Source organism: Meiothermus cerbereus DSM 11376, from assembly GCF_000620065.1.
Lineage (GTDB): Bacteria > Deinococcota > Deinococci > Deinococcales > Thermaceae > Meiothermus > Meiothermus cerbereus.
In genome coordinates, this window is record NZ_JHVI01000027.1 from 1 (window position 1) to 42,664 (window position 42,664).

At 61.0% G+C, this 42,664-nt stretch carries 37 protein-coding genes and 1 tRNA gene; 22 read left to right on the forward strand and 16 right to left on the reverse strand.

What is annotated here, in order from left to right; genetic code table 11:
• Positions 1 to 329, reverse strand: a 329-nt coding sequence (locus tag Q355_RS17010; protein WP_027877792.1) for a helix-turn-helix domain-containing protein, incomplete at its 3' end; no start/stop codon positions are given.
• Positions 330 to 727: 398 nt separating this feature from the next.
• On the opposite strand from Q355_RS17010, the gene Q355_RS0110670 reads away from it, so the two are divergent.
• A tRNA-Leu gene (locus Q355_RS0110670) sits at positions 728 to 813 on the forward strand.
• Positions 814 to 857: 44 nt separating this feature from the next.
• Here the strand turns inward: Q355_RS0110670 and acpS are convergent.
• Positions 858 to 1,229 (reverse strand): holo-ACP synthase, encoded by a 372-nt coding sequence (gene acpS, locus Q355_RS0110675; RefSeq protein ID WP_027877793.1) that lies wholly within the window; start codon positions 1,227 to 1,229, stop codon positions 858 to 860.
• Between the two features lie 20 nt (positions 1,230 to 1,249).
• On the opposite strand from acpS, the gene rsmF reads away from it, so the two are divergent.
• Complete coding sequence (gene rsmF, locus Q355_RS0110680; protein ID WP_027877794.1) at positions 1,250 to 2,623, forward strand: 16S rRNA (cytosine(1407)-C(5))-methyltransferase RsmF; 1,374 nt, start codon at positions 1,250 to 1,252, stop codon at positions 2,621 to 2,623.
• Positions 2,624 to 2,651: 28 nt separating this feature from the next.
• Here rsmF and Q355_RS0110685 read toward each other — a convergent pair whose 3' ends face one another.
• Positions 2,652 to 2,873, reverse strand: coding sequence for a hypothetical protein (locus tag Q355_RS0110685; protein ID WP_027877795.1), 222 nt, complete (start codon positions 2,871 to 2,873; stop codon positions 2,652 to 2,654).
• A gap of 184 nt (positions 2,874 to 3,057) precedes the next feature.
• Here Q355_RS0110685 and murA point away from each other — a divergent pair, with 184 nt between their 5' ends.
• A complete protein-coding gene (gene murA, locus Q355_RS0110690; protein WP_036259276.1) occupies positions 3,058 to 4,341 on the forward strand; it encodes a UDP-N-acetylglucosamine 1-carboxyvinyltransferase in 1,284 nt (427 codons plus the stop codon).
• 109 nt (positions 4,342 to 4,450) lie between these two features.
• Positions 4,451 to 5,552, forward strand: a protein-coding gene (gene prfB, locus Q355_RS15755) for a peptide chain release factor 2 (RefSeq protein WP_156941914.1) whose coding sequence is annotated in 2 segments (ribosomal slippage) — positions 4,451 to 4,501 and positions 4,503 to 5,552 — 1,101 coding nt in all. Because the reading frame shifts where the segments join, the coding sequence is not laid out codon by codon here.
• A 74-nt stretch (positions 5,553 to 5,626) separates the two neighbouring features.
• On the opposite strand, the gene Q355_RS16740 is transcribed toward prfB, so the two are convergent.
• The 4 genes from Q355_RS16740 to acs (Q355_RS0110710) are packed head-to-tail and all read right to left on the reverse strand — an operon-like array spanning position 5,627 to position 8,979.
• On the reverse strand, positions 5,627 to 5,824 hold the full coding sequence (locus tag Q355_RS16740) for a hypothetical protein (protein ID WP_156941915.1): 198 nt from the start codon (positions 5,822 to 5,824) through the stop codon (positions 5,627 to 5,629).
• Positions 5,825 to 5,884: 60 nt separating this feature from the next.
• Positions 5,885 to 6,103 (reverse strand): hypothetical protein, encoded by a 219-nt coding sequence (locus Q355_RS0110700; RefSeq protein WP_156941916.1) that lies wholly within the window; start codon positions 6,101 to 6,103, stop codon positions 5,885 to 5,887.
• A 1-nt stretch (position 6,104) separates the two neighbouring features.
• Positions 6,105 to 6,983 (reverse strand): structural protein, encoded by an 879-nt coding sequence (locus tag Q355_RS0110705; RefSeq protein WP_027877798.1) that lies wholly within the window; start codon positions 6,981 to 6,983, stop codon positions 6,105 to 6,107.
• Between the two features lie 49 nt (positions 6,984 to 7,032).
• Positions 7,033 to 8,979 carry an acetate--CoA ligase gene (acs, locus tag Q355_RS0110710; RefSeq protein ID WP_027877799.1) on the reverse strand — a complete coding sequence of 649 codons (1,947 nt, stop codon included), beginning with the start codon at positions 8,977 to 8,979 and terminating at the stop codon, positions 7,033 to 7,035.
• A gap of 223 nt (positions 8,980 to 9,202) precedes the next feature.
• Here acs (Q355_RS0110710) and Q355_RS0110715 point away from each other — a divergent pair, with 223 nt between their 5' ends.
• The 7 genes from Q355_RS0110715 (at position 9,203) to Q355_RS0110745 (ending at position 18,991) form a co-directional block, all read left to right on the forward strand.
• Positions 9,203 to 11,842, forward strand: coding sequence for an AMP-binding protein (locus Q355_RS0110715; protein ID WP_027877800.1), 2,640 nt, complete (start codon positions 9,203 to 9,205; stop codon positions 11,840 to 11,842).
• A gap of 25 nt (positions 11,843 to 11,867) precedes the next feature.
• Positions 11,868 to 13,751, forward strand: coding sequence for an acetate--CoA ligase (gene acs / locus Q355_RS0110720; RefSeq protein WP_027877801.1), 1,884 nt, complete (start codon positions 11,868 to 11,870; stop codon positions 13,749 to 13,751).
• A gap of 304 nt (positions 13,752 to 14,055) precedes the next feature.
• A complete protein-coding gene (locus tag Q355_RS0110725; RefSeq protein WP_027877802.1) occupies positions 14,056 to 14,310 on the forward strand; it encodes a DUF4212 domain-containing protein in 255 nt (84 codons plus the stop codon).
• 10 nt (positions 14,311 to 14,320) lie between these two features.
• Positions 14,321 to 16,048, forward strand: a complete 1,728-nt coding sequence (locus Q355_RS0110730) for a sodium:solute symporter family protein (protein WP_027877803.1) — start codon at positions 14,321 to 14,323, stop codon at positions 16,046 to 16,048.
• Between the two features lie 57 nt (positions 16,049 to 16,105).
• Positions 16,106 to 16,549: a hypothetical protein gene (locus tag Q355_RS0110735; RefSeq protein WP_027877804.1), complete on the forward strand. Its 444-nt coding sequence runs from the start codon at positions 16,106 to 16,108 to the stop codon at positions 16,547 to 16,549.
• A 4-nt stretch (positions 16,550 to 16,553) separates the two neighbouring features.
• Positions 16,554 to 18,359, forward strand: a complete 1,806-nt coding sequence (locus tag Q355_RS0110740) for a putative nucleotidyltransferase substrate binding domain-containing protein (RefSeq protein WP_027877805.1) — start codon at positions 16,554 to 16,556, stop codon at positions 18,357 to 18,359.
• Between the two features lie 26 nt (positions 18,360 to 18,385).
• Entirely contained in the window at positions 18,386 to 18,991 is a 606-nt protein-coding gene (locus Q355_RS0110745; protein ID WP_027877806.1) for a 3'-5' exonuclease, read from the forward strand.
• A gap of 187 nt (positions 18,992 to 19,178) precedes the next feature.
• On the opposite strand, the gene Q355_RS0110750 is transcribed toward Q355_RS0110745, so the two are convergent.
• Positions 19,179 to 20,201 carry a lipid II:glycine glycyltransferase FemX gene (locus Q355_RS0110750; RefSeq protein ID WP_036259278.1) on the reverse strand — a complete coding sequence of 341 codons (1,023 nt, stop codon included), beginning with the start codon at positions 20,199 to 20,201 and terminating at the stop codon, positions 19,179 to 19,181.
• 146 nt (positions 20,202 to 20,347) lie between these two features.
• Between Q355_RS0110750 and pheA the strand changes: the two genes are divergently transcribed.
• Positions 20,348 to 21,190, forward strand: coding sequence for a prephenate dehydratase (pheA, locus tag Q355_RS0110755; protein WP_027877808.1), 843 nt, complete (start codon positions 20,348 to 20,350; stop codon positions 21,188 to 21,190).
• A 225-nt stretch (positions 21,191 to 21,415) separates the two neighbouring features.
• Here the strand turns inward: pheA and Q355_RS0110760 are convergent, their stop codons facing one another.
• Positions 21,416 to 21,853, reverse strand: coding sequence for a hypothetical protein (locus tag Q355_RS0110760; RefSeq protein ID WP_027877809.1), 438 nt, complete (start codon positions 21,851 to 21,853; stop codon positions 21,416 to 21,418).
• A gap of 124 nt (positions 21,854 to 21,977) precedes the next feature.
• On the opposite strand from Q355_RS0110760, the gene Q355_RS0110765 reads away from it, so the two are divergent.
• The 3 genes from Q355_RS0110765 (at position 21,978) to Q355_RS0110775 (ending at position 25,884) form a co-directional block, all read left to right on the forward strand.
• On the forward strand, positions 21,978 to 22,469 hold the full coding sequence (locus Q355_RS0110765; RefSeq protein WP_027877810.1) for an OmpH/Skp family outer membrane protein: 492 nt from the start codon (positions 21,978 to 21,980) through the stop codon (positions 22,467 to 22,469).
• Positions 22,470 to 22,481: 12 nt separating this feature from the next.
• Entirely contained in the window at positions 22,482 to 22,973 is a 492-nt protein-coding gene (locus Q355_RS0110770) for an OmpH/Skp family outer membrane protein (RefSeq protein WP_027877811.1), read from the forward strand.
• 142 nt (positions 22,974 to 23,115) lie between these two features.
• Positions 23,116 to 25,884 (forward strand): DNA translocase FtsK, encoded by a 2,769-nt coding sequence (locus Q355_RS0110775; RefSeq protein WP_027877812.1) that lies wholly within the window; start codon positions 23,116 to 23,118, stop codon positions 25,882 to 25,884.
• Positions 25,885 to 26,054: 170 nt separating this feature from the next.
• On the opposite strand, the gene Q355_RS0110780 is transcribed toward Q355_RS0110775, so the two are convergent.
• Entirely contained in the window at positions 26,055 to 27,968 is a 1,914-nt protein-coding gene (locus Q355_RS0110780; protein ID WP_027877813.1) for a S8 family serine peptidase, read from the reverse strand.
• A gap of 74 nt (positions 27,969 to 28,042) precedes the next feature.
• Positions 28,043 to 30,301, reverse strand: a complete 2,259-nt coding sequence (locus tag Q355_RS0110785; RefSeq protein ID WP_036259282.1) for a vWA domain-containing protein — start codon at positions 30,299 to 30,301, stop codon at positions 28,043 to 28,045.
• A 93-nt stretch (positions 30,302 to 30,394) separates the two neighbouring features.
• Here Q355_RS0110785 and Q355_RS0110790 point away from each other — a divergent pair, with 93 nt between their 5' ends.
• Positions 30,395 to 30,604 (forward strand): heavy-metal-associated domain-containing protein, encoded by a 210-nt coding sequence (locus Q355_RS0110790; RefSeq protein ID WP_027877815.1) that lies wholly within the window; start codon positions 30,395 to 30,397, stop codon positions 30,602 to 30,604.
• Between the two features lie 158 nt (positions 30,605 to 30,762).
• On the opposite strand, the gene Q355_RS0110795 is transcribed toward Q355_RS0110790, so the two are convergent.
• Complete coding sequence (locus Q355_RS0110795) at positions 30,763 to 31,923, reverse strand: hypothetical protein (RefSeq protein ID WP_027877816.1); 1,161 nt, start codon at positions 31,921 to 31,923, stop codon at positions 30,763 to 30,765.
• A gap of 337 nt (positions 31,924 to 32,260) precedes the next feature.
• On the opposite strand from Q355_RS0110795, the gene acnA reads away from it, so the two are divergent.
• From acnA to Q355_RS0110820, 5 genes are all read left to right on the forward strand, one after another.
• Positions 32,261 to 34,999 (forward strand): aconitate hydratase AcnA, encoded by a 2,739-nt coding sequence (acnA, locus tag Q355_RS0110800; protein WP_027877817.1) that lies wholly within the window; start codon positions 32,261 to 32,263, stop codon positions 34,997 to 34,999.
• Positions 35,000 to 35,364: 365 nt separating this feature from the next.
• Positions 35,365 to 36,075: a glycosyltransferase family 2 protein gene (locus tag Q355_RS0110805; RefSeq protein WP_027877818.1), complete on the forward strand. Its 711-nt coding sequence runs from the start codon at positions 35,365 to 35,367 to the stop codon at positions 36,073 to 36,075.
• A gap of 122 nt (positions 36,076 to 36,197) precedes the next feature.
• On the forward strand, positions 36,198 to 37,370 hold the full coding sequence (locus Q355_RS0110810) for a polysaccharide deacetylase family protein (RefSeq protein WP_027877819.1): 1,173 nt from the start codon (positions 36,198 to 36,200) through the stop codon (positions 37,368 to 37,370).
• Between the two features lie 25 nt (positions 37,371 to 37,395).
• Positions 37,396 to 38,595: a glycosyltransferase family 4 protein gene (locus Q355_RS0110815; protein WP_027877820.1), complete on the forward strand. Its 1,200-nt coding sequence runs from the start codon at positions 37,396 to 37,398 to the stop codon at positions 38,593 to 38,595.
• Positions 38,596 to 38,638: 43 nt separating this feature from the next.
• Positions 38,639 to 39,358 (forward strand): DUF58 domain-containing protein, encoded by a 720-nt coding sequence (locus Q355_RS0110820; RefSeq protein WP_027877821.1) that lies wholly within the window; start codon positions 38,639 to 38,641, stop codon positions 39,356 to 39,358.
• 253 nt (positions 39,359 to 39,611) lie between these two features.
• Here Q355_RS0110820 and Q355_RS0110825 read toward each other — a convergent pair whose 3' ends face one another.
• The 4 genes from Q355_RS0110825 to Q355_RS0110840 all read right to left on the reverse strand — a co-directional run bounded on the left by Q355_RS0110825 (position 39,612) and on the right by Q355_RS0110840 (position 41,947).
• Positions 39,612 to 40,364, reverse strand: coding sequence for a hypothetical protein (locus tag Q355_RS0110825; RefSeq protein WP_027877822.1), 753 nt, complete (start codon positions 40,362 to 40,364; stop codon positions 39,612 to 39,614).
• A gap of 184 nt (positions 40,365 to 40,548) precedes the next feature.
• The gene (locus Q355_RS0110830) at positions 40,549 to 41,007 is read right to left on the reverse strand and encodes a hypothetical protein (protein ID WP_027877823.1); all 459 of its coding nucleotides are present in this window, start codon (positions 41,005 to 41,007) and stop codon (positions 40,549 to 40,551) included.
• 9 nt (positions 41,008 to 41,016) lie between these two features.
• Positions 41,017 to 41,664 (reverse strand): transposase, encoded by a 648-nt coding sequence (locus tag Q355_RS16510; protein ID WP_425411862.1) that lies wholly within the window; start codon positions 41,662 to 41,664, stop codon positions 41,017 to 41,019.
• 34 nt (positions 41,665 to 41,698) lie between these two features.
• Positions 41,699 to 41,947 carry a hypothetical protein gene (locus Q355_RS0110840; protein ID WP_027877824.1) on the reverse strand — a complete coding sequence of 83 codons (249 nt, stop codon included), beginning with the start codon at positions 41,945 to 41,947 and terminating at the stop codon, positions 41,699 to 41,701.
• On the opposite strand from Q355_RS0110840, the gene Q355_RS17320 reads away from it, so the two are divergent.
• A complete protein-coding gene (locus Q355_RS17320; protein WP_084496118.1) occupies positions 41,939 to 42,214 on the forward strand; it encodes a helix-turn-helix domain-containing protein in 276 nt (91 codons plus the stop codon). The genes Q355_RS0110840 and Q355_RS17320 overlap by 9 nt on opposite strands.
• Positions 42,215 to 42,664 lie beyond the last annotated feature (450 nt).

The following is a 42,664-nucleotide window of genomic DNA, read 5'->3' on the forward strand; positions in this document are numbered from 1 at the left end:
CGCGCTTGCAGGGCCCGCCGGAGGGCTTGTTGCTCCTCCTGGTTCAGCAAGGCCCGCTTATCCCCTCCTGGGTTGTAGCGGTGCTTATCGATGAGCCCCTGGGGTCCCTCGGCGTTGTAGCGCCGGATGAGCTTGTAGACCCAGTTCTGGCTAAACCCGGTGGCCTGGCTCACTGCCCGGGTGCTGGGGCGGTTCTCCCGGGTCTGCTGGGCGTACAACCAGATCACCTGCCAGCGGGTCTTCTCCTTGGCATCCTTGCAGCTACGGTAGCGCTGTTCGAGTTCTTCCAGGCTCAGGTGGGCGTGTAGGGCTATGGCTTTGCTTGGCATGAGTTATTATCTACATAGATTTGGTATAATACGTGTGCATTCAGTGGGTATAAAAAGTGTACGGGCGCACAAGTTAAAAATCAAGAGGCAAATTTATAAGAGGCGTCTTTTTAGCGCTCATATCGCCGCGCACACATCTGCTACCTCGCTGCAGGTGAATGTGCTAAACACCCCTCCGATCACGGGGTTGCATGCCCCACCTCAGGACTTTCTCTCAGCAAAAGCCTTGGTGCAAAGTCAGGGTAGGAGCCGCTTCCCTTGCCGCCAGAGGAAGCGCCTCCAGGAACTTCTTCTGGCTCATTTGGGATGCTCACGGTCTGGTACAAGTGTTGTTGCACCAGCAACCAGCAAAGGTTATTGTCAGATTACACATAACGGCTAAACTAAAGGTCGGGTCTGCCGGGATGGCGGAATGGTAGACGCTACGGACTTAAAATCCGTTGCCCGCAAGGGCGTGTGGGTTCGAGTCCCATTCCCGGCACCAGCAATAAGTTTTTTGGCAGCTCGAGCCGCTTTACTCGAGCTGCCTTATGGCTCTGCCCTTTCCAGCAACACCACCGCCAGGGCATAGTGCTTCTCGTGGGAAAGCGAGAGGTGCGCTCTAAAACCCCCCTCTTCTATCTGGCGCTGTAGCCCTGGGGCAAAGCCCAGCCTGGGTCTGCGCCCCTGCATCTCTACCCAGACCTCGAGCCAGCTCAAGCGCTCAGGCCAGCATTTTTGAAAGGCCTCCTTGGCCGCAAAGCGAACCGCCAGCGAAGGAATGGGGTCGAACTTGGCCAGACAGTACTCGATTTCGCCAGGCACAAAGTGGCGTTCCAAAAAACGCCGGGGGTGCCGCTCCCACACCCGGCGCAGGCGTGCAAGTTCTACGATATCGGTTCCAATGGCTACCACGGGCATCGGTTAGCATTGTAAGCGTTGTGTTGCCCAAAGCCTTTCTGACCCGAATGTCCGACCTGCTGGGTGAGGCCTTTCCCCAGTTCCTGCAAGCCCTCAGCGCAGCCGACCGCAGCTATGGCCTGCGGGTGAACACCCTCAAGCTGAGCCCCGCGCAGCTACAGCAGATTAGCCCCTGGGAACTGAGGCCCATCCCCTGGTCGCCCGAAGGCTTCTACTACCCTGCCGAAGCCCGCCCCGGGCCCCACCCTTACTATTACGCCGGGCTCTACTACATCCAGGAGCCCTCGGCCCAGGCGGTGGGGGTGCTGGCCGACCCCCAGCCAGGGGAGCGTGTGCTGGACCTGGCCGCCGCCCCTGGGGGCAAAACCACCCACCTCGCCGCCCGGATGCAGGGGCAGGGCTTGCTGGTGTCCAACGAAATTGACCCGGGACGGCTGCGCGGCTTGCTGGAAAACGTGGAGCGCTGGGGGGCCAATCTGGCGGTGGTCTCGGCGCCGGTTGAGAAACTGGCCCAGGCCTGGGGTGCCTATTTCGACCGGGTGGTGCTGGATGCCCCCTGCTCGGGAGAGGGCATGTTTCGTAAGGATCCCGAGGTGGTGCGCCACTGGGGGCCTGGGGCCCCGGCTCGAGCGGCCCGCATACAGAAGTCGCTCATCGCCGCGGCCGCCGAGCTGGTGCGCCCTGGGGGGGTGCTGGTTTACTCGACCTGCACCTTTTCCCCCGAGGAGAACGAGCAGGTCATCGCGGAGTTTCTGCACACCCCTGGCTGGGTGCTCGAGGACGCCTGCATCTGCCCTCTTTTTGCTCCAGGGGTTCCGGCCTGGGGCGACGGCAACCCTGCGCTGACCAGAACCGCCCGGCTGTGGCCGCATCGGCTACGGGGGGAGGGGCATTTTCAAGCCAAACTCCGCAAAACCGAGGGCCAGGAAGACAACCCCGCACAGGAGCGGGTTCCTCCGTTGTCCCGCGAAAGTCGGGCTCTGTGGCAGTCCTGGTGTGAGGAACACCTGCAGGTAGACCTCGAGGGAGAGCCTCTCGAGCGGGCCGGACACCTTTACCTGCTCCCGCCCGGCCTGCCCAGCCTGGCAGGCATCAAAGCACCCGCGCCAGGGCTTTACCTGGGCGAGGTGCGGGTGGGGCAGCGCAAGGGCTCCGGGCGTTTTCTGCCCAGTAAGCCACTCGCGCACTATTTGCAGCCCCACCAGGTCAACCAGGTGCTGCGATTGCAGGCCGAAGACCCCCGCACCCTCGAGTTTGCGCTGGGCCAGCCTATCAGAGCCGAAGGAAGCGAGGGCTGGAAGTTGGTTGCACTCGAAACCGCCGTTGGCCTGTTCAGCCTAGGCTGGGGCAAACTAAAGGGCGGCATTCTGCGGCCAGGAAAAACTGGGCTCTGAATAGCAACAATCCCCCTGAACAGCGTCTTTATTCTTCCTCGGCCTCGAGCCGCTTCAGCAGCTCTTTCAGCTCTGCTTTTTGCTGGCCTTCCTCCATCCCATCGGCCAGTTTTTCGATAGCCAGTCGCACCACCTCGGACTTGGAGACCAGCTGCTCGGGGCTAGAAAGCTCGTAGGCCAGCCTGGTCAGGAGCGCGTCCTGATCATCGCTGATGACTACCTGTAAACGCTTTTTCTCCTTCTTGGGCATAACCTGTAAACCCTGGCGCCAGACGAGTATGGTAACGGTAAAATACTCGTATGCGTTTCTGACTAAACTTTAGCACGTTACGTTTGTGCTTGACAATACGGCACTAACTTACTATACTCATAGTGAGTATCATGTGTAAGATACGCAACGATAGCCAGATGCACCCAGGAGATGAGCCCTGCGTATGAACAGAACCCTTACCATTCACGGCGGTGTCCCCCTTAGCGGTGAACTGCGCATTTTTCCTGCCAAAAATTCAGCGCTCAAACTCATGGCGGCCAGCATTCTGACCGAGGAGCCCGTTACCCTTACGGAGGTTCCCCGCTTGCGTGATATTGACGTCCTGCTCGAGCTTCTGGGCCACCTGGGCACCCGCCACGCCTGGGAAGGCCGTACCCTGCACCTCCACACGCCCGAAATTCGCTCTACCCACGCGCCCTTCGAACTGGTCAGCAAGATGCGGGCCAGCTTCAACGTGCTGGGGGCCCTGGCTGCACGGGCTGGCGAAGGCACCGTACCCCTACCCGGGGGCTGCAATTTTGCCGAGCGTCCGGTAGACCAGCACATCAAGGCCCTGCGTGGCCTGGGCTTCGAGATCAGCACCGAGATTACCGAGCAAGGTGTGGCCTATACGGCCCGTCGCACCAAACCCGCCTCTGGCCGGGTGGTCTACGATCTGCCTACCCTGGGCGGCACCGAGCAGGCCCTGATGGCGGCAGCCCTGGGGGGTGAAGCCGTGCTGGTCAACACCCCACAGGAACCCGAAATTGTAGATCTTTGCAACTTCCTCACCATGATGGGGGCCGAGATTAGAGGCATCGGGAGCAGCATCCTGCATATCAAGGGCAAGCCCCGCCTGCGTGGAGGGCGCTACAGCGTAATCCCCGACCGCATCGAAGCGGGCACCTACCTGTTTGCCGCCGCGGCCACCCGGGGTTCCATCACCCTTACCAATGTGGAGCCGTTCCACATGGACGCCGTGCTGGACAAGCTCATTCAGTCGGGCCACAAAATCACCACCGGCAAAGACTGGATTACCCTGGAAGCCATCCCCAACCCCCAGCCCTTCAACCTCGAGGCCCGCGAGTACCCCGGCTTCATCACCGACCTGCAACCCCCTGCCACGGCCTACCTGGCTACCGTACACGGCACCTCGCTGGTCTCCGACCGGGTCTACCCCGACCGCTTTACCCACGCCAGTGAGCTGGCCCGCATGGGGGCCGAAGTTACCCTAAAAGACCGCACCCTGGTAATTCAGGGCCGCCGACTGACCGGCGCGGCAGTAGAAGCCCGCGACATTCGGGCCGGAGGGGGCCTGATTATCGCTGCCCTGGCGGCTGAGGGCGATAGCCACATCACCGGGTTGCAGTACATCGAACGCGGCTACGACGACATCGCAAACCGCCTGCGAAGCCTGGGCGCCCAGGTGGGGGTGCAGCACCCCGAGCTGGCGCTGGCGGCGGACTGAGTTTTTTCACACACGGGTCGGAATACAGCGTTTTGGCCGTGGTTTTTTGCCCTGGCGAGGCAACAAACACATTTGACGTTTGAGCCCGGACAGCCTAGACTCAGGTGCTATGGATTTAGAGACCCTGAAACACCGGCTCGAGGCCCTACGGGGGTATCTTTGACATCGCTGGCAAAGAAGCCCGCCTTGGCGAGCTCGAGCAATTCTTAAACGACCCCAGCCTCTGGAACGACCCCGACAACGCCCGCAAGGTTTCGCAGGAGTCGGCCCGGCTGCGCAAGGTGGTGGATGGCTACAAGCGCCTGGAGTCCGACCTGCAAGGGCTGCTGGAGCTCTGGCCGGAGCTTTCGCCCGAGGAGCGGGAGCAGATGCAGCCCGAGCTCGAGCGAGCCGGGCGTGAGCTGGAAGACCTCTACCACCAGACCCTGCTGGGTTTTCCCTATGCCGAAAACGCCGCCATCGTGACCATCAAGCCGGGCGCGGGCGGCACCGAGGCCTGCGACTGGGCCCAGATGCTCTACCGCATGTACACCCGCTTTGCCGAGCGCATGGGTTTTAGCCTGGAGTTGGTGGACTTGGAGCCCGGCGCCGAGGCCGGAATAGACCAGGCCCAGTTTATCGTGCGGGGCGAGAACGCTTTCGGCCTGCTCTCCGCCGAAGCCGGGGTCCACCGCCTGGTACGCCCTTCCCCCTTCAACGCCCAGGGCAAGCGCCAGACCAGCTTCGCCGCGGTGGAAGTAATGCCCGAGGTAGACGAATCGGTGGACGTGCAGATTGCCCCCGAAGACCTGCGGATTGATGTGATGCGCTCGCAGGGCAAAGGCGGCCAGGGCGTCAACACCACCGACTCGGCGGTGCGGGTGGTGCACCTGCCCACCGGCATCATCGTGAAGTGCCAGGTCACCCGCAGCCAGCAGAAAAACAAAGAGATGGCCATGAACATCCTGCGCTCCAAGCTTTTCGAGATCGAGTTCAAAAAGAAGCAGGAGGAGCTGGCCCGGCTGCGCGGAGAGGCCCGCCCCATCGAGTGGGGCAGCCAGATTCGCAGCTATGTGCTGGACAAGCAGTACATCAAAGACCACCGCACCGGCGAGATGCGCCACGACCCCGAAAACGTGCTGGACGGCGACCTCGAGAGCCTCATCTGGGCCGGGCTGGAGTGGAAGGCCGGACGCAGAGAAACGGCGGCCAACACCGCCACTGAAGACTAGCCTAGATCGCTACAACGCCGTACCTGGCAGGCGAAAAGCTCCGTGAGGTCATCGCAACCTTGGACTCCGCCCAGCTACGGTAGCTGCGCTGTAGGCCGACGGTGCGGTGCTGCCAGAAGGCGGGGAGCCAGTCCCACAGCACCCGCTTCGACGGTGATGGTGGTGCCGTACTCGTCCACCACCGTATCGTTAGAGGCCCGCACCAGCACGACGCCCTGGCGTAGCTGGCGCAGTTGCAGCGGGATGCGGTGAGTGGCGGAGTGAATACGCAAAGAAAAAATCCCCCTAGAAGGTGCCCGGTGGGCTTTCCCCTAGGGGGATGTCTGAGCGGATTATAGCACAGCCTGCATTATTTGGTCGTACCATGCAGGGTCGGCTTCGTGCAGCAACCAATCGCGAGCACCAGGAGCGCTGCCACCTGCAGCCACAGCTTCACGGTTGATCCGGCGGTACTCGTCTAGCGTCCATCGGCCCGAGGCCTTGAGCTGCTCGACCTCCGCGGCAAGCTGGCGCATCCGAACCCAATCGATTTTGGTTAACTTAGCAACCATGTTAGTCCTCTATACTGACCATCTGGCGGATCTCCCTAATCAGATTATACCCCAAAGGGTCTCTCACCTGTAGTTCGTCCCGCAAGTAGACATACGCGCAATGCGTCTCGCAAAAGTATTCCTTCCAGCTCACGCTCGCTCGCCCCGACACATAATTGGCCCGGTTCCAAATATTACGGATTCTATCCTCGAGCACAGACCCCATTTGCCGCCCAAGCACAGTCAAGATATGGTGGCTGGTCTCGTGGATTAGGGTGATCTGCGCTGCGGCGTTGGGACTATTCGCAATTGCGGAAACGGTTTCAATTTCGCCCCAGGTTGGTTGCTGGCGAATGTCTGGGCGCTCAAGGCTAAGCTTGATGCTCGCGTCAAGCGGGTTGTAGACCCCGTGAAACGGACCGTACTCGTCATAGAGTCTTTTCACAACCCGAATTTCTCCAAGGGGATTATCCTTCAACCATTTGAGTAGGCCAGCCCGGCTGAGACCGCGCAGAACCATTCTGCGGTCAGCTTCTGGTGTGGCTATCCACCGGCTGAAATGCACCCCCGCTTTGGGGCGCTCATACTCTAGCTGCCCCGTCAACTGGTCCTGCTTTGCCATGATTCCAATGATTGTACACCGGCAGTTCATCACCTCCCCCGCCGGAGCTCCCAGGCTGCGGTCGCCGGGGTATAGGAACCTCGAGCCTGCCGGGGTCACTAAAGGCTCGTCAATCGGCACCACCACACCGTCCATCTGGCGGTGGTCAAAACGCGACGAGCCCTGGGCCACCCGCACCCGGTTGTCCCGTGCGGTAAGCCAGCGCTTGTGGGTATAGCCCTGGTCTTTGAGGGTCTCGAGCTGAGCCGCATACGTGCTGGCAATACACGGCGCAAACAAAGAGCTCCACGCTGCTCGAGTCGCCGCGTGGAGCTTTGGTTTTGCGGGGTTATTGGGCGGGCGTAGACTTGAGCCGCTCCACCACAGCGCGGTCTTCCAGGGTGCTGGTGTCGCCCTTGATCTCCTCGCCTGAGGCCACCTGGCGCAGCAGGCGGCGCATAATCTTGCCCGAGCGGGTTTTGGGCAGGGCGTCGGTCAGGCGGATTTCGTCGGGGCGGGCAATGGCCCCAATGGCCTTGACCACGTGGGCCTTGAGCTCCTGGGCCAGCTCGGCGCTGGGGGTCTGGCCGGTTTTGAGGGTTACAAAGGCCACAATGCCCTCGCCCTTGATGGGGTCGGGGCGGCCCACCACCGCAGCCTCGGCCACGGCGGGGTGCGAGACCAGGGCGCTCTCCACTTCCATAGTTCCCAGGCGGTGGCCCGAGACGTTGAGCACATCGTCTACCCGGCCCAGGATCAGGTAGTAGCCATCCTCGTCGCGCCGGGCCCCGTCGCCGGTGAAGTAGTTGCCGGGGTACTGGGAGAAATACTGGCGCTCAAAGCGCTCGGGGTCGCCCCAGACCGTGCGCAGCATGGAGGGCCAGGGCTTCTGGATAATCAGGTGGCCGCCCTCGTCGGGGTTGCTGACGGGCTGGCCCGAGGTGTCCACTATTTGAGGCTGCACCCCAAAGAAGGGCTTGCCCGCATGGCCGGGCTTCATAGGGTGCACGCCGGGCAGGGTGGTAATCATGATGCCGCCGGTCTCGGTCTGCCACCAGGTATCCACAATGGGGCAGCGTTCCTTGCCAATCACCTTGTAGTACCACAGCCAGGCTTCGGGGTTGATGGGCTCCCCCACCGAGCCCAGTAGGCGCAGGCTCGAGAGATTGTACTTTAGGGGCCACTGCTCACCCCACTTCATGAAGGCCCGGATGGCGGTGGGGGCGGTGTACAGAATGTTCACGCTGTACTTTTCGATGATGTTCCAGATGCGCCCTTCGTCCGGGGCGTTGGGGGCCCCTTCGTACATCAGGGTGGTGGCGCCGTTTTGCAGCAGGCCATATACCACATAGCTGTGGCCGGTAATCCAGCCCACATCGGCGGTGCAGAAGTAGGTGTCGGTTTCCTTCAGATCGAAGATGTACTGGGCGGTCAGGTAGGTATAAACCGAGTAACCGCCGGTGGTGTGCAAAACCCCTTTGGGCTTGCCGGTGGAGCCAGAAGTATACAGGATGAACAAAGGGTCTTCAGCATCCATGGGTTCTGGGGGGCAGTCAGGGGAGGCTACGGCCATGAGTTCGTGATACCAGTGGTCGCGGCCCGGCTCCATGTGCACCTCGTGGCCGGTTCGCCGAACCACCACCACCTGCTCGATGGATTTTGCATCCGCCAGGGCTTCGTCGCTGTTGGCTTTGAGAGGAACCACGCTCCCGCGCCGCCAGCCACCGTCGGCGGTGATGAGCACCCTGGCCTGGGCATCGTTGATGCGGTCGGCCAGGGCCGAGGCCGAAAACCCGCCAAACACCACCGAGTGCACCGCCCCAATGCGGGCGCAGGCCAGCATGGCAATGGCCGCCTCGGCAATCATGGGCAGGTAGATGGTCACGCGGTCGCCCTTCTGCACCCCCAGCCCCTTGAGCACGTTGGCGAACTTGCTCACCTCGCGGTGCAGTTGCTGGTAGGTGAGGATGCGCGAGTCGCCCGGCTCCCCTTCGAAGATGATGGCCGCTTTGTTGCCGCGGGTGGCCAGGTGGCGGTCTAAGCAGTTATAGGAGAGGTTGAGCTGGCCCCCGATAAACCATTTGGCGTTGGGGGGGTTCCACTCGAGCACCTTGTCCCAGGGTTTGAACCAGTGTAGCTCGGAGGCCACCCGGCTCCAGAACTGCTCGGGTTGCTCGAGGCTCTCGCGGTACAGGGCCTCGTAGTCCTCGAGCCGCTTGATGCGGGCTGCTTGCCGGAAAGCCTCCGAGGGTTGAAAAACCCGCTCCTCTTTCAAAACTGCTTCGATTTTTTCCATAGTCACCTCTTGGGCTCGAGCCAGACTGCTGGCTATAGGGGTCTTTTGTTGGTGAGCATAGGCGGATACCTGGCGGGCGTCAAGAAAAAGCAGGCTTTGGCAAATGTAGGAATTGAACCATTACTTGACAGCAATAGCCTACCGGGCCATCATAGCCCCAAAACCCAAGCAAGCCTGCGCCGGTCTTCTTTAGCGGCTGCTGGCGCACAAACCAACCTGGTCTATGGCACAAAGTCGCAAACTTACCACAGTTCAAGCTGCGCTTCGGGTACTAGCCTACCTGGCCGAGCACCCTGAAGGGGTGGAGGCCGCCCGGCTGGCCGCTTTCCTGGGCAAAAGCCTCTCCACCGCCTATGCCTTGCTGGCTAGCCTGGTCTCGGAAGGCTTTGCAGAACGGGAAGGCAGCACCTACCGCCTCTCCAAGTCGGCCCTGGCGCCATCCGCTACCCGCCTGGCCGAGCCCGAGAAGCTCTCGGATGCGCTGGAAGAGCTTTACCTTAGAACCCGCGAACGCACCTACCTGGCCCTGCTCGACCGCGAGGGCCGGTTGCGCCTGTCCACCCGTGGGCGGCAGGGCTTACCCAAGCTGGCCGGGCTGGAGGATCAGGTGAGCGAGGGCTTTCATGCCCTAGCCCTGGGCAAGGCCGTGCTGGCGTTTATGGACAGCCAGGCCCAGGCCCCCCACCTGCAAAACCTCAAGGCTTTCACCCGGCTCACCATCACCGACCCCCTGACGCTCGAGGAAGAACTCACCAAGGTTCGCCAGATGGGCTTTGCCGTGGAGATTGAGGAGCACGCCGACGGCATCTCCGGAGTGGCTGCGCCCATTTTTGGCCGGGATGGTGCGGTGATGGGGGCCTTTGGGGTGGTGGTGCCCTCGAGGCGCTTCCCCTACGCCTTTACCCGGCTGGTGCAGGCTGTACAGGAGGTGGCCCGGGCCGCCTCCAGCCACGCCATGGTGGAAGAGGCCCCTCAGGAGGCCAAGCCTCTCCCACCCAGTGAACCGGTTTACCTGGGTTCTTCCAGCGAGGAAACCCCGGTCTGGGCGCCCAGGCCGCTGGTGGAAAAAGCCAACCTCAAAGACTACGCCGCTGAGTACCGCAGAAGCCTCGAGCAGCCCGAGGCCTTTTGGGGTGCTTGGGCCGAGCGCTTCCACTGGTTCAACCCCTGGAGGCGAGTACGGGAACTGGACGCCCCCTACCACCGCTGGTTCGTAGGGGCCACCACCAACATCACCTACAACGCCCTCGACCGGCACGCCGAAGGCCCCCGCCGCAACCAGCTGGCCCTCGTGGCCCTGGCCGGCGATGGCACGGTACACAAGCTCACCTACCGTGAGCTGCGCGACCTGACCGCCCGCCTGGCTGGGGGGCTGTTGTCGCTGGGCATCAAACCCGGCGACCGGGTAGCGGTGTATATGCCCACCGGGCTGGAGATGGCCCTCACCTTTCTGGCCTGTGCCCGCATTGGCGCGGTGCATGTGGCGGTTCCCGCCGGACTCAGCAGCCAGGCCCTACGCGAGCGTCTGCAGGACACCCAGGCCCGCTTGCTGGTGGCCGCCGACCGGATGTACCAGGGCGGGCGCACCCTGCACTTTACCCAGCTGCTCGAGGAAGCCACCCAGGGGCTGGATATACCGGTACTGTGGTTCAGCCGGGGGGGAAGCCGCCGACCCCTGGAATTCTGGGATCTGCTCGAGGCCCACCGGCCCACCACCCCTGCACTGCCGGTAGACAGCGAGCATCCCCTGTTTATCCTGTACACATCGGGCTCCACCGGCAAACCCAAGGGCGTGGTGCACGTGCATGGGGGCTACATGGTGGGCATCACCTACCACCTGCGCACCCTGTTCGACCTTAAGGAGGGCGAGATTTTCTGGGCCACCGCCGACCTCTCCTGGATTGTGGGGCACAGCTACGGCCTGTACGCCCCTTTGCTGGAGGGCCTGACCACGGTGCTGCGGGCCGAGCGGCTCGACTACCCCGACGCTAGCAGCTTCTACGAGACGCTGGAGGACTGTGGGGTCAACGTGCTCATCATCAGCCCCACCTGGCTACGCACCCTGCGCAAGCACGGCGATGAATTTGCCCAGAAGGCCCGCCTTTCCGACCTGCGGCTGGTGGCCAGCGTGGGGGAGTACCTGGCTCCCGAGGTCTGGCACTGGGCGGCCAAGCACCTGGCCCACGTAGTCGACAACTGGTGGCAGACCGAGACCGGCGGCCCCTGCCTATCCACCCCGGTGTGCATGCCGGCCAAACCCGGTAAGGCGGGCTTGCCCTTGCCGGGGGTAGAGGCGCGGGTGGTGGACGCAGCAGGGCGCGAGCTGCCACCCGGGCAAAAAGGGCATCTGGTCATCTGCCAGCCCTTCCCCCACTTTATGCGCACCTTCTGGAACAACGACGAGCGCTACCTCGAGCAATGGCACCGCATTCCCGGCTGCTACAGCACCGGCGATATTGCCGTGCGCGACAGCGAAGGCTACATCGCGCTGCTGGGCCGTTCGGACGACGTGATCAAGGCCGGAGAGATGCGCATTGGAACTGCCGAGATTGAAGGGGCCATGCTCGCGCACCCCTCGGTGGCCGAGGTGGCCGCGGTGGGGCTTACCAATCCCGAGCTGGGCGAGGTCATTAAGGTGTATGTGGTGCTCAAAACCCGCGAGGCCAGCCTCGAGGTTCGCGCCATCCTGGCCGACAAGCTGCAAGCCCACCTGCGCCGCCAGCTCGGCAGCATCCACCTGCCCACCGCGGTGGAAATTATCGACCAACTCCCCAGAACCAAGAGCGGCAAAATCCTGCGCCGCTTGCTCAAAGCCCAGGAGCTCGGCGACGACCCAGGCGACCTGTCCACACTAGAACCGTGAGTGGGCAAAACATCAGGAGGCCCCGATGGAACTCGAGCAACTACTAAAATCCAAGGTCAGCTACCGTGCCCCCCAAAGCCAGCAGCAGAGCGCCAACGTGCCCGACTTCTGGGCCGAATACAGCCGCAGCATTCAAGATCCCGAGGGGTTCTGGGGAGAGCAAGCCCGGAAGTTTCACTGGTTCCAGCCTTTCCAAAGCGTGCTGGATTGGAACTTCCCCGACCACCGCTGGTTTTTGGGCGGCCAGACCAACATCACCTACAACGCCCTGGATCGCCATGCGCTGGGTTCCAAACGCAACCAGGTGGCGCTTTTGTATCTGGGGGAGGACGGCAGCGAGCAAAAGCTGACCTACGGCGAGCTTTTAGACCGGGTTTCGCGCCTGGCCACCGGGCTTAGAAGCCTGGGTGTGCAAAAAGGCGACCGGATCATCATTTACATGCCCCTGACCCTCGAGGGCGTTATGGCTATGCTGGCCTGTGCCCGCATTGGGGCCATTCACTCGGTGGTCTATGCCGGGCTGGGGGTTTCGGCGCTACGGGAGCGCATCATGGACGCCGGGGCCCGGCTGGTGATTGCCGGGGACGTAAGCTACCGCCGGGGGAAGACAGTGGACCTCGAGGCCATCGTGCTCCAGGCCATAGAAGACCTGGACGTGCACACGGTCTGGTTCTGCCGCAGCAAAGCAGTTCCAGAGGGGCCCCGCTTCCACGATTTCAACCAGCTGCTCTGGTCGCACAAACCCGAAGCCGAGGCCGTGCCGCTCGACAGCGAACACCCGCTGTTCATCCTCTACACCTCGGGCTCCACCGGCAAACCCAAGGGCGTGGTGCACGTGCACGGTGGCTACATGGTGGGCACGGCCTACCACCTGCGCTCTTTTTTCGACGTGAAGGACAACGATATCTTCTGGGCCACCTCGGACATCGGCTGGATTGTGGGGCATAGCTACATCGTGTATGCCCCTTTGCTGGAAGGCCTCACCAGCGTGTTGCGGGAGGGTGCCCCCGACTACCCCAACCCGGCGGCCATCTGGCAGGCGGTCGAGCGCTACCGGGTCAACGTGATGTTTACCGCCCCCACCGCCGTCCGGATGTTCATGAAGTTTGGGCCCGAGTGGCCCGCCCGGCACGACCTCTCCTCGCTGCGCTTCATTGGCGTGGCAGGCGAACCCCTCAACCCCGAGGCCTGGCAGTGGGCTGCCCAGCACCTCATGGACGGGGGACGGCGCGGCTTTGTGGCCGACAACTGGTGGCAGACCGAGCTTGGCGGCCCCACCCTGGGTACCCCCCTCACCCTGGAGGGCCGACCTGGCTTTGTGGGGGTGCCCCTACCCGGCGTAGAAGCCAAAGTAGTGGATGCCGACGGCAACGAAGTAGCCCCCGGCACGGGAGGCTTACTGGCCCTGGGACGCCCCTTCCCGCACATGATGCGCACCGTCTGGGGCAATCACGCCCGCTACACCCAGTACTGGACGGAAATCCCCGGTAACCTCTACGCCGCCGGCGACGTAGCCAGCAAAACCGCCGAGGGCTACTTTACGGTGCTGGGCCGCGCCGACGACGTGCTCAACGTAGCCGGACACCGCATTGGCACCGCGGATGTGGAAAGCGCTCTGGTCTCGCACCCCGCGGTAGCCGAGGCGGCTGTTATTGGCGTGCCTGACCCCATCAAGGGCGAAAACATCAAGGCTTTTGTGGTGTTGCGCATAGGTCACGAAAAAAGCGAGGCCCTCAAAAATGAAATCGTGCAGCACGTGCGTCTCGAGCTTGGCCCCATCGCCACCCCTGGTGAGCTGGTATTTCTGGACAAGCTCCCCAAAACCCGCAGCGGAAAAATCCTGCGAAGGCTGCTCAAAGCCCAGGAGATGGGACGCGACCCCGGTGACCTGAGCACGCTCGAGGAATAAGAAACGCTTATTCAGGCAAAGGGTGTATTTATGATTTTCGCCCAATGCAGGCTGTGAGTTCTGAACCCCAAGCGATGATCAAACGCTGAATGTACACGTCTGCAACAGCTTTCCCACAGGGGCGGCGCAAGGTTCAAATTCTCATAAAACAAACGATTGCGCTGCTTTTCGCAGATATACAAAAACAGCAAATTTCTTGCCAGGACACAATCTCGGTGTTAGATTCATGGGGCAAGTCTGAAATGCGCTACAGCACCCACCTAAACTACGCTGGTGGCTCGACTTGTGTTATATGGAGGTAGGCATGGATAAAGCAAAGGCCGAGGCGTACTGGAAGGCCAACATCAGCCTGATCCGTAACCTGCTCATCGTCTGGGCATTGGTTTCTTACGGCTTCGGGATTTTGTTGGTTCAGCCGCTGAACAACATCAAGCTCGGAGCGGTTCCGCTGGGCTTCTGGTTTGCCCACCAAGGCTCCATCATCATCTTCGTAATCTTGATCTTCATCTACGTTTCGCAGATGAACAAGATCGACCAGCAGTTCGACGTCCACGAATAGGAGGAGCCCAATGAGCGTAGAACTCTGGACCTGGATCATAGTGCTCCTGACTTTCGGCTTGTATGTAGGCATTGGAATCTGGGCTCGGGTGCGCGAAACCGAAGGCTTTTACGTGGCAGGTCGCGGCGTGCCCCCCATCGCCAACGGTATGGCTACCGCCGCCGATTGGATGAGTGCGGCCAGCTTTATCTCGATGGCCGGCCTGATCTCCACCCTGGGCTACGACGGCACCATCTACCTGATGGGCTGGACTGGCGGCTATGTGCTGCTGGCCTTGTTGCTGGCCCCCTACCTGCGCAAGTTTGGCAAGTTTACCGTACCGGACTTCGTAGGTGACCGCTACTACTCCCAGACGGCGCGGGTGGTGGCGGTGATTGCAGCGGTGTTCGTCTCGTTTGTGTACGTCATCCCCCAGCTGGTCGGGGTGGGTACAGTCTTCGCTCGCTACCTGGGTGTGCCCAGCGTTACTGGTCTGTGGATTGGGGTAGCGGTAACGGCTATGTTCGCGGTGATTGGGGGCATGAAAGGCATTACCTGGACCCAGGCCGCACAGTATACGGTTCTGATCATCGCCTACTTGATCCCGGCTTTTGCCATCTCCAGCATCCTCACCGGTAACCCTATCCCCCAGCTGGCCCTCACCTTTAGCGATATCACCACCCGCCTCAATCAGCTACAGGTAGATTTGGGCTTTACCCAGTACACCCAGCCGTTCCAGCGCTTCGACATGCTGAACATATTCTTGATTACAGCATGTCTGATGTTTGGTACGGCTGGTTTGCCCCACGTGATCATCCGCTTCTACACCGTACCCACGGTCAAGGACGCACGCGCCTCTGCCGGTTGGGCGTTGCTCTTCATCGCTCTGCTCTACACCACCGCACCGGCCATCTCGGTCTTTGCCCGCTACAACCTGATCAACACCTTGCACGGCAAAACCTTCGAAGAAGTGCGACAGATTGACTGGGTGGCCAAGTGGGAGAAAACCGGCCTGCTGCGCTTTGTAGACAAGGATAACAACGGCACCATTACCATTGCCAAGGGCAACGCCTTCAAGTTCATCCCGGGCACCACCCGCCCCGATGTCAACAACCCCGACACCACCAGCGCCAACGAGGTGTTCATCAACAACGACATCATCGTGCTCTCCACCCCCGAGGTTGCCAAGCTAGCCCCCTTCATCATCGCCCTGGTGGCAGCGGGCGGTCTGGCCGCGGCCCTCTCTACGGCCTCCGGCCTGCTGATCGTAATCTCCTCGGCGCTCTCGCACGACCTGTACTACCGGATCATCAACCCACGGGCCACTGAGGGGCAGCGGCTGCTGGTAGCCCGTGTAGGCATTTTGCTGGCAGTGCTCATCGCAGGTTATTTTGGGCAAAACCCGCCCGGATTTATTGCCCAGTTGGTCGCTTTTGCCTTCGGGCTAGCAGCCAGCAGTTTCTTCCCGGCCATTTTGCTGGGCATCTTCGATAAGCGCACCACCCGCGAGGGGGCCATCACTGGGATGGTGGTGGGGCTGGTCTTCACGGCGTTCTACATCATCGGGGTGAGCTACTTTGGCATGCCCCGCTGGTTCCTGGGTGTGAGCCCCGAGGGCATCGGCACGGTGGGGATGCTGCTCAACTTTGTGATTACCTATTTCGTTTCACGTATGACCCCCGAGCCGCCCAAAGAAGTACAGGAGCTGGTGGAGTCGGTGCGGATTCCGCGCGGTGCCAAGGACGCACACTACCACTGATCCAAATCCTTGGGGTGGGCAGAAGCCCACCCCCCTTTTTTTCGGTAATATCGTGTTATGGCCACCAATAAAAACCTGGAACCAGTCAAAAAAAGCAATGTTTTTGTACCCGCCGATCTAAGCCTGCGCTTGCTGCGACTTCTGGTTGGAATTTCCGCTTTCTTGTTTTTGTTTTATGCGCTGGGCCATTATCTGACCGGTTGGCCCTTTCCCACTCCTTTTGACCTGTTGCGAATCGCTACGGCGGTGGTGCTGGGAGGGCTCCTGGGACTCATTTTTTCCCGTTTCTGGCCCTTGCCGCCCAAACCTGGTTTTGAACGGATTTTTCGGGTCTTTTTCTTGTTGCTTCCGGCCTTGCTTTTTGGGTATGCCCTGCAGGTAATTTCAGGTGCCAACCAGGCTTTGAGCCTCATTTTGCCACTTTCGGCCTGGCTGGGCTCCGGTTTGATTATTCGACTGCCAGACGAGGGGCAAAACTCCCCGGCAAAGTCGGCAAAATAGGCTTGTGAATCCGGTTGATTTTATTCGTGAGCATGCCCCCTTCCACCTGTTGCCCCCAGAAGCCCTGGGCCAGGTGGAGCGGGGTCTGGAGATAACCTTTTATCCCAAGGGCAGCAAGGTATTGGAGCGCAACGGCCCCAAAAGCCAGCACCTGTACATGATTCGAAAGGGTCTGGCCCGTCTCGAGCGCGATGGTCAAGCTATGGTTCATCTGGAAGAGGGGGACATTTTTGGCTATCCCTCCCTCATCGCACAAGACACACCGGCCTTCGATGTGATTGCCGAGGAAGACCTGCTGGTCTACCGCTGGCCTGAAAAGGTCTTCCATCAGCTAATGGAGTATCGCCCGTTTGCCGAGTTTTTTACCAAGGGCCTGGCGGAGCGCTTGCGTCTGGTAACGCAGCGCGAGGGCCTCGAGCTGACCAGCATTGACCTCAGCCTGCCCGTGGGCGAGCTGGTAACCCGGCCGCCGGTATTTGTAGCGCGCAATGCCACGGTGCAAAAAGCCGCAGAAGTCATGCGTGAACACCAGATCAGCTCGGTGCTGGTCGAGGGCAGTCCAATGGGTATCCTGACCGACCGCGACCTACGCAACCGGGTGCTGGCCGTGGGGAAAGGCCCCGATACCCCTTTGCTTGAGGTGATGAGCGCCCCTGCCAAAACCCTGCCCGCCAGCACCCCCTTATTTGAAGCCCTCTCCTTTATGGTGGCCCAGGGCATTCACCACCTGCCAGTCGAGCAAGACGGACAAATTTTGGGGGTGGTAACCGATACCGTATTCATGCGACAGCAGGCCAGAAGCCCCTTGCACCTACTACGGCGGCTCGAGCGCACCCGCAGCCTGGATGACCTGAAAGGCTATGCCCAAGAGCTGAGCGGCATCGCCGAGTCGCTGCTGGCGGGGGGCCTGGGGGCCAGCGAAATTGGCCGCAGTGTCAGCTCGCTCAACGATCAGTTAATTCACATCTTGCTTCAGATGGCCGAAGAGCGCCTGGGTGCGCCCCCTACGCCTTACGCCTGGATTGTCTTCGGCTCCGAAGGGCGCATGGAACAGGCCTTGCTCACCGACCAGGACAATGCCCTGGCCTATGCCGAGGAAAGCCCCGAAGCGAGGCGCTACTTTGCCGAGCTAGCCGAGTATGTGGTGGGCGGCCTGATTCAGGCTGGCTTTCCTCCCTGCCCTGGCGGTTATATGGCCACCCACTGGCACAAACCCATCTCCGAGTGGCAAAAACTCTTCCAGCACTGGGTCGAGACCCCCACCCCGCAGGAGTTGCTCGAGGCCCAGATTTTCTTCGATTTCCGCAATGTTCACGGCGAGCTTTCGCTAGAAGCCCTGGACAAAATAGTGGCTACCAGCGGTGAGCAGGGAATCTTTTTGGCGCACCTGGCCCGGGCTTCTTTGCAGTTTCGGCCCCCCATCGGTTTTCTCCGTCGAATTAAGGAAGAAGACGGTGGCGTGGATATCAAGAAGGGGGGTATCGCCCCCATCGTCAGCCTGGCCCGGGTATACGCCCTGGAAGCAGGCAGCCTCGCCAAAGGAACCGTTGAGCGCCTAAGGGCCGCAGCCCACAAGAACAAGCTGAGCCAGGAAGGGGCCGAGACCCTCATTGAAGCCTTCGGTTTTCTGATGCGCTTAAGGCTGCGTCAGCAGCTCGCGAGCATACGGCAGGGACTTCCCCCTAGCAACAAGATTCAACTGGATAACCTTTCCTCGCTCGAACGCCGTCACCTCAAGGAAGCCTTTTTACAGATCCGCCAAATGCAGGAGTCCATGAGCCTCCGCTTCCAAACAGACCGGCTGGGCTAGTAGCGCCAGCACCTGACAACCCCTCTATGAACCTGTGGCCTTTTCGCAAAAGCCCCCCTTGGAACGAGGTTCACTACTGGGCTTTGGACCTGGAAACCAGCGGGCTGAACCCTTCTGATCAGATTCTATCGGTGGGGATGGTTCCCATCCGAAACGGGGTTATCGAGTTCGGTGCACACTTTTATAGCCTGGTGAGGCCAGCACACCCCGAGGCCCTTTCGACCGAGGGTATCAAGGCCCATCACATCCTGCCCTGCGAGCTGGAGACTGCACCGCCCCTACCCGAAGTGCTTGAGGAAATACAACGACGCATCGGCCAGGACGTGCTGCTTTTGCACTTTAGCTCGGTAGATTTGGGGTTTCTGCGGCAAAGCTATAAGGCCCTGGGGCGACCCTGGATAAAACCCGTGGTGGTGGACACCGCAGTGCTGCTGACCAGACTGAGCGAACGACGGCGGCGGCTCGAGCCCCACAGCAAGCCCTATCCCAGTGGGCTGGGAGCGGCCCGGGCCCTGTTCGGCCTGCCCCCCCACCTCGAGCACCATGCCCTGTGGGACGCCCTGGCAACAGCCGAGCTGTTTCTGATGCTGCGGCACCAACTACAAGCACAAACCCTGCGCCAGCTCGTATGAACCCCGCCTGAATCGTTCCGCTAGGGATTGTTGGAGCACCATTGTATTTCAGGCTGTTGCTACACGCGCTTCAGGCGGGAGCCCCAGAAAAAGAACAAATCGAAGACATCCCTTATCACCTGATTTTCCGAAAAGCCTGAGCCAAACGACCAAAATTGGGCCAGCGGAAACCGCACTCTGCAAAACCCTACAGCACATCGCGGGTGGTGCCTCGAGTTCGGTAGTTAATCCAGCTTTTCCTCAGGCGCAAAGCCTTTTTAACAGGCCCATAAAGGGGCGACAGGGCCACATCATAGGACGGGAATCGCACCCGCTGCCCACCAAAACCTTCTTTGAAGGCGTCGATGCCAGCGGCATGGCTGCCTTCGGTCTGGCGTGGCACACCCCATAAGTCGTAGATGCGGTAACCCTTCTCGATGCCCCACTGCATGGCTCCCCAGTGCATGCCATTGGGGGCCTTGGCGTTGGAGTTCTCGCGGCTGCTTCCGCCATAGAGGTAGTCCACCTTTCCCGCAAAGGCCACAAACAAGCCGGCTGCCAGGGCCCTGCCCTGCAAGCGGGCGATGGAAATAAAAGCCTCTCCCAGAGGCTGGTTCATCTCGCGCAAAACGGTCTGATAGTAGACTTTGGCATGTTGCAGGAGCCTGGCCCGGCGGTTGGTCTCCTCGAACAACTGCCAGAACTCCTCGAAGGCCTCCATGCCCTCGATGCTGGTAACCACGCGCTTTTCGGCCAGCTTGGTGTTGCGCCGGTGCATGTTGTCCATCTGTGCCAGCAGGCCTTCGCGGCCCTGCCTCAGGTCAAGCCAGATGGAGTATTCGGGTTGAATGGTCTCTTCGATGTGGGCCTGGGGGAACTCTTTAACTGGCTGGCTAGCAGGAATTCCAACTTCGGGCTCGAGCTTCAGATACACCGCCCCATTTGCTTTTTGCTTCAGGGCCTCGACCACCCTGGGCAGGTCGTCCAGCTCCCGCAGGGCCGGCCCACGGGGGGCATAAAGCATCGAGAGTGGCCCCCCCAACCGCCGCCGAAAAAGCTGGGCCGCTGCAATTAGCTGCTCACCATCAAATACCGCCCAGCGCTCCGGCTGCCAGCCCGAAAGTTTTTTGACCTCACCCCAGCCCCACGACTGTAAAGCGCTGGCAATAGGCAACGATGACACCATCTGGTTCCAGATGGCAGCCTGGGAAATGGGTTCCAATCTCAACACAGGCTACCATTATGCCCCACAAAAGGGGCGGATGGACAACGGTCGTGTTTTCTGCCGCAGCAGCTCTGATATAGCCCACCCCGGAGCGCTCCGTTTCCACCACACCCTTTATGTGGGGTCGGGAAAAACCTATACTGGGCTAAGTTATGCGTATTGCTTTCCAGGGAACCGAGGGTGCCTACAGCGAAGAAGCCTCGCTCAAAGCCTTCCCAAATGCCCAGACCATTGGCCTGCCCACCTTTCACCAGGTATTTTCGGCGGTATCCAATCACGAAGTAGACCTGGGGGTAGTTCCGGTAGAAAACACCACCGCCGGCATCATCAACCAGACCTACGATCTGCTGCTCGAGACCGACCTGCATGTGGTCGGCGAGCTGGTGCTGAAGGTCGAGCACTGCCTGCTGGCCCCGCCGGGAACCCGTCTGGAAGAGATTCGCAAGGTCAAGAGCCACCCCCAGGGCCTGGCCCAGTGCGACGGCTTTATTGCCCGCTACAAGCTCGAGGCCGAACCCGTCTACGACACCGCCGGAGCCGCCCGCGAGCTGGCCGAGCACCCCCAGCCCGGCCTGGCCGCCATTGCCAGCCGGCGCGCTGCCGAACGCTACGGCCTGGCAGTGCTGGCCGAGGGCATTCAGGACTTTATTGGCAACTACACCCGCTTCTTTGTGCTTTCGCGGGAAGATATGCCCCGCCAGGAAGGCCCGTACAAAACCTCGGTGGTTTTTACCACCCGCCACCGACCGGGCGAGTTACTGGCGGCCTTACAGGCTTTTGCCGACCAGGGCATCAACCTGACCAAGCTCGAGTCACGTCCGCGCCGCGACCCCGACCGCCCTTTCTCCCCTATTTTCTATGCCGACTTCGAGGGCCACGCCGAAGACCCAGGGCCTTCCCAGGCTTTGCTAACCCTTTTGCGTCGGGCCTCGTTTGTCAAGGTGCTGGGCTCATACCCCGCCGTAACCAGCTGGGGCCTCCTCAAGGAGCCATAAAACAGGCGCCCCTCCTGTGGGCGCCTGGCAAAAACAACTTGATTTTCACCTCCTACTGGGGCTGGCACTTGAGGAGCCGCAGGTTTCAGGTGGGGTTCATATGACTTGGGGCTAAGTTGCGCCAGGGTAGATTGGCAAAATCCGCGGAATGAGTCTATGCGTACCTGGCGCAATTCCTAAAGCGATCTTTCGGAACAGCATCTTGCATTTCAACTATGCAGACACTTAGCGGAAAGTAGCTCCAAGCAATACGCGCCCATACGGAGAACCGTTAAAGGGGAAAATGCTCTGGCCCCCAATAAACAGACCTGTATCGCGGTCGAGGGCAAACTCGAGCCCAGCGTCCAGGGTCAGGGCAAAGTTGGCATTGGGCAAGCGCAGGCCCAGGCCGCCGCCAAAGTAAGGCTTGATGCCCCGTAGATCCCGGTCAAACTGGCCCAGGTCGGGCTTAAAAAGCACCTCACCCCCGATCAGGAAGGCGGGCCCCTGAAAAATCACATCGCCGTAGATCAGGGCCACCAGGTCACGCTGAAGGTTGGCCTCGAGGCCAATCCCCAGGGCCGGCGAGGGCACCGAGATACGAAGCTGGAAAGACCTTTGGGCAAAGCCTGTAGAGGCAAACGCCAGCAACAACAAGGCTATCAGAACAGGTAAACGTTTCATGACACACACCTCTGCTTTTGAGGTTTCAAACCTCATAGGCGATACCATAGCCCAGCCTGGCCTAAATGACCAGTGGCCTAGCTCTCACGCTACGCTAAGGGCCTGCCCTTACAGTATGGCGCGTATGAAGCGATTTTCACTGTTTGTGCCAATCCTGGCCGGATTACTCTTAAGCAGCCTGCTGGTGGCACAAACCCAGCCCACAGCCAACAAAATTGGCTACCTCAACGCCAGGGCTGTGGTAGAAGCCCATCCCCAGTTTGCTAAGGTGAAGGAAATTCAAACCAAAGCCGAAGCGGAACTCAAGCCCCTTCGCGAGCAGTTACAGTCCCTGGACACCAAACTTCGTGCTGGCAACGCAACCGCCCAGGAACAGCAAGCCTACCGTACCGCGGCCCAGAACCTGGAAGCGGCAGGCCAGAAGTGGACCGAGCAGCAAAACGCCGTCCTACGGCCCATCACAGAGGATATTGACAAGGTTATTAGCAAGGTGGCCAAGGAGCAAGGTTTTGCTATTGTGTTGGATCAGGAGGTTGCCGCCAGCAGTGGCCTGGTTGTTTATGCCGCCCAGGAGCTCGATCTGACCCAGGCCATCGTGCGGGCCTTACCCAAATAACGGAGAAAACATATGAACAAGAACTGGTTGTTTGCTGTGGCACTTCTAAGCTTGCTGCTGGGTGGCTCCCTCATCGCGCAAAACCGCCCCACACCGAACCGCATTGGCTATGTGGATGCCGAGAAGGTGGTGCAAGCCCACAAGGACTTCAAAAAGGTGCAGGACATCCGCAATCAGGCCGAGCGTGAATTAAAGCCCATCCGCGACCAGCTTCAACCCCTCGAGGCCAAGCTGCGGGCCGGAAACGCCACCGCCAAAGAGCAGCAGGATTATCGTGTGCTGGCCCAAAGCCTGCAAGAAGCGGGCAAGAAATGGACTGACCGCACCAACGCTGCCCTGAAGCCGATCACTGAAGAAATTGACCAGGTCATCGCCCGGGTGGCCCAGCAGCAGGGCTTTGCCATGGTATTTGATAAGAAGGTGGCGGCCACCAGTGGTCTGGTTGTTTATGCTGCCGACGAACTCGAGATCACCGATGCCGTGATCAAAGCCCTCCCCAAGTAAGCTATACCTCGCAGGCCACAGGTTGCTATAAAGCACCTGCGGCCTGTAGCGTTGAGCAAGCTGATATACCGCCAACCACCAGAAATATAGCGTCTGCAACGCAACCCTTGTGCGCCCGGGCAATATGTTAGAATCGTAAGCGATGGCGAAGGGCAAATCCAAAGCAGGTAAAGCAGGCAAAGCCTCCCCCACGGAACGCAAGCGCGACCTCGAGGCTTTCGCTTTGCTGGTAATGGGACTGGCAGCGCTGCTGGCTGCCGCCATCTATTTTGGCTCCAATCTGGCTGGGCAGGTAGGCAGCAGTATTCAGGGGTTTTTCTGGGGCAACCTGGGGTATCTGGCCTGGCTTATTCCCCCAACGCTGGCCTTGCTTAGCGTGTGGCTGCTGCTGGATCGGCCTCTGGGCGGTTTTGCCAGAACCACCGCCCTGGTATCGCTGGCAGGTGTAATCACCCTGCCACTGGTGGCCCATCTCTCCAGGCCTTCCGGGGGGCTGCTGGGCAGCAGCCTGCACGGTTTGTTGGTGGGCAATTTAGGCAATTTCGGCCTGCTCATTCCCCTGCTGGCCCTCAGTTTGGTGGCCGACCTGGCTCTACACCGGAAGCCTGGTTTCCTCCTCAGCAAGGGTTTTCGGCGCGTCGTGCTGGCAGGCAGGCGTTTGTACCAGGCCTTTCGCCTTTCCCAGGCGGCCAATCGGCTGCTTCAGGAGGTTCGGGCTCTGGCTATGCGCTACCCCGAACACAAGGCCTTGCTAACCCTACAAACAGACCTCGAGGCTTTTCGCCGCAATCCCCAAGACCGCGAGGCCATCGAGGGGCTGGCCCGGTTGCTGAACGACTTTAAAACCGAACGCAGCAAAGAGTTAGCGGGTAAGCTGGCCGCCGAGGCGCGTCCCCTTGCGGAACGCCTCGAGCGCCTGGCTGCTGCGCTGGCTGCGCCGCTACAAGGCGATGGTCTGGCCCAGACCTTGGAGGAACGCCGCGCAGCCCTGCTGCTGGAGATTGGCGCGCTGCTTAGCAAAACCCAGACCCTCACCCGCCAGGCCGAGGCTGCCGCCAAAGTGCTGGCCAGCCCCAGCACGGCACGGGTTTTGCTAACGCTCTTAGACGAGCACCAAAACCGCCTGGCGGCCTGGCAGGAATGCGAAGCCCTTACACGGAACCTGGAACAGCGGGTAGACGGCTGGCTGCGCTGGGAAGAGTGGGTGGAGTCTGCGCCGCTGGAAGCCCATCCGGCTGGGCTACGGGTTTTGCTGGAAAAGGGCCTGCAGGCCGAACCACCCGCCTTCGAGGTGGCAACGGCCAGGCCCCCCGCCGAGCCGACCTTCGACTTCGATCTGATCTTCCCCGAACCCGACAGGGTGCAGACTGCCGGCAAAACGGCTGCGCCGGAAAACCCCATAAGCAAGAGCACAAGCACCCCCGTTTCTTCCGCTTCGGCCAGGTCTTCGACAGCCCTAAGGCTGCCAGGCTTCGATCTACTTGATCCCCCCGAGCCTCCTCGCTTCGACCCCAAGATTCTGGAATACAACACCCAGCGGCAGGTTGAGCTCATCAACAACACGCTGAAGCATCACGGGGTGGAGGCCCGGGTGGTGAGCTGGTCCCGCGGGCCCACGGTTACGCGTTTCGAGCTCGAGCCCGCCCCCGGTGAAAAAATCAGCCGGGTGCAGAACCTCCACAACGACCTGGCCCTGGCCCTGGCCGCCGGCTCGGTGCGTATCGAGGCACCCATCCCGGGCAAAAGCGTGATTGGCCTCGAGGTGCCCAACACCGAGCGTGAGCTGGTGCGCTACAGCGAGGCCATCCAGTCCAGCGCCTTTACCCGCAGCAAAGACACCCTGCCGATGGTACTGGGCAAGAGCATCGACGGCGAGGTCTGGGTGAGGGATCTGGCCCGCATGCCGCACCTGCTGATTGCCGGCTCTACTGGCTCGGGTAAGTCGGTGGCGGTCAATACCCTCATCACCAGCCTGCTCTTCAAGTACCTAGCCACCGAGCTGCGCTTCTTGATGATTGACCCCAAGATGGTGGAGCTTACGCCCTACGAGGGTATCCCGCACCTGGTGCGGCCGGTGGTGACCAACCCCGCCGACGCCGCCGGGGTACTCCTGGGCGCAGTAGCCCACATGGAGCGGCGCTACAAGATGATGAGCCAGGTGGGCGCGCGCAACCTCGAGCAGTTCAACCAAAAGATGCGGGCCGCAGGCGAGGCCACCCTGCCCTATCTGGTCATCGTGATTGATGAGCTGGCCGACCTGATGATTACCGCCCCCAAGGAAGTGGAACAGGCCATTTTGCGCCTGGCCCAGATGGCCCGCGCCACCGGGATGCACCTGATCCTGGCTACCCAGCGCCCCTCGGTGGACATCCTGACCTCGCTCATCAAGGTTAATATCCCCGCCCGGATGGCCTTCGCGGTCTCGTCGGGCTTCGATTCCCGCACCATCCTGGATACCTACGGGGCCGAGCGGCTGGTAGGGCAGGGCGATATGCTCTTCCACCAGCCGGGTCTGCCCAAGCCAGTGCGCCTGCAAGGCCCCTTCCTATCCGAGACCGAGGTGCACCGCATCGCCGCCTTCTTGCGCGAACAGAGCTTCGAGGACGCCTTCGTGGTGCAGTACGGCAGCGATTTTGAAGGCCCCCTGAACCTGGGCGGGGGCGGGGGGGCTGATGCGGGTGAGATCGACTTTGGCGACCCCCTGCTCAAGAAAGCCGCCGAGATTGTGATTGAGGAGGGCTACGCCTCAGTCTCGAGGCTTCAGCGCCGACTCTCGGTGGGGCACGCCCGCGCCGGCAAGCTGGTAGACGCCCTCGAGGCCATGGGCATCGTGGGGCCGCACCAGGGCAGCAAGCCCAGGGATGTGCTGATTACCCGCGACCAGCTACCGGAGTACTTTGGCGGAGGATAGCCACAATACGTTATGGTGCCTCGAGCTACACCGTTACAAATGTCTTTGATTTGTTCTTTTTCTAGGGCCCCCGCCTGAAGCGCAGCAGCAACAGTTCGAAAAACGATGGTGCTTCAACCCGTTCCTAACGGAACGATTCAGGCGGGGTTGATATCACGCCTTGCCAAAACCTACGGCCCCACATATAGCGTCCCCAGGTCGAGGGTGCTTCGGCCACTCACCTGCACCAGGCGTTCCACCCTGGGCTCGCCGTTATCGCATAGACCATTGCCCGAGTCGTCACGGCAGGCGGTCACCAGGTAGCTTCCCGGCACCAGATGGGTTTGAAACTGCCCATTCACCACCGGAACCTGCCTGGAGCTGGGACCACTGAAGCTGACTACAAAATCGCCTTTGGGCAAGGTCCAGGCAAAAGCGCCCGGCAGGTTGAGCAGGCCATGCCCATAGGCATCGTCGCGGCCAGGAGCGCCCAGGTCGGTCAGGTTGGCGCGAAGCAGGTTCCAGGCCTCGCTGGCCGTGCTGGCCCGGCCACTCGACAATAACATGGCCAGGGCCGCCGCTACCTGGGGGGTGGCCTGGGAAGTGCCCATATAGAAGGTGTAGTTGGGTAAGTTGGTGGTGTAATTCCAGGTGGTTGAAAGAATACCACCGCCGGGCTGGGTGGTGTTGCCACCCGGGGCTGCCACATCTACCCTGCTGTTTTGTTGGCTATAGAAGGTCACTTGATTGTTCTGATCGGTGGCCGCAACTGAGATAGCCCCTGGGCAAGAAGCTGGATAGACCATCGCACCAGGACTCCGGTTCTGAAAATTACCGGCAGCTGCCACTACCAGCACCCCCCGCGCAACCACATCCGCCACCGCCTCGCACATTATGTGAGAGAAGTTTGGCGCACCCAGCGAAAGATTGATGACCTGCACAGGCCGGGGGTTGAGCAGCGTCTGGCCGGCTTTCTGCACCGGAATGCCCGCGGCATAGCGGATGGCCAGGGCCACGTCCTCGAAAGTACCATTGCCACTCGGGTCTAATACCCGCAGCGGCAGCACCTTGATGGGGGCATTGTAGGCCATCCCGACGATGCCCGAGTCGGTGCAGGTGGGGCAGGCCGGCGTAAAGGTACCGCTGGTCGCCACCATAATGCCGGTTACGTGGGTTCCGTGGCTGCCCCCGGTCGGGGCCTGCTGGTCGCACGGGTCGGTGGGGTCGGTGTCGCCGGGGTTGTTGGGGACGGGGGAACCACAGGGGCCGTCGGGAGGCGCGGCGTCGCCCACAAAATCGTAGGCGCCTTCCCCGGGATGCCAGAGCTTACCTGCAAGGTCGGGGTGGTCGTAGCGCACCCCGGTATCCACCACCGCTACCGTGATGGGGTTTGGGTAGGTTTGCAGGTACGTAAAGCGTGCGCCGGTGGTGCGCAGGTACCACTGCTGGGGGTAAAACTGGTCGGTGGGCTCGCCCTGGGCCGTTACGATGCCGTTTATTTCGGCCCACTCCACGCTGGGGTCGAGGCGCAGACGCTGCAACAACGCCGCTGGGCTCGAGGTAGAAAGCTTAGTTACACGGCCCACCTGGTCGTGCGAGAGCACCCGGACTCCCTGGGGCAAGGCCACTGCCCGCAGGTCTCGGCGGTACTTGACCAGGATCTCGGTTTGCTTCGCGCTTTGGGTTTCCGGCAGAGCCTGAGCGGACATTGCTCGAGTTCCCAGGCCTATGGTCTGGGCGTTGGGGGGCCCCCCCTCGGCCACCGCACCCACCACCCGCACCAGGGGCAGGCGCACTTCAACCGTGGCTTCCACGTCGCCCGAGACCATCAGGCGGCCAGTGTACTCCGGCTGGTCGGCAACCTCGCCGGCAAAATCGGCCTTGAGCTGAACCACTTTGGGGCCGATACCGCTGCTGGGGCTTACCCTGAACCAGTTGCTGAGTGCATCTACGCGCCAGGCCACGTTGGTACCCACCCGCAAGGCCAGGCTGCCCTCGAGGCCCTCCATAACCACCACGCCAGGAATGGTGTGGGCCGGGGCCAAAGCCCCCTGGGTCGAGCAGCCTGCCAGCACCAGCAAAACCGAAAGAATATAGAGGCGCATCTACTTCACACTAGCGCCGTAGAGGCATAAGTCAAGCCAGTTTTGAACAATACCAACTGGTTGCGAAGAGCACTCTAGTCACCCGCAACCGCCGTAAATCGCCTGTGTTCCAGGTAACGCTCCAGCAAAAACAACAGCAGCGCCAGGGCAAGGAGTGGCAGTTGCAGGTTCAGGGCTTTGCGGCCCTCCAGGCGGCGGAGTTCGTCGGTGCTGGCAAGCAACTGGCCTCCGCTGGCTTCCGCAAGCTGGCCCAGGTTGGCCCGGCCATCCTCCAGGCGCCACTCCGGCAGGCTGGGCAAGGCAAATCGCAAGCGCGGTTGTTCATTCTCGAAGACCACCGCCTGGCCCGTAGCTTCCTTGGGCAAGCGGGCCTCGAAGCGCAGGGGCCCGGTAGGGGCAAAGCTCTGTTCCAGCCCGCTTGCCCGCAGGCTCGGGCGTTCAAACTGGCCCTCGAGCAGCACCTTTACAAAATCGTCCTCCCGTATGGCCTGCACACGGGGGCGGGCCGGGGTCTGCGCAAGCCAGCGCACCAGCTCGGCCAGAAGGGCAGAGGCGCCTGGCCAGTCCTGCCAGGAGCGCGAAAGGTCGGTGGTCAGGGCCGCTACCCGGCCCCGCCCGCTCTCCCCCACCGCCAGTACGGCGCCCTCGCCCGAGCTGAGCAGGGTCTGGGCCCAGGGTTTGGTTCTGGCTGGCAGTATCACCCGCAGGGCAGAAGGGTTGGTGTCGCGGGTGACAGGATGTGGCCGCACCGAAACCGGGAAGTTGCCCTCGAGGGCTTCCCGCTTGAAGGCCCGCTGGGCCTCCTCGAGGAAAAAGCGGGGCAGGTCTTGCGGGCTGGGCACATCCCAGAAGCTGCCGCCCCCAGCCTGGGCCAGCTCACGCAAAAACTGGCGGTCGGCGTCAGCTCCAATCGCCACCGTGCTGGTTTTGATCTTGGGGCTGGCATCGCGGGCCGCATCGAACAGATCGGGGGTTACATCGGCGGCCAGCCCATCGGTCAGGGCGATGACCTGTTTGGATGCGGTAGGGACTTGCTCTAAAGCCTCCAGGGCCTCGAGGTAGGCCCGGCGAATCATGGTGCCTCCCCCTGCCGAGGTAGACAGCAACAGGCTCTCGGCCTCTTTGCGGCCCTGCTCGGTCATGGGCCGCGGGCGGAACAGCCAGCGCGGGCGGTCGGAGAAAATTACCACCCCGATGTAGTCCTGGGGGCGTGCCGAGCGGATTAGCTCGAGCGAACCCACCACCGCCAACCCCAGCTTGTCGGCCTCGAGCATGCTGCCCGAGACATCCAGCACCAACACGATCCCCACCCCACCTGGCTCTTCCAGCGGCTCCACCGGCAGGCTATCGGCCAGGCTGGTGCGCTCCCAGCCACCAAAAAACAATCCCCTGGGGGTGGCCGTCCACAAGAGGCTGCCGCCCTGGTTCAAAAAGCTTTGCAGGGCATCCAGCTCGGCAGCCGATAGATCCCGCGCCCCTACCCCCAGGGCCACCACCTCGGCCCGGATTGGCAGGGTAATTTCTTGCCGCTCCTCCACGGCGAAACCCTGGGCTTTGAGGTAGCGGGCCAGGGCCGCATCCCCCAGCACCCAGACCCGGGTGGCGTCGGAGGGGCTTAGCTCGAGGCGGGCTTGTTCGCTACCCAAGGAACTCTCCACCTGCGCCGTTACCACAGCAGGCCCGTCCAACTGAAAACGATACCCCAGGCTGGTGCGCCCAGGTTCAAGCTCGAGGTCGCGCTCGAGCCGCCCCGCTGGGCCGTTTATGGTCAGCCTGGCCCGTATGCGCTCGGGGGACGATCCCCTATCGGGACTCGCTGGCGCTCGTGCACCAACGGACGAACCCCTATCGGGACTCGCTGGCGCTTGTGCAAAGGTGGAATCCAACACCGCCCGCACCTCGATGGTTTCACCCTTAGCAGGCAGGGCCGGGGCCAGAAGCGATAGTGAGATGTGGGGGCTGGGGGGCAGATAAATGCCATAGATGGGAATGCCTACCGGCTCGGCCTTATCCTGAAAAAGGCCATCCGAGACCAGCACAATGCGGTCTGGGTTCAGGGCCTGGGCTTTCCGCAGCGCCTCTTTAAGCAGCGTACCCTCACCCAGATCCAGCCTGCGGGCCGTGGGCGAGGCCACCTGAACCGCCCCGCTGGCAAAAGCCACGTACTGCGCGCCCGGCAGATTTAGCTGCGGTGCCACCTCCCACACCGCCGCGCGCACCGAGGGGCTTTGGTCGAGCAACACAACGGTTCGCACCGGCCGCACAGGCAGGCTGGGCCCCCAGAATGCCAGCAGCAGCAAGGCCATCACGGCAGCGCGAAGCCAGAACAACATGGGTTCATTATCGAGTATCCCCCTTATGCAAAAGTAAACCGCAGATACCAGACCATGACCAAGGGCCACGCATCCAATACAATTAGAACCAGTATGAACCGAGTGTTGCTGGGTGTGCGGGGCATGGAGCGACCTGAGCAAGTAGCCAAGGTATCGGGCGCGATTAGAAGACTTGAAGGTGTGCACAGCGTCCAGCCTGCCGATAAAGGGCAGCTCGAGGTCGAGTACGACCCACAGCAGCTCACCGTGATGGACTTGATCCGGGTTGTGCGGGAGCAGGGCTTTCTAGCGGGCATGCTGTAGCACCCGATTCGGCCCACTAGAAACATCTAATTTTGGAAATCCCACTGGCTTGTTCCCTTGACCTAAAGAGTTTGTAAAAGACCACAGTGAACGTATTTGAAGGGCTTTTTATCATTAAACCCCCGGGTAGAACCCGGGGGTAAGGGGGAAGCTGGCCTCTACCGGTTGTTGCAGGTAGAAGCCTCCATATGCTGGATGAGATATTGCTCAAGAGACATGGTTTGCCCACTTGCAAAGGTCAAGGTGAGGTTCTCCCCAGGAACGCAGTTGCGGTTCTGGTCATTCAGCACACCCGTAAAGGTGACCGTTTGTCTATCCAAGGTCAGGTAGCCGCTCTGGATGGTAATGACTCCCGTGTTCTCGTCAACGTCTGTGATTTTGAAGTAAAGTCGGGCGGTGTGGTTCTGTGTGTCAAGTTTGACGTCCACCTCACCTGAGGAGGCGTTAAACTTCTCCAGGAGGCTACCGCACATTCCTGGGGTGCTTGAGCCGTTCACTTGGAGTAAACCCTCGGTGTGAAGGGCGGAATCGTTGCCCTGGGTGAGTAGGTTTAGGTTCCAGCCAAAGGAGAGTTTTGTAGCGCTGGTGTTAAGGCTCAAATCTTGGAGATCCACCAAACGCCCCGTACCCGCAGGTCGATTGATGAATCCCTGAAGGGAGAGTCTCTCCGGCTCAAACAAGTACTTCCCAATCAAGCAGGTGCTGGAGCGCCACTGGGCTTGGAAGGTGGCCTCACCCTCGTTGGACCCGTTTTCACCCAGATCCAGCCGAGCAAAAGCCTTGGTAGGCATTTCCTCGAGGTATTGACCCTGCTGGTCATAGGGTTGGTGCAAGTAGACCGTAGGAGAAGCGGCTCCTTTAGTGGAGTAATTCCAGTCTACCAAGAGTTTGTTCCACGCGCTTCCCTTCTGGTAGCGGATCTCCAGGTCGTCGCTTGAGCCAGCTAGAGTACAGCTACCACCGTTTGGACATTGCACCTGTCCTCTGGGCAGATCCCGCAGGTAGGCTTGAGGCAGAATGTTCCCGAGAAGGCTCTGGAAGCTGGGGAAGGGCTGCTGCAGATAAGTCAGGGGATCAATTTTCTGGACAAGAGGCTGCAGGCCCTGGCTGGATAACCCCACTTGAGGGAGTAGGCCTTGAAACTCCTGCTGCAGCTGTTGGATTGTTCCTTCAAGCTCCTGTCCAACGGCTCGGAAGTTTGCTGTTAGCTGGCCGGGTGTCGCAGAAGGAGTAGGCGTCCCACCACCACCACTTGTGCCACATGAAGCGAGGAGAATGCCTAAAACCAAAACGCTTACAATCCTCCAATGGCCTTTCATGTGTAGACCTCCACCTCAAGAGTATTTACTGTGTTGGGCGATGTCAACCTGATTCTAGAGAACCATAACACCATAAACATCATTTACAGTTAGGCCCCCATGCAGGTAACATAGGGACGTCTGAGGCAGGGCGCACCCGCCCAGGCATGGAAACCAGCCCAAAACCAAAACGGAGCTGTCCGTTGTACACAACCCACTTTCTACATCAGGGTTGGAGTACGCTATGGTGTTTACACCAAGCCAATCGCAGTATTCTGTACAAGCACTTACTGCGTTCAGTTTGGCGGTGCTGGGGTTATGCCTGAACCACTAGACGGCTTGTCACAAAGGAGAAACTATGGCCTACCGAGACGACTTTAAAACCCGCAAAAGCCTCTCCACCAAAATGGGTGAGGTGCATTACTTCGACATTATGGAACTCGAGCGTCAGGGCATTGCGCCGGTGTCCAGGCTGCCCTTTAGCATCCGGGTGATGCTAGAAAGCCTCCTGCGCAACCACGACGAGTACAAGATTACCAAAGACGACGTGGTGGCCCTGGCCAACTGGCAGCCCGACCCCGGCGAGGTCAATGTGCCACTGATGCTGGCCCGGGTCATCCTGCAAGACTTTACCGGCGTGCCAGCGGTGGTAGACCTGGCCGCCATGCGCGATGCCGTGGCCAAGCTGGGTGGCGACCCCGAGATGATCAACCCCACCGTACCGGTAGACCTGGTGATTGACCACAGTGTGCAGGTGGACTATTTCGGTACTTCGTATGCCTTTGCCCAGAACGTGGAGCTCGAGTACAAGCGCAACGAGGAGCGCTACCGCCTGATCAAGTGGGGTCAGAACGCCCTCAAAAACTTTCGCGCCGTACCCCCCGGCACCGGCATCGTGCACCAGGTGAACCTCGAGTACCTGGCTTCGGTGGTGATGACGCAAAAAGACGAGGACGGCAAGCTGTACGCCTTCCCCGATTCTCTGGTGGGCACCGACAGCCACACCACCATGATCAACGGCCTGGGCGTGCTGGGCTGGGGGGTGGGTGGCATCGAGGCCGAGGCGGTGATGCTGGGCCAGCCCTACTACATGCTGGCGCCCAAAGTGATCGGCTTCAAGCTACTGGGCGAACTGCCCGAAGGTGCCACCGCCACCGACTTAGTGCTGCGGGTAACCGAGATGATTCGCAAGCACGGGGCGGTGGGCAAGTTCGTGGAGTTCTATGGCCCCGGCGTGTCCAAACTCTCGCTGGCCGACCGCGCCACCATTGCCAACATGTCACCGGAGTACGGCGCGACCATGGGCTACTTCCCCATCGACGACGAGACCCTGGCCTACCTGCGTCTTACGGGCCGCTCCGACGAGCAGGTAGACCTGGTGGAGAAGTACGCCAAGGCCGTGGGGCTGTGGCGCACCGACGAGGCCGCCCCGGTCTACAGCGAGCACCTCGAGCTCGACCTCTCCACCGTAGTGCCCGCCCTAGCCGGCCCCAAGCGCCCACAAGACCGGGTCAACCTAGGCGAAGTGAAGCAGAGCTTCCTGGAACACCTCACCAAAGACCCCAAAGAACGCGGATTTGGTCTAAAGCCTGAGCAGCTCGATAAAAAAGTGGTTGTCCAGCGGGGCCGCGACGAGTTTGAGCTCGCCCACGGCTCGGTGGTGATTGCCGCCATCACCAGCTGCACCAACACCTCCAACCCCTCGGTGATGCTGGGGGCAGGCCTGCTGGCCAAGAAAGCCGTGGAGGCCGGTCTGGACACCCAGCCCTGGGTCAAGAGCAGCCTGGCTCCCGGCTCCAAGGTGGTCACCGAGTACCTCGACGCCGCCGGACTCACCCCCTTCCTCGAGGCCCTGCGTTTCCACACCGTGGGCTACGGCTGCACCACCTGCATCGGCAACTCGGGGCCCCTGCCCGAAGATATTTCCAAGGCGGTCAAGGAAGGCGACCTGGTGGTGGCAGCAGTGCTCTCGGGCAACCGCAACTTCGAGGGTCGGGTCAACCCCGACGTAAAGGCCAACTACCTGGCCTCGCCCATGCTGGTGGTGGCCTACGCGCTGGCCGGGCGGATCGACATCGACTTCACCAGCGAGCCCATCGGCTACGACCCCAACGGCAAGGCCATCTTCCTCAAGGACATCTGGCCCAGCCAGGAAGAGATTCGCCAGGCCGTCCACCAAACCCTGGATGCCGAGATGTTCCGCCGCCAGTACGCCACCGTCTTCGAGGGCGACGAGCGCTGGAAGGCCCTCCCGGCCCCCACCGGCCAGCTCTACCAGTTCGACCCGGCCAGCACCTACATACAGAACCCACCCTTCTTCGAAAACCTGAACCAGGCCCGTGAGATCGGCGACATCAAGGGGGCGCGGGTGCTGCTGCTTTTAGGCGACTCCATCACCACCGACCACATCTCGCCCGCCGGCAACATCGCCAAAAACTCCCCGGCAGCCCGCTACTTGATGGGCCACGGGGTCGAACCCGCCGACTTCAACTCCTACGGCTCGCGGCGTGGCAATCACGAGGTGATGATGCGCGGCACCTTCGCCAACATCCGCATCCGCAACCTGATGCTGGACGGCAAGGAAGGCCCCTACACCAAGAAGCTGCCCAAGTCCGACCGGGGCGCCGAACCGGGCTCGGGTGAGGAGATGTTCGTCTACGACGCCGCCATGCAGTACAAGGCCGAGGGCACGCCCCTGATCGTGATCGGCGGCGCCGAGTACGGCAACGGCAGCAGCCGCGACTGGGCCGCCAAGGGCACCTATCTGCTGGGCGTGAAGGCCGTTATTGCCCAGAGCTTCGAGCGTATCCACCGCAGCAACCTGGTGGGCATGGGCGTGCTGCCCCTGCAGTTCCAGCCCGGCCAGAACGCCGCCAGCCTGGGCCTCACCGGCTACGAGGTGTACGACATCCTGGGCCTCGAGGACATCACCCCCGGCAAAGAGCTCACCGTGGTGGCTACCCGGGCCGATGGGAGCCAGGTGAGCTTCCAGGTCAAAGCCCGCATCGACACCCTGGTCGAGGTGGACTACTACAAAAACGGCGGCATTCTGCAGACCGTTCTGAAAAACATGCTCTCCGAAAAGGCGAAAGCGTAAAACCTACCCTACAGCGATGGCGGGGGCTTTGCCTCTGCCGTCGCTTTTTAGGCACCCTTCATATGAACCCCGCCTGAATCGTTCCGTTAGGGAGAGGTTAGGGCATCATCGTTTTCAGGCTGTTGCTACCCGCGCTTCAGGCGGGGGCCCCAGAAAAAGAACAAATCGAAGACATCTGTTATCAATATTAGGAGCGCTCCAAGGAAACCCCTCAATTAGCTGCATTAGCCACTCGTTGGCAGCGCCAGGATTGCCAATCACTTGGGGGCGAGGTGGGCTGGGGGCTGTGCTAACATAGCAGCGTGCGCTTTAGAGGGGCCGGGTAGCCTGCCCCTGCAGGTTGCTGGCTTTTTATTGGAGATTCGATGAAACCTAGTGTCAGTGTCGTGGTACCGGCCCGCAACGAAGAAGAGATGATTGGGGCATGCCTGCAGTCGATATTAAAGCAGGAGCCTGCCCCCCACGAAGTCATCCTGGTTGACAACGGCTCCACCGACCGCACCGGCGAAATCGGGCGCAGCCTGGGTGTGCGGGTCATCTACCAGCCCAAGCCCGGCCTGCACATTGCCCGCCAGACGGGCCTCGAGGCCGCTACCGGAGAGGTTGTGGCCGCCACCGATGCCGACTGCAGGGTAGAGCCCGGCTGGATCGCGGCCATCCAGGAGGCTTTTAGCGACCCGGAGGTGGTGGAAACCTACGGCCCGCTCGAGTTTTTCGATGGCCCCCTCTTCGACCGCATGCTCTCGCGCTACGGCTACCCGCTGTTTTTAGGCATCATGGCTAAGCTGGGCCAGCCCAACACCGCAGGGGGCAACCACGCCGTTCGCCGAGCGGTGGCCCTCGAGGTCGGTGGCTACGACGTGCCATACGGCGAAGACTTGCGGTTGATGCTCAAGCTAAGAGCTCGCGGCAAAATCGTCTATACCCCCAAAGCCCGGGTGCTGACCTCGGGCCGCCGTCTGAGCAAAGGGCGTTGGAAGATGTACGGGGTGCACCTCAAAAATATCTGGGCGCGCTTGCGTGGAGCCCCGCAGGACTATGGCAACGACTATTACGCAGACCGAGAACGGCAGTAAACCCGCCTGCCCCCTCACGTCCAGGGGGCTGGGGCTTCCGGCTCTGCGTGCTGGTGCGCTTTTAGCTTGCCAGGCGCCAGGCCCGAATCAAAGGTAACAGGGCCATCCCGAAGGAGGTTTTTGTGGAAATTCTCATTTTGCTTTTGCTGTTGCTGGCCCTCTATCTGGGCGCCGACATCGTCTACCGCTGGATGGGTGTGGGGGCAGTTGCCTGGGGCAGCCGCAGCAGTCCCAAAATCGCCCTGACCTTTGACGATGGCCCCAGCCTTCACACCGAGGCCATCCTGGAACGCTTGCGAGAGCACGGCATTAAAGCTACTTTTTTTGTGCTGCAGAGCCAGGTACAGCGGTATCCCCAGCTGCTGGACAAAATCCTGGCCGAAGGCCACCAGGTCGAAAGCCACGGCCAAGTACACCGTCCGGCCTTCTTGCTGTGGCCCTGGCAGGAGGCCCGTCAAATTCGGGCCATACCGGGCCGGTTCTATCGCCCGCCCCACGGCATCCACTCTCCCCTAACCCGCCTGCTGGCCAAAGCGGCTGGCAAACAGGTAGCGCTGTGGGATGTGGAGGCGCAGGACTGGACCAGCAAAGACCCCCAGGCCCTGGCCCAGCGCATCCTGGTCTGGTGCAGGCCGGGCTCTATTATCCTGCTGCACGACAACGACCGGTTTCCACAAACCCTGGCCATTCTCGACGAAATTTTGCCCCTGCTAAAAGAGCTGGGCTACCAGCCCGTGCGGCTGGATGAGCTCGAGGCCCGACCGCTCACCTGGCGCGAGGGCCTGATGCGGGCCAGCCAGGGCGGACATGAGCGGTACTTTATAAAGAACAAGGTACAGCGGCTGGGACTGGGGCCCTTCGATTACCTGGCGGTAAGCCCCTGTGCATTCCCTGGCCCCAGCCAGCCTGGTTTAAGGAAAGGTGAGCCCAGCCTCGAGGTGCACCTCGACTCGGTACGTACCCCTGCCATGACCCAGATGCAGCTTTTGCGTGAGGGACGCAAAGGCTTTACCCTGCTGGCCGAGTATGTGCAGTCCAGGCCGGAAATTCGGGGTGTATGGGGTATTTCCCAGGCAGCCACGGGGTTGCGTGTGTTTGGGTTTCACCTGGCCCCCGTTACGCTGCTGCAACGCTTGATTAGCGGCACGGCCAGCGCATGGTTTTTGTGGCTGTACCGGGGTGAGTTACCCAAGCGCTCACTGCCATTGGCGATTTTGGGATATAGCCCGAGGGACGAGTTTCTGGCCAAGTGGCTCAAGTCCGCAAAAGCGCCAGAAAACCTCCAGGAGCGGTAATTGAAGGCTGTGCTAACATATACCCGTGCGTCTATACCGCATTGGCCTGTTTACCGACACCTATCTCCCGGCACCTAACGGTGTTGCCACCAGCGTTTACTTGCTTAATCGTGAGTTGCGCCGCATGGGCCACGAGGCCTGGGTGCTGGCCCCCGAAATGCCGGATGCCGAACCCCAGGAGGACTGGGTGGTACGGATACCCAGTGTGCCTTATCCCTTTTTCGAAAACCAACGGCTGGCCATGCCCAGCAGCCGCCTGTTGCCCACCGAATTCGAGATTTTTCATACCCACACACCATTGTTTATAGGTATCTGGGGAGCCCGGCTAGCCTACCGCAACCGCCTCCCGCACGTCTCAACCTTCCATACCCACCTGGAAAAATACGCCCACTATATCCCCGGCTTAGCTACCCTCGACAAGTATATGGGCATCATGCAAAAGGTCTGCCAAGCCTTCTACAACCGGGCCGACGTGGTGATTGCTCCCACCGAGCCAGTAAAAAAACTGGCCGAAAGCTACGCTATAGAACGTGAGATAAAGGTGATTCCCACGGGTATCGACACCGACATTTTGCAGTCAGCTCCGAACCCAGTCTCGCCCTGGCCTTCCGGCAAACGCCGGTTGCTGTATACAGGACGACTGGGAAAGGAAAAAAGTGTGGATGTGGTGATTCGAGCCCTGGCCGAAATTCGCAAAGAGTCGGATGCTCATCTAGCTCTAGTGGGAATGGGGCCAGAACAAGAATCGCTCGAGCATCTGGTACAGCAACTTGGCCTTACCGAACACATCACCTTTGTGGGGCCGGTTTCTTACGACAAGATCGGCGGTTACTACCGCATGGCCGAGCTTTTCCTGTTCGCTAGTGAGACCGAAACCCAGGGGTTGGTCATCTGGGAGGCCCAGGCCGTGGGCGTGCCCGTAGTTGCTGTAGGTGCGGAAGGTACGCTGCAAGGGGTGGAGGTGGGCAGCAGCGGCTACCTGGTACCACCCGGCGATTACCGTGCCATGGCCGAAAAGGCGCTCGAGCTACTCCGAGACGAGTCTTTACGGCAACGCTTTAGCGAAGGCGCCCGTAAGTTTGCTGATCAACGCACGGCCCGCCGGGTGGCCGAGCAGATCGTGGCCGTCTACGACGAGGCCACCCGGCTGGTGGAAGTCGAACCGCGCCGCCTCAAGATTCCGTTCCCCCGTCTACCCCAAAACAGCTTCAGCAGCTCCCGATAGCCGTGGTGAGCCCCAGGATTTATTCTCCCCCAAGACGAGCTCCGTGACCCGCTACCGCATCCGCACACGCCCCACCCAGCCCTTTGCGGGCGAGCGCACCCAGGCGGTGCCCGGGCGGGGCCTCGAGTTCTACGAGCTGCGCGGCTACACCCAGGGTGACGAACCCCGCTTTATCGACTGGCATGCCTATGCCCGTACTGGACGGTTATATACCCGCATCTTCCAGGCCGAAGCCCCGGCCCGCTTCACTTTTTTTCTGGATGGCTCTAAAAGCATGCTGCTCTATGGCAAGCAGGCCTATGCCGAGCGGGTAGCGCATATTCTGACAGGGCTGGCCAGGCCGGAAGGCGCTTTTTTGTGGGGTGGGGGCCGCTACCGGGGCCAGCTAGGCTGGGTGGAAGCGGGGCCTTCGGTGTTGCTCCAGCAGCCCCGGCCCAGGGGCGTAACGGTGCTGCTGACCGATGGTCTGGACGAGGCAGACTGGCCGCGCATGCTGCAAAAGCTCCGGCGTGTGGTGCTCATTCAGATCATGGCCCCCGAGGAGCTGGCCCCCCACTTTAGCGAGGCCCTGCTGCACGATGTGGAGGTAGACCAGCGTATGGAGGTAGGGCAGGCGGAAATACGGGGTTACCAGGAGGCGCTGGAAAAGCACCTGCTGCTTCTTAGAACCATCGCCCGTCGACTGGGAAGCTATGCGCTCTTACGCGTGGGCCAACCAATTGTACCGGCCTTGCTGCGGCAGGGCGTTCTGGAGGAGCGCTAAGTTTCTCCAGAGTTGAAATGCAAGTTGCTGCTCCAAAATATCACTGAGGCATTGCGCCAGGTAGGCATAGACTCATTCCGCGGGGTTTTGCCAATCTACCCTGGTGCAACTTATATGAACCCCGCCTGAATCGTTCCGTTAGGGATTGTCAGAGCATCCTGGCTTTTCGAGCTAATGCTATCCGCGCTTCAGGCAGGGGCCCCAGAAAAAAGAACAAATCAAAGACATCTCCTATTAGACCCACCTGAACCTGCTATAGCGTAAATGCTTCTGGTGGGAGGGCATAGCCCAGAGGTTCCAGCAGGGCCGCTAGGTGGAACCTCTGGAACTCCTCTGGGGGCACGTACTCGCCTATAAGGCGCAGGGCCTCGACAGGCAAAGGCTTGAGGGCAATTACGCAGTGGTAGGGTTGCAGCAAGGCCAGCGGCAGGTTTCCCCCCGCATACACAATGAGGTCGGCCTGGCGGGCCACCACCGTGGCCTGCACCTCGGCGGCAGCCGCCACCCCCCGCTGGGGCAGCGGCAAAAGCTCCAAAAAGCCCTCGCCCTCGGGAAAACTCCGGCCAAGCACCGAGACTTTGGTCAGTCCGCGCAGACCCTGGGCCAGTTCCGGGCGAACAGGGCCCAGCCAGAGCGCTTTATCGCCGAAGGCATAGCGGCGAATCAGGTTGGCCAGCGCGATGGGCTCGAGGTAAAACCCACGGGTTCCAGTAACCTCGGGCAGCACCAAGTCTACCCGCCGGGCTTGAAGCGCCTCGGGCTCGAGGTTTTGCACGGCATTCAGGGCCAGGGCCTGCAGGCCGGGGTCTTCCAGCACCGCACCCCGGAAGCCCAGAGGTTGAAGGCCCATGAGGGCGGCCTCGAGCCTCGCTCCCGGCTGGCTTGGGTAGACAAACAGGGGCAGGTGGTGGTGCAACGAGGCTGCCAGTAGCGGCTCGAACCAGCGGCTGTGGCCCTGGTGAAAGACCACCAGGGGGCGGGTTGCGGTGTAATCGCGGGCGTGCATCGCCCCCTAATCTACAATGCCTGCAGACCCTGGGCCATCTTGGCAGGTTTTGTAGGTACCCCGCCCAAATCAGGCCAAAGCCAACCCGTAAGAAGTGTCCCTGGTTCGTCCGGTCTGCTGCACCGGAGCGATTCTTATTCAACGCTTTTACTGAAGCAGACCTGTACTTAAAAAGCCACCGGTCTCAGAAGCCTTCTACAATAAAGCCCACCGTAAAGCGTTGAAAGCTCTCCGAGCCTATGATCTGGCTCACCTCGAGGTAAGGGCGGTAACCCCGGTCAGGAAACTGCACACCCGCCGAAAAAACGGCATAGAACCGCTCACCAAAGCGCAGCCGCAGCTCGTTTTGAGCGGTATAGCCCGTGACACCCAGCGCCAGCCCACCGGCCAGGTATGGCCGCACCAGCAAGAAGATGGGCAGCACATACACCACCTCGCCGCTCAGGTAAAGCCCGCCCGGAGAGCCCACCACCAGCTGGGAGCGGAAATCAATGGGGTAGCCGTCCAGGTAGAGTCCCAGATGACCCATGAAGTTGCCGCCCGGGCCATTTCGTACCGAAAAGCCAATATCGGCGCCGCTGGCAAATGCCAGGCCGAACAACAGCACAAATATTGCCCCAATGCGGCCAGTATGCTTTTTCATACCCTTACCCTACTCGGCAGTGTGCAGATATTGCAAGCAACCCCAATTCGGAAAAGCCACCAGCCACATTCCCCCAAGCTGCGCCAACAGCAGACGCCAAGCGGGGTTGTGCTCCATCAGCTTGAAGAGACCATAGCCCAGCAGCACCGCATAGAGGTGAAAGACCAGCCCCTGGGTTTTACGGTAGGGGACGATCCCCTGTCGGGACAGGCTTTGCCTGTGCACCAGGGAGCGTTCGCTCAGCCCCAGCCGATCCAGGCTGGAAAACACGCTTTCCACCATCCGGTGCCCTTGCAAAAAGTACCGCTCCCGTCGAGTATGGGGCCGCATGTTCCGCTTGTGCCTGGCAATCAGATCCACCCCCTGCCGGGCCGCCTGTGCCTTGAGGGCCTGGCTCAGATAGCCTTTATCTCCCGTGACCACCACATAGCCCAACCCCTGTAGCAGCCGCGCGGCCACCACCACGTCATGTTTGTGGGCCGGACAGAGCAGCACCCGTCGCAAGAAGCCCTGGTCATCAACCAGCGCGTGTAAGCGCAATCCGTAAAAGTACGTGCGGTTGGCATGATCCCGACCGGAGCCTGACCCGCTTAGCCCGCGCCAGGGCTGCGGTGGGCAGCTTCTTGGAATCCATACGCAGGCACGGTGCAGGGTTATAGAGACCGGCCAGGGCTTTGACCGCCAGAATCACCTAGCCGAGTAGCTGGGCTTTGCCTTCACAGAAGGTAGCGGGTGCGGGAACCTGGTGCCCATGCGTGCGCAGCCAGTACAAGACATCCTGGGCGTAACGGAAGCGCCAGAGGTGCTGGTAGACGGCCAGGGCGATGATGAGCTCATCGCTATAGCGGGGCTTACGTCCTTGCGGAGCCTTCTTGCGTCTGGGCAGCAGCAGCGCTTCTACGGCTGCTACAATCTCTGGTAGGGACGGGTAATGTCGCATAACCAACCCCCGTCCCTTATTTTCTACTGGGTGTCAGGTTCTTTTCCGAATTGGCGTAGAGTTTTGGTCCACTCTACAAACGTCGTGCGGCTCAGGGCGTACCGATACCGGCTGTACCCCGCTCCTGCTCAGGCCGAGTTCCTGGCCAGGCAGTTCGGGTGCGTCCGCTATGTGTACAACTGGGGCCTGGAGCAGAAATCCAGGCGTATCAGGAAAGCCAAAAGGGAATATCACGGTTTGCGCTGGACAAGCGGCTCACCTCCCTGAAGAAGGAGCTGCCCTGGCTCGCGGAGGTGAACTCTCAGCCCTTGCAGCAAGCCCTGATACACCTGGACAAAGCCTTCACCCGGTTCTTTCGGGAGAAGAGGTGACGCGGGGAATCCCACGGATTTAGCCGTTTGCGACCTGAAAGGGTCGGAGAGGAATACCAGTAATGGACTCTGTAATACCCAGATGCCCCTACCCAAGCGTGCGAAGGAGTAATCCGACGTGCGGAGCCTTGGGGACAATGTTTCGGCAGCAGGGAGCCTCAACCCTGCTTCGAACTAGGGGGAGCTTGGGACGGGTGAGCGAAAGCGAACCATCGTTTGTACGGCCCGTTAAGGCGAACTGGCGAAAGAGGCTGTCACGCCAGAACCAAAATGGTAAGTGGGTAGGACTGGTCGGTACGGCTACGGCCAGCGGTATTCATAAATCCCACCGGGTCACAGATGGCAC

What these genes read in the sequence shown, in the direction of transcription:
- acpS (WP_027877793.1), bottom strand. Translation starts at nt 1,229, where the DNA reads ATGCCCGTGGTAGCCATTGGAACCGATATCGTAGAACTTGCACGCCTG.
- Q355_RS0110685 (WP_027877795.1), bottom strand. Translation starts at nt 2,873, where the DNA reads ATGCCCAAGAAGGAGAAAAAGCGTTTACAGGTAGTCATCAGCGATGAT.
- murA (WP_036259276.1), top strand. Translation starts at nt 3,058, where the DNA reads ATGAACAGAACCCTTACCATTCACGGCGGTGTCCCCCTTAGCGGTGAA.
- Q355_RS0110700 (WP_156941916.1), bottom strand. Translation starts at nt 6,103, where the DNA reads ATGGTTGCTAAGTTAACCAAAATCGATTGGGTTCGGATGCGCCAGCTT.
- acs (WP_027877799.1), bottom strand. Translation starts at nt 8,979, where the DNA reads ATGGAAAAAATCGAAGCAGTTTTGAAAGAGGAGCGGGTTTTTCAACCC.
- Q355_RS0110715 (WP_027877800.1), top strand. Translation starts at nt 9,203, where the DNA reads ATGGCACAAAGTCGCAAACTTACCACAGTTCAAGCTGCGCTTCGGGTA.
- acs (WP_027877801.1), top strand. Translation starts at nt 11,868, where the DNA reads ATGGAACTCGAGCAACTACTAAAATCCAAGGTCAGCTACCGTGCCCCC.
- Q355_RS0110725 (WP_027877802.1), top strand. Translation starts at nt 14,056, where the DNA reads ATGGATAAAGCAAAGGCCGAGGCGTACTGGAAGGCCAACATCAGCCTG.
- Q355_RS0110730 (WP_027877803.1), top strand. Translation starts at nt 14,321, where the DNA reads ATGAGCGTAGAACTCTGGACCTGGATCATAGTGCTCCTGACTTTCGGC.
- Q355_RS0110735 (WP_027877804.1), top strand. Translation starts at nt 16,106, where the DNA reads ATGGCCACCAATAAAAACCTGGAACCAGTCAAAAAAAGCAATGTTTTT.
- Q355_RS0110745 (WP_027877806.1), top strand. Translation starts at nt 18,386, where the DNA reads ATGAACCTGTGGCCTTTTCGCAAAAGCCCCCCTTGGAACGAGGTTCAC.
- pheA (WP_027877808.1), top strand. Translation starts at nt 20,348, where the DNA reads ATGCGTATTGCTTTCCAGGGAACCGAGGGTGCCTACAGCGAAGAAGCC.
- Q355_RS0110760 (WP_027877809.1), bottom strand. Translation starts at nt 21,853, where the DNA reads ATGAAACGTTTACCTGTTCTGATAGCCTTGTTGTTGCTGGCGTTTGCC.
- Q355_RS0110765 (WP_027877810.1), top strand. Translation starts at nt 21,978, where the DNA reads ATGAAGCGATTTTCACTGTTTGTGCCAATCCTGGCCGGATTACTCTTA.
- Q355_RS0110770 (WP_027877811.1), top strand. Translation starts at nt 22,482, where the DNA reads ATGAACAAGAACTGGTTGTTTGCTGTGGCACTTCTAAGCTTGCTGCTG.
- Q355_RS0110775 (WP_027877812.1), top strand. Translation starts at nt 23,116, where the DNA reads ATGGCGAAGGGCAAATCCAAAGCAGGTAAAGCAGGCAAAGCCTCCCCC.
- Q355_RS0110780 (WP_027877813.1), bottom strand. Translation starts at nt 27,968, where the DNA reads ATGCGCCTCTATATTCTTTCGGTTTTGCTGGTGCTGGCAGGCTGCTCG.
- Q355_RS0110785 (WP_036259282.1), bottom strand. Translation starts at nt 30,301, where the DNA reads ATGTTGTTCTGGCTTCGCGCTGCCGTGATGGCCTTGCTGCTGCTGGCA.
- Q355_RS0110790 (WP_027877815.1), top strand. Translation starts at nt 30,395, where the DNA reads ATGAACCGAGTGTTGCTGGGTGTGCGGGGCATGGAGCGACCTGAGCAA.
- Q355_RS0110795 (WP_027877816.1), bottom strand. Translation starts at nt 31,923, where the DNA reads ATGAAAGGCCATTGGAGGATTGTAAGCGTTTTGGTTTTAGGCATTCTC.
- acnA (WP_027877817.1), top strand. Translation starts at nt 32,261, where the DNA reads ATGGCCTACCGAGACGACTTTAAAACCCGCAAAAGCCTCTCCACCAAA.
- Q355_RS0110805 (WP_027877818.1), top strand. Translation starts at nt 35,365, where the DNA reads ATGAAACCTAGTGTCAGTGTCGTGGTACCGGCCCGCAACGAAGAAGAG.
- Q355_RS0110825 (WP_027877822.1), bottom strand. Translation starts at nt 40,364, where the DNA reads ATGCACGCCCGCGATTACACCGCAACCCGCCCCCTGGTGGTCTTTCAC.
- Q355_RS0110830 (WP_027877823.1), bottom strand. Translation starts at nt 41,007, where the DNA reads ATGAAAAAGCATACTGGCCGCATTGGGGCAATATTTGTGCTGTTGTTC.
- Q355_RS17320 (WP_084496118.1), top strand. Translation starts at nt 41,939, where the DNA reads ATGTCGCATAACCAACCCCCGTCCCTTATTTTCTACTGGGTGTCAGGT.
- Q355_RS0110840 (WP_027877824.1), bottom strand. Translation starts at nt 41,947, where the DNA reads ATGCGACATTACCCGTCCCTACCAGAGATTGTAGCAGCCGTAGAAGCG.